Annotated in this window: 48 protein-coding genes and 1 riboswitch (2 of these 49 only partly in view); of the genes, 26 read left to right on the top strand and 22 right to left on the bottom strand. The window is 73.7% G+C overall.

The window, feature by feature from the left end; all coding sequences use genetic code 11:
• Both ACWPXV_RS06485 and ACWPXV_RS06480 read left to right on the top strand, forming a co-directional pair.
• Positions 1-502, top strand: the 3' portion of a protein-coding gene (locus tag ACWPXV_RS06485; protein ID WP_454084464.1) for an SDR family oxidoreductase. The gene continues 338 nt to the left of window position 1, outside the view; the window shows 502 of its 840 coding nt (coding positions 339-840); its start codon lies beyond the left edge, outside the window; its stop codon occupies positions 500-502.
• A gap of 36 nt (positions 503-538) precedes the next feature.
• Complete coding sequence (locus tag ACWPXV_RS06480) at positions 539-1,108, top strand: AAA family ATPase (protein WP_454084463.1); 570 nt, start codon at positions 539-541, stop codon at positions 1,106-1,108.
• 27 nt (positions 1,109-1,135) lie between these two features.
• Here ACWPXV_RS06480 and ACWPXV_RS06475 read toward each other — a convergent pair whose 3' ends face one another.
• Positions 1,136-3,337 carry a choice-of-anchor I family protein gene (locus tag ACWPXV_RS06475; protein WP_454084462.1) on the bottom strand — a complete coding sequence of 734 codons (2,202 nt, stop codon included), beginning with the start codon at positions 3,335-3,337 and terminating at the stop codon, positions 1,136-1,138.
• A gap of 223 nt (positions 3,338-3,560) precedes the next feature.
• Between ACWPXV_RS06475 and ACWPXV_RS06470 the strand changes: the two genes are divergently transcribed.
• The 3 genes from ACWPXV_RS06470 to ACWPXV_RS06460 are packed head-to-tail and all read left to right on the top strand — an operon-like array spanning position 3,561 to position 6,239.
• A complete protein-coding gene (locus tag ACWPXV_RS06470; protein WP_454084531.1) occupies positions 3,561-4,478 on the top strand; it encodes an ABC transporter ATP-binding protein in 918 nt (305 codons plus the stop codon).
• Complete coding sequence (locus ACWPXV_RS06465; RefSeq protein WP_454084461.1) at positions 4,475-5,302, top strand: ABC transporter permease subunit; 828 nt, start codon at positions 4,475-4,477, stop codon at positions 5,300-5,302. Before ACWPXV_RS06470 ends, ACWPXV_RS06465 begins: the two co-directional genes overlap by 4 nt.
• Before the next feature lie 46 nt (positions 5,303-5,348).
• Positions 5,349-6,239 (top strand): macrolide 2'-phosphotransferase, encoded by an 891-nt coding sequence (locus tag ACWPXV_RS06460; protein WP_454084460.1) that lies wholly within the window; start codon positions 5,349-5,351, stop codon positions 6,237-6,239.
• 1 nt (position 6,240) lies between these two features.
• Here ACWPXV_RS06460 and ACWPXV_RS06455 read toward each other — a convergent pair whose 3' ends face one another.
• From ACWPXV_RS06455 to ACWPXV_RS06435, 5 genes are all read right to left on the bottom strand, one after another.
• Positions 6,241-7,584 (bottom strand): MFS transporter, encoded by a 1,344-nt coding sequence (locus ACWPXV_RS06455; protein ID WP_454084459.1) that lies wholly within the window; start codon positions 7,582-7,584, stop codon positions 6,241-6,243.
• 72 nt (positions 7,585-7,656) lie between these two features.
• Entirely contained in the window at positions 7,657-8,115 is a 459-nt protein-coding gene (locus ACWPXV_RS06450; RefSeq protein ID WP_454084458.1) for a GyrI-like domain-containing protein, read from the bottom strand.
• 40 nt (positions 8,116-8,155) lie between these two features.
• Complete coding sequence (locus ACWPXV_RS06445; RefSeq protein ID WP_454084530.1) at positions 8,156-9,193, bottom strand: LLM class F420-dependent oxidoreductase; 1,038 nt, start codon at positions 9,191-9,193, stop codon at positions 8,156-8,158.
• 26 nt (positions 9,194-9,219) lie between these two features.
• Positions 9,220-10,152 carry an LLM class F420-dependent oxidoreductase gene (locus ACWPXV_RS06440; protein WP_454084457.1) on the bottom strand — a complete coding sequence of 311 codons (933 nt, stop codon included), beginning with the start codon at positions 10,150-10,152 and terminating at the stop codon, positions 9,220-9,222.
• Between the two features lie 269 nt (positions 10,153-10,421).
• Positions 10,422-11,771, bottom strand: a complete 1,350-nt coding sequence (locus ACWPXV_RS06435) for an extracellular solute-binding protein (RefSeq protein WP_454084456.1) — start codon at positions 11,769-11,771, stop codon at positions 10,422-10,424.
• 270 nt (positions 11,772-12,041) lie between these two features.
• On the opposite strand from ACWPXV_RS06435, the gene ACWPXV_RS06430 reads away from it, so the two are divergent.
• The 6 genes from ACWPXV_RS06430 to ACWPXV_RS06405 all read left to right on the top strand — a co-directional run bounded on the left by ACWPXV_RS06430 (position 12,042) and on the right by ACWPXV_RS06405 (position 20,384).
• Positions 12,042-13,670 carry an exo-beta-N-acetylmuramidase NamZ family protein gene (locus ACWPXV_RS06430; RefSeq protein ID WP_454084455.1) on the top strand — a complete coding sequence of 543 codons (1,629 nt, stop codon included), beginning with the start codon at positions 12,042-12,044 and terminating at the stop codon, positions 13,668-13,670.
• Complete coding sequence (locus tag ACWPXV_RS06425) at positions 13,657-16,689, top strand: FAD-binding and (Fe-S)-binding domain-containing protein (protein ID WP_454084454.1); 3,033 nt, start codon at positions 13,657-13,659, stop codon at positions 16,687-16,689. The genes ACWPXV_RS06430 and ACWPXV_RS06425 overlap by 14 nt, the downstream gene beginning before the upstream one ends.
• An 81-nt stretch (positions 16,690-16,770) precedes the next feature.
• Complete coding sequence (locus tag ACWPXV_RS06420; protein ID WP_454084453.1) at positions 16,771-18,087, top strand: hypothetical protein; 1,317 nt, start codon at positions 16,771-16,773, stop codon at positions 18,085-18,087.
• A 67-nt stretch (positions 18,088-18,154) separates the two neighbouring features.
• Positions 18,155-18,751: an ECF RNA polymerase sigma factor SigK gene (sigK, locus tag ACWPXV_RS06415; protein WP_454084452.1), complete on the top strand. Its 597-nt coding sequence runs from the start codon at positions 18,155-18,157 to the stop codon at positions 18,749-18,751.
• Complete coding sequence (locus ACWPXV_RS06410) at positions 18,744-19,478, top strand: anti-sigma factor (protein ID WP_454084451.1); 735 nt, start codon at positions 18,744-18,746, stop codon at positions 19,476-19,478. Before sigK ends, ACWPXV_RS06410 begins: the two co-directional genes overlap by 8 nt.
• Before the next feature lie 72 nt (positions 19,479-19,550).
• A complete protein-coding gene (locus tag ACWPXV_RS06405) occupies positions 19,551-20,384 on the top strand; it encodes a siderophore-interacting protein (protein WP_454084450.1) in 834 nt (277 codons plus the stop codon).
• 133 nt (positions 20,385-20,517) lie between these two features.
• Here ACWPXV_RS06405 and ACWPXV_RS06400 read toward each other — a convergent pair whose 3' ends face one another.
• The 5 genes from ACWPXV_RS06400 to murQ are packed head-to-tail and all read right to left on the bottom strand — an operon-like array spanning position 20,518 to position 25,594.
• Positions 20,518-21,441: an N-acetylglucosamine kinase gene (locus tag ACWPXV_RS06400; RefSeq protein ID WP_454084449.1), complete on the bottom strand. Its 924-nt coding sequence runs from the start codon at positions 21,439-21,441 to the stop codon at positions 20,518-20,520.
• A gap of 4 nt (positions 21,442-21,445) precedes the next feature.
• Positions 21,446-22,351 (bottom strand): carbohydrate ABC transporter permease, encoded by a 906-nt coding sequence (locus ACWPXV_RS06395; RefSeq protein WP_454084448.1) that lies wholly within the window; start codon positions 22,349-22,351, stop codon positions 21,446-21,448.
• Positions 22,348-23,322: a carbohydrate ABC transporter permease gene (locus tag ACWPXV_RS06390; protein ID WP_454084447.1), complete on the bottom strand. Its 975-nt coding sequence runs from the start codon at positions 23,320-23,322 to the stop codon at positions 22,348-22,350. Before ACWPXV_RS06390 ends, ACWPXV_RS06395 begins: the two co-directional genes overlap by 4 nt.
• Positions 23,319-24,638, bottom strand: a complete 1,320-nt coding sequence (locus ACWPXV_RS06385) for an ABC transporter substrate-binding protein (RefSeq protein WP_454084446.1) — start codon at positions 24,636-24,638, stop codon at positions 23,319-23,321. Before ACWPXV_RS06385 ends, ACWPXV_RS06390 begins: the two co-directional genes overlap by 4 nt.
• Positions 24,638-25,594 (bottom strand): N-acetylmuramic acid 6-phosphate etherase, encoded by a 957-nt coding sequence (gene murQ / locus ACWPXV_RS06380; RefSeq protein ID WP_454084445.1) that lies wholly within the window; start codon positions 25,592-25,594, stop codon positions 24,638-24,640. The genes ACWPXV_RS06385 and murQ overlap by 1 nt, the downstream gene beginning before the upstream one ends.
• A 148-nt stretch (positions 25,595-25,742) precedes the next feature.
• Between murQ and ACWPXV_RS06375 the strand changes: the two genes are divergently transcribed.
• The 3 genes from ACWPXV_RS06375 to ACWPXV_RS06365 all read left to right on the top strand — a co-directional run bounded on the left by ACWPXV_RS06375 (position 25,743) and on the right by ACWPXV_RS06365 (position 29,908).
• The gene (locus tag ACWPXV_RS06375; RefSeq protein ID WP_454084444.1) at positions 25,743-26,618 is read left to right on the top strand and encodes a MurR/RpiR family transcriptional regulator; all 876 of its coding nucleotides are present in this window, start codon (positions 25,743-25,745) and stop codon (positions 26,616-26,618) included.
• A 344-nt stretch (positions 26,619-26,962) separates the two neighbouring features.
• Entirely contained in the window at positions 26,963-28,777 is a 1,815-nt protein-coding gene (locus ACWPXV_RS06370) for an alpha/beta hydrolase domain-containing protein (protein WP_454084443.1), read from the top strand.
• 135 nt (positions 28,778-28,912) lie between these two features.
• Positions 28,913-29,908, top strand: coding sequence for a Gfo/Idh/MocA family protein (locus tag ACWPXV_RS06365; protein WP_454084442.1), 996 nt, complete (start codon positions 28,913-28,915; stop codon positions 29,906-29,908).
• Positions 29,909-29,912: 4 nt separating this feature from the next.
• Here ACWPXV_RS06365 and ACWPXV_RS06360 read toward each other — a convergent pair whose 3' ends face one another.
• On the bottom strand, positions 29,913-30,512 hold the full coding sequence (locus ACWPXV_RS06360; protein WP_454084441.1) for a GNAT family N-acetyltransferase: 600 nt from the start codon (positions 30,510-30,512) through the stop codon (positions 29,913-29,915).
• 77 nt (positions 30,513-30,589) lie between these two features.
• Here ACWPXV_RS06360 and ACWPXV_RS06355 point away from each other — a divergent pair, with 77 nt between their 5' ends.
• Complete coding sequence (locus ACWPXV_RS06355) at positions 30,590-31,720, top strand: NAD(P)-binding domain-containing protein (RefSeq protein WP_454084440.1); 1,131 nt, start codon at positions 30,590-30,592, stop codon at positions 31,718-31,720.
• A gap of 92 nt (positions 31,721-31,812) precedes the next feature.
• Here ACWPXV_RS06355 and ACWPXV_RS06350 read toward each other — a convergent pair whose 3' ends face one another.
• Both ACWPXV_RS06350 and ACWPXV_RS06345 read right to left on the bottom strand, forming a co-directional pair.
• Entirely contained in the window at positions 31,813-33,729 is a 1,917-nt protein-coding gene (locus ACWPXV_RS06350) for a SpoIID/LytB domain-containing protein (protein WP_454084439.1), read from the bottom strand.
• A gap of 147 nt (positions 33,730-33,876) precedes the next feature.
• The gene (locus tag ACWPXV_RS06345) at positions 33,877-35,541 is read right to left on the bottom strand and encodes an FAD-dependent oxidoreductase (protein WP_454084438.1); all 1,665 of its coding nucleotides are present in this window, start codon (positions 35,539-35,541) and stop codon (positions 33,877-33,879) included.
• 64 nt (positions 35,542-35,605) lie between these two features.
• On the opposite strand from ACWPXV_RS06345, the gene ACWPXV_RS06340 reads away from it, so the two are divergent.
• The 3 genes from ACWPXV_RS06340 (at position 35,606) to ACWPXV_RS06330 (ending at position 36,955) form a co-directional block, all read left to right on the top strand.
• Complete coding sequence (locus ACWPXV_RS06340; RefSeq protein WP_454084437.1) at positions 35,606-36,169, top strand: TetR/AcrR family transcriptional regulator; 564 nt, start codon at positions 35,606-35,608, stop codon at positions 36,167-36,169.
• An 82-nt stretch (positions 36,170-36,251) separates the two neighbouring features.
• Complete coding sequence (locus tag ACWPXV_RS06335) at positions 36,252-36,539, top strand: type II toxin-antitoxin system Phd/YefM family antitoxin (protein WP_454084436.1); 288 nt, start codon at positions 36,252-36,254, stop codon at positions 36,537-36,539.
• The gene (locus ACWPXV_RS06330; protein ID WP_454084435.1) at positions 36,536-36,955 is read left to right on the top strand and encodes a type II toxin-antitoxin system VapC family toxin; all 420 of its coding nucleotides are present in this window, start codon (positions 36,536-36,538) and stop codon (positions 36,953-36,955) included. Before ACWPXV_RS06335 ends, ACWPXV_RS06330 begins: the two co-directional genes overlap by 4 nt.
• A 38-nt stretch (positions 36,956-36,993) precedes the next feature.
• On the opposite strand, the gene hrpA is transcribed toward ACWPXV_RS06330, so the two are convergent.
• Positions 36,994-41,244 (bottom strand): ATP-dependent RNA helicase HrpA, encoded by a 4,251-nt coding sequence (gene hrpA / locus ACWPXV_RS06325; protein ID WP_454084434.1) that lies wholly within the window; start codon positions 41,242-41,244, stop codon positions 36,994-36,996.
• Positions 41,245-41,395: 151 nt separating this feature from the next.
• Here hrpA and ACWPXV_RS06320 point away from each other — a divergent pair, with 151 nt between their 5' ends.
• Positions 41,396-42,391 (top strand): endonuclease/exonuclease/phosphatase family protein, encoded by a 996-nt coding sequence (locus ACWPXV_RS06320; protein WP_454084433.1) that lies wholly within the window; start codon positions 41,396-41,398, stop codon positions 42,389-42,391.
• A 123-nt stretch (positions 42,392-42,514) separates the two neighbouring features.
• On the opposite strand, the gene ACWPXV_RS06315 is transcribed toward ACWPXV_RS06320, so the two are convergent.
• The 3 genes from ACWPXV_RS06315 to ACWPXV_RS06305 all read right to left on the bottom strand — a co-directional run bounded on the left by ACWPXV_RS06315 (position 42,515) and on the right by ACWPXV_RS06305 (position 44,305).
• Positions 42,515-42,973, bottom strand: coding sequence for a hypothetical protein (locus ACWPXV_RS06315; RefSeq protein ID WP_454084432.1), 459 nt, complete (start codon positions 42,971-42,973; stop codon positions 42,515-42,517).
• 128 nt (positions 42,974-43,101) lie between these two features.
• A complete protein-coding gene (locus ACWPXV_RS06310; RefSeq protein ID WP_454084431.1) occupies positions 43,102-43,653 on the bottom strand; it encodes a hypothetical protein in 552 nt (183 codons plus the stop codon).
• Between the two features lie 76 nt (positions 43,654-43,729).
• Positions 43,730-44,305: a bactofilin family protein gene (locus ACWPXV_RS06305; RefSeq protein WP_454084430.1), complete on the bottom strand. Its 576-nt coding sequence runs from the start codon at positions 44,303-44,305 to the stop codon at positions 43,730-43,732.
• 183 nt (positions 44,306-44,488) lie between these two features.
• Positions 44,489-44,583: riboswitch (SAM riboswitch) on the top strand.
• 52 nt (positions 44,584-44,635) lie between these two features.
• Between ACWPXV_RS06305 and ACWPXV_RS06300 the strand changes: the two genes are divergently transcribed.
• Both ACWPXV_RS06300 and metE read left to right on the top strand, forming a co-directional pair.
• A complete protein-coding gene (locus tag ACWPXV_RS06300) occupies positions 44,636-45,508 on the top strand; it encodes a methylenetetrahydrofolate reductase (protein ID WP_454084429.1) in 873 nt (290 codons plus the stop codon).
• A complete protein-coding gene (gene metE, locus ACWPXV_RS06295) occupies positions 45,505-47,898 on the top strand; it encodes a 5-methyltetrahydropteroyltriglutamate--homocysteine S-methyltransferase (protein ID WP_454084428.1) in 2,394 nt (797 codons plus the stop codon). Before ACWPXV_RS06300 ends, metE begins: the two co-directional genes overlap by 4 nt.
• Positions 47,899-47,991: 93 nt before the next feature.
• Here the strand turns inward: metE and ACWPXV_RS06290 are convergent, their stop codons facing one another.
• Together ACWPXV_RS06290 and trpS are read right to left on the bottom strand one after the other, a co-directional pair.
• Entirely contained in the window at positions 47,992-49,227 is a 1,236-nt protein-coding gene (locus ACWPXV_RS06290) for a saccharopine dehydrogenase family protein (RefSeq protein ID WP_454084427.1), read from the bottom strand.
• Between the two features lie 69 nt (positions 49,228-49,296).
• Positions 49,297-50,427: a tryptophan--tRNA ligase gene (gene trpS / locus ACWPXV_RS06285; RefSeq protein ID WP_454084426.1), complete on the bottom strand. Its 1,131-nt coding sequence runs from the start codon at positions 50,425-50,427 to the stop codon at positions 49,297-49,299.
• Between the two features lie 89 nt (positions 50,428-50,516).
• On the opposite strand from trpS, the gene ACWPXV_RS06280 reads away from it, so the two are divergent.
• Positions 50,517-50,849 carry a YtxH domain-containing protein gene (locus tag ACWPXV_RS06280; RefSeq protein ID WP_454084425.1) on the top strand — a complete coding sequence of 111 codons (333 nt, stop codon included), beginning with the start codon at positions 50,517-50,519 and terminating at the stop codon, positions 50,847-50,849.
• Positions 50,846-51,850 (top strand): Gfo/Idh/MocA family protein, encoded by a 1,005-nt coding sequence (locus tag ACWPXV_RS06275; RefSeq protein ID WP_454084529.1) that lies wholly within the window; start codon positions 50,846-50,848, stop codon positions 51,848-51,850. The genes ACWPXV_RS06280 and ACWPXV_RS06275 overlap by 4 nt, the downstream gene beginning before the upstream one ends.
• A gap of 18 nt (positions 51,851-51,868) precedes the next feature.
• Here the strand turns inward: ACWPXV_RS06275 and ACWPXV_RS06270 are convergent, their stop codons facing one another.
• Both ACWPXV_RS06270 and ACWPXV_RS06265 read right to left on the bottom strand, forming a co-directional pair.
• Entirely contained in the window at positions 51,869-53,845 is a 1,977-nt protein-coding gene (locus tag ACWPXV_RS06270) for a heavy metal translocating P-type ATPase (RefSeq protein WP_454084424.1), read from the bottom strand.
• A 66-nt stretch (positions 53,846-53,911) separates the two neighbouring features.
• The gene (locus ACWPXV_RS06265; protein ID WP_454084423.1) at positions 53,912-54,145 is read right to left on the bottom strand and encodes a heavy-metal-associated domain-containing protein; all 234 of its coding nucleotides are present in this window, start codon (positions 54,143-54,145) and stop codon (positions 53,912-53,914) included.
• Positions 54,146-54,336: 191 nt separating this feature from the next.
• Between ACWPXV_RS06265 and ACWPXV_RS06260 the strand changes: the two genes are divergently transcribed.
• The 3 genes from ACWPXV_RS06260 to ACWPXV_RS06250 all read left to right on the top strand — a co-directional run.
• Positions 54,337-55,140 (top strand): Crp/Fnr family transcriptional regulator, encoded by an 804-nt coding sequence (locus ACWPXV_RS06260; protein WP_454084422.1) that lies wholly within the window; start codon positions 54,337-54,339, stop codon positions 55,138-55,140.
• 75 nt (positions 55,141-55,215) lie between these two features.
• Complete coding sequence (locus tag ACWPXV_RS06255) at positions 55,216-56,289, top strand: VIT1/CCC1 transporter family protein (RefSeq protein WP_454084421.1); 1,074 nt, start codon at positions 55,216-55,218, stop codon at positions 56,287-56,289.
• Positions 56,290-56,462: 173 nt separating this feature from the next.
• Positions 56,463-56,746 carry the beginning of an HNH endonuclease gene (locus ACWPXV_RS06250; protein WP_454084420.1) on the top strand. It continues 664 nt past the right edge of the window, so 284 of the gene's 948 nt are visible here — the first part of the coding sequence; the start codon lies at positions 56,463-56,465; its stop codon lies beyond the right edge, outside the window.

Below are 56,746 nucleotides of genomic sequence, written 5' to 3'. Positions count from 1 at the left end.
GTCCTCGCTCCAGCCGAACTACCCGCCGCTCGTCGAGGCGCTGCTCGACGGGGACGAGGCCGCGGCTCGGCAGATCGCCGAGCAGCTGTCCGCGGACCCGCAGACCGGCAACCTCATCTACGCCTCCTCCAAGCGGGCGATCTCCCGCTGGGTCCGGACCCAGTCGGTCACCGCGGAGTGGGCCGGCGCGGGGATCCCGCTCAACGCCGTCGGCCCGGGCATCGTCACCACGCCGATGACCGAGGAGCTGCTCGCGTCGCCCGAGTCCACCGCCTTCGTCGACGCCGTCGTGCCGATGCCGCTGAACTACCACCAGCCCCCCGAGTCGATCGCCAACCTGTGCATCTGGCTGACGTCCGTGGAGAACAGCCACTGCGCGGGGCAGACCATCTACTGCGACGGAGGCAGCGACGTCGTGCTCCGCGGGGAGGACGCCTGGAGCTGGGCCGACGCGACGGTCGGGGAGTACTTCGGGCAGCTCATGGCCGGAGCCACGGAGTAGTCCCGCCCGGGCAGCGCGCCGCGTAGCATTCCGCGCGTGCTGCGCCACGACGACCCCCTCCCTCGCCGCCCGCGCCGCGTGCTGGTGGCGGGGGTGTCGGGCGCCGGCAAGACGACGCTCGCGCGGCGGGTCGCCTCGGTCGTCGGCGCGCCGCACACGGAGATCGACGCGCTCTTCCACGGCCCCGGCTGGGTGCCGCGCCCGCAGTTCCTCGACGACGTCCGCGCGCTCGTCGCCCAGGACGCCTGGACCACCGAGTGGCAGTACGCCGATGCGCGGCCACTCCTCGCCGAGCGTGCCGACCTCCTCGTCTGGCTCGACCTGCCCTTCACCACCGTCACCCTGCCCCGCCTCGCGCGGCGCACGCTCCGCCGCCGGCTGCGTCGGGAGGAGCTGTGGAACGGCAACGTGGAGCCGCCCCTGTGGACGGTCCTCACCGACCGTGAGCACGTCGTGCGCTGGGCCGTGCACACCCGCACCAAGCTCCGCGCGCGGGTGCCGGCCCTCGAGCGGCAGGTGCCCGGGCTCGTCGTGGTCCGCCTTCGCTCGCCGCGGGAGGTCACCGGCTGGGTGGACGGACCGCTCCGGCGCGCGGTGCGGACCTGAGCCGTTCGTCGCCGCGCGCCGGAGGAGTCAGCGACCAGCCATCCGCCGGCGGGCCAGCACGGCGGCGGACCCGAGAGCGAGCAGCGCACCCGTAGCTGCGCCGACGGCACCGACCGACGCGCCGGTGCTCGGCAGCGACCCGCGCCCGCCGGTGGTGGCGTCGTCCGTCGTCCGCTCGCCCGCCGGGGCTGCCTCGGTCGCCTCGGGGCCGGGGGCTGTCTCGGTCGGCTCGGCGTCCGGCAGGCCGTCGGCCGAGAAGCTCCACGCCCACTCGGCGGAGGAGCCGTCGGCGAGGACGAAGCCGGGCAGGGCCCGCGCCGCGACGGTCACCGTGCCGCTGCCCGGGTAGGTTCCGGCCGTCACGACGGCACCGTCGACGAGGTACTCGACCCCGTCGACCGCCGGGACCGTGTACGTGTCGTGCTCCCACCCGTCGGCGTCGGTGAACTCGACGGCCGCCGGCGTCACCGGGGTCGCCCGGCCGACGGAGAAGATGGTCGTCGTGCCGGACACCTCGTTGCCCACCGCGACCAGCGGCAGTCCGTTGCCGGAGTCCGCGGCGGGGATGAAGGTCACGCCCTCGGGCCCGAGGTCACCGGCCTGGGACAGCGCCACCTGCACGGCGTCCGCGCCGGGGTCTGCCTCGACGACGTCCTCCATCGACACGGAGAAGTCGCGGTTGTTGAGGTAGGTGACGAAGAAGGCGTCAGCAGGGTCGGTGATGTCGTGGACGACGACGCCGCCCACCCGCTCGAGGCCGACGAACGAGTAGGTGCGGCCGTCGACCTCGCCGATCGCGAGATTCTCCGGCTCCGGCCCCTTGTCCTCGCTGCGGCCCTCGAAGGTCGACTCGCTGTGGTTGGAGTTGAAGAACTCCGGCACGGCCGCCGCCGTGATGCTCTCGAGCTCGTCACCGGAGTCGAAGACCTGCTCGCCGTCCGTCGTCCAGATCGACAGCGAGCGGCCGCCGAAGGCGTGGAGCTCCTCGAAGCAGGACCCGTCGTCCGCCAGGCCGCCGGCGATGCTGACGTTGAGACGGCCGAGGTGCTCGTCGCCGAGGAAGTCCGCGACGGGGGCGTCCTCACACACAGCCGGCGCCGGCGTCTCGGCCGGGTCGCCGAGGTCCTTGACCCGAACCGACTCGACGTAGTCACCCCACTCACGGGCGTCACCCTCGTTCGCCGTCACGAGGTAGGTCTGCCCACCGGCCGTGTAGGACGCCATCCCGTCGGGCATGTATATCCCGCGCAGGCCGGGGTAGGTGCGGATGTCGATGGTCGGGGCGTCACGCGGGTCGCGGTCCGAGGCGTCCAGGCCGTTGCCCTCGACCGAGTGGTCCTTGAGGCCGAGGGGCCAGATGTCGGTGACGGTAGCGGACTCGAGGTCGACCACGGCCACGGCGTTGGCCTCCTGGAGCGCCGCGTAGGCAGTGCGGTCGTCGGCGTCGATCGCGACGTACTCCGGCTCGAGGTTCCGTGAGACGGGCAGGTCCTCTCCGTGAGGGGCCGGGCCGAAGACGCGGACCCCCTCGGGCAGGGCGCGCGTGCCGTCGTCCCAGGCGTGAAAGTCGGCGGTGCGGACGTCGTCCTGCGCGGGCGCGGCGACGGCCGCGGGCAGGGCGACGACGGCGACCGAACCCTCCGGGTCGAGGGTGAAGTCGTCGGCGGGCTCTCCCTCGTTCGCGACGACGGCGTACCGGCCGTCAGCCGTCGTCGTCACCATGTCGGGCAGCGCCCCGACGCGGACGGCTCCGAGCAGCGCGCCGTCACCGGCGGCGTCGAAGGCGACGAGCCAGCCCGGCTCGGTCTTCGTCGGGTGCTCGACGGCGATGACGCCGAGGCCGTCCGCGCGGACGGCGACCGAGTTGGCGACCGCCCCCTCGGTCACCGTGCTGCCGTCCGCGGCGGTCGTCCCCGGCGTCTGGATGCGGTGGAGGAGGACCGGGTTGGCCGGGTCGGTGAGGTCGAGGACGTCGACGGTCGCGGCAGCCGCATTGACGACGAAGAGCCGCTGGGTCGGGGCGTGGAAGGTGACGATCTCGGCTGCCGACTTGTCGAAGACGCCCGACTCGTAGGTGCCGATCGCGGTGAGCTCGAAGGCGGCGTCGTCCGCGGTGACGGACACGGGGTCGGGGACGATCGCGGCCCCGGCGGTGAGCGCCGGGAGGGTCAGGGCGACGGCCGCCAGGGCGACGGTCGCGGCCGCGGTGCGGCGCAGGGAGGTAGGCATGGGCGTCCTTCGTCGGTCGGCCGGGGTCGGCCCGACGCTAGGGCCGCGGGGTGACCGCCGGGTGTCCGCAGCGTGAACGCCGGGTGGGCAGCAAGGGGGATCCCTGACCCGGCGGTCGGGGACTCAGGGAGCGGCGGGGGTCGGTCCCCGATCCGCCGGCCCGGTCGTCGCGGCTTGACTGAGGTCGAGAGCCGGGGACCTCCCGGCGGACGAGAGGACGATGATGATCGAGGCGCGGAACCTCACCAAGCGGTACGGCGACAAGGTCGCCGTCGACGACCTCAGCTTCACGATCCCCAGCGGGAGCGTCACCGGGTTCCTGGGACCCAACGGTGCCGGGAAGTCGACGACGATGCGCATGATCGTCGGCCTGGACCGGCCCACCTCGGGCTCGGTCACCGTCAACGGGCGCCCCTACCGCCACCACCGCGCCCCCCTGCGGGAAGTCGGCGTGCTGCTCGACGCCAAGGCCGTGCACCCCGGACGCACCGCGCGCTCCCACCTGCGCGCCCTCGCGGCCAGTCACCGCATCCCCGCCTCGCGGGTCGACGAGGTCGTCGAGATGACCGGCCTCACCTCGGTGGCGCACAAGCGCGTCGGCGGCTTCTCCCTCGGCATGGGCCAGCGCCTGGGGATCGCCGTCGCCCTCCTTGGTGATCCCCGCAGCCTCATCCTCGACGAGCCGGTCAACGGCCTGGACCCCGAGGGCGTCACCTGGGTGCGGACCCTGGTGCGCGAGCTCGCGGCGGAGGGCCGCACGGTCCTCATCTCCTCCCACCTCATGAGCGAGATGGCGATGACCGCGGACCACCTCCTCGTCATCGGCCGTGGCCGGATCATCGCGGCGGGACCGGTGCAGGACGTCATCGACGCCGCGACCGGCGCCGTCGTCGCGGTGCGCTCACCCCAGGCCGAGGAGCTCGCCGGCCACCTCCGCGTCGACGGCCACAGCGTGGACCACGTGCAGGACACCCTCCGCGTGCGGGGGACGACGACGGAGGCCGTCGGGGAGCTCGCCGCGCGCCGCGGGCTCGTCCTCCACGAGCTGTGGCTGCACCGCGCGAGCCTCGAGGAGGCCTACCTCAACCTCACCGGATCCGCGGTCGAGTACCGCGCCACGACGACGGAGATGCCCTCATGACCGCCACTGCCACGCGGCCCCGCAGCACCGCGGCCACCCACGACCTCAGCCTGCTCGGCGTGCTCCACGGCGAGTGGGTCAAGCTCCTGTCCCTGCGCTCGACGTGGTGGATAGTCGCCGTCACCGTCGTGACCATGACGCTCCTCGCCGTCGGCGTCGCTCCCACGGCCGATGAGCTCGTGGCGTACGGCGTCGAGACGGGCGGCGAGGCTCACGGGGCCGAGCTCGTCGTCGTCGGCTTCCAGGTCGGCATGGTGACCCTCGCCGTCCTCGGTGCTCTCCTCATGACCGGCGAGTACGGCACGGGGATGGCGCGCTCCACCTTCGCCGCCGTCCCCTCCCGCCTGCCGGTGCTCGCGGCGAAGGCGGTGGCGCTTGTTGGCCTCACCGTGCTCACCACCGTCCTCAGCCTGGTCGTGGCGACCCTCGCCTCGTCGCCGGCCCTGTCCGGGCACGGCCTCGTCCCGCGCCTGGACCAGGCGCACACCTGGCAGGCCTTCGGTGGCGTCGCGTTCTTCTTCGTCGCCGTGGCGCTCATCGCGCTCGGGCTGGCCGCCGTCGTGCGGCACACCGCCGGGACCATCACCGCCGTCCTCGGTCTCCTCCTGCTCGTGCCCGGAGTGCTGCAGTTCGTCGCCGTCGACTGGGTGCAGGACCTCGTCAGCCTCATGCCCGTGCCCGCCGCCGTCTCCTTCATCGGGACCTCGGGGCTCATGTGGACCAACGAGCTGCTCAGCCCGTGGCAGGGCGTGGCCGTCGTGACGGGGTACGCCGTCCTGGCCCTCGTCGCCGGTGCGGTCGCCCTGGGCCGTCACGACGTGTGACGCGGCTCCGTGTGCGCGTCGGTGAGGCCGCTGTCACAGTGGTGGGATGGGTGGTGACGGCGAGCTCGTGACGCGAGCAGCCCGGCACGGCCTCCGGCTCGACCCGGCATCGCTGAGCTACAACGAGGCCGGGCTCGACTTCCGCGTCGCCTACGCGACCGACGTCCACGGCCGTGACTGGGTGCTGAGGGTCCCGCGGCGCCCGGGCATGCGTGGCGCGCTGCGGCAGGAGGAGGCGGCCCTGGCGCTGGCCTCGCGCTACCTGCGTGACATCGCCGTGCCCGAGTGGCGCGTCATGTCCGACGACCTCATCGCCTACCCCCTGCTGTCGGGGCGCCCGGGACTCACCCTCGTGGGGGACGAGGTGACCTGGCACCTGGACCCGGCGTCCGAGCGCTACGCCGTCGCGCTCGGGTCGCTGCTCGCCCTGCTCCACGCCGTGCCACTCACCGAGGCGCGCGACGTCGGCGTGGAGGTGCGCAGCCCGGAGGAGGTGCGCGAGTCGTGGCGCGCCGACGTCGCGCGGGTGGCCGGCGAGTTCGACGTCCACCCGGCGCTCCTCGAACGGCTGCACTCCTGGCTGGAGGACGACGAGCTGTGGCCCGAGGACACGGTCTTCACGCACGGCGAGCTCTACCCCGCACACGTCCTCATCGACCAGGACGAGGCCATCACCGGGGTCCTCGACTGGACCACCGCGCGGGGTGACGACCCCGCCCGGGACTTCATGTACCAGCACGCCTTCGCCCCGCCGGAGGCCTTCGCCGCGACGCTGCGCGCCTACGCGGCCGCGGGTGGGCGCGACTGGGGGCCGCGCCTCGCCGACCGGTGCGCCGCCCTCATGGCGGCAGGCCCGGTCGGGTACGGGGTCTACGCGCTGACCACCGGCCGGCCCGAGCACCGGGAGGCCGCGCAGGCCCAGCTCGGCACCGTCTGAGCTACTCCTCCTCGAGTGCCGCGCCGCGGAGCTCGGGCAGGAACAGCGCCCCGATCATCGCGACGACGAACGCGACGCCGAAGGTGGCGAAGGTGAGGCCGGAGCCGCCCGCCGCGAGGAGCAGGGGGACGGTCAGCGGCGCGGCGATCGAGGCGAGCCGGCCGAAGGCGGCCGCACTGCCGGACCCGGTGCCGCGCAGCGCCGTCGGGTAGATCTCCGGGCTCACCGCGTACAGGGCGCCCCACGCGCCGAGGTTGAAGGCCGACAGCGCCATGCCCGCGGCGATGATCGCCGGCACGGTGGTCGCCTGCCCGAAGAGGACGGCGGCGACGGCCGAGGCGGCGAGGAAGGTGGCGAGGGTCGAGCGGCGCCCCCACTTCTCGATGAGCCAGGCGGCCAGCGCGTAGCCGGGCAGCTGGGCCAGGGTGATGATGAGCGTGTACTCGAAGGAGCGCACGAGCGAGAAGCCCTGGTCCACGAGCAGCGACGGCAGCCAGCTGAAGGCGCCGTAGTAGGCGAAGTTGACCCCGAACCACACGACCCACAGCGCCGCGGTGCGGCGGCGGAAGCGCGCGGACCACAGCTCGCGCCAGTGCGGGGCCGCGGTCTCCTCGGCGACGGCGGGGGAGGGGACCGGCGCCTGACCGGCGGCGTCCTCGTAGACGCGCACGGCGGCCTCCGCCTCCGCGACGCGGCCCTTGCGCTCGAGGAAGCGCACCGACTCGGGCAGCCGCATGCGGACGTAGATCGCGTACACGGCGGGGACCATCCCGATGACGAAGGCCCACCGCCAGCCGTTCTCGCCGGGGACGACGAAGTAGCCGATGAGGGCCGCCGCGATCCAGCCGACCGCCCAGAACGCCTCGAGGACGACGACGACGCGCCCCCGTATCCGCTTCGGGGCGTACTCGCTGACGAGAGTCGAGGCGACGGGCAGCTCGGCGCCCAGGCCCAGGCCGACGAGGAAGCGCAGCACGATGAGGGCGCCGACGCCGGTGACGAGGGCCGACGCCCCGGTGGCCAGCCCGTAGATGAGCAGGGTGAGCGCGAAGACCTGCCGGCGTCCGATCCGGTCGGCGAGGAGGCCGCCGACACTCGCGCCGATCGCCATGCCGACGAAGCCGACGGAGAGGATCCAGGACTTCTGGCCGTCGGTCAGCCCCCACTCCTGTCCGAGGGCGGCGATGACGAAGGAGATGAGTCCGACGTCCATGGCGTCCAGGGCCCAGCCGACGCCGGAGCCGCCGAGAAGCTTGCGGTGGGCGCTGGTGAACGGGAGCCGGTCGAGCCGCTCGGCGCGGGTGAGCGACTGCTGGACGGAGGTGTCGGCGGCGGGCCGGACCATGGCGTGCCTTCCCAGGGAGGGGCGGGTGTCGGCGCGAGCGTAGCACTTCGACTCACGACGAGCATAACCCGGTCAGGCCGGCGGTGCCGCCTGGAGACCGACGGCGAGGAGGTGCCGCTCGGGCGCGCCGTCGAGCCGGTAGCCGGCGTCGAGCTTGTGCGGTCCCGCGTGCTCGCCCTGCTCCTCGACCCACGCCAGGAGGCGGCCGAAGGTGTCGGCGATGGTGCTCGCGGGACCGTCGTGCGGCACCTGCGCCCAGCGACCACCCGGCACGAGCGAGCCGACGGCGCCGGGGTACGGGACGTTTTTCGCGTCACCGAGCTCGAGGAGCACGCCGACCGTCTCGTGGTAGCGCCCGTCGCCGAGGTCGACGCTGAGCTCGGCGAGGGTGCCGGGGTGCCGGCCCGCGAGGGTGCCGGCCAGCGACCGCCACGCCGCCGGGACGAGAGTGCCGAGGTCCTGGAACCTCGCGAGGACGGGCAGGCCGACGACGAGCGAGGGCGGACGTTCGACGATCTCGATCTCCGTCACGTCGGCACCGTACCGCCCGCCACCGGGCCCGTGGGGTGGATCAGGCCGCCAGGGCCTCGACGACGGCCGGGACGGCGGCGGGCGGCAGCTGGAGGAGGACGCCCGTGGCGACCGTGCCGTGCCAGGCGGCGAGCTGCTCGCGCAGCTGCTCGGGCCGGCCGGCCAGCGCGACGTCGAGGACGAGCTCGGTGGGCACGGCCCGTGCGGCCCCCTCGCGGTCACCGGCGGCCCACAGGCGGGCCACCTCGGCGCACGCGGCCTCGTGGCCGAGCCGCTCGACGGCCTCCCGGTGGAAGTTCGAGCGCTGCGAGCCCATGCCGCCGACGTAGAGCGCGATGTGCGGGCGGAGCAGGTCCGCGGCCGCCTCGACGTCGCTCCCGGCGGCCACCGGCAGGCTGACGTTGACCTCGAAGCGGTCCGCGGGCGGCAGGTCGGCAGACCGGCGCGCGAAGCCCGCGGCGAGCTGCTCGCGAGCCCAGCCGTCCAGGCGGGGGGAGTGGAAAGCGGGCAGCCACCCGTCGGCGATCTCGGCGGCGAGGGCGACGTTCCGCGGCCCCTGCGCCGCGAGGTGGATGGGCAGGTCCGCCCGCAGCGGGTGGAGGGTGGGGCGCAGCGCCTTGCCCTCGCCCGTGGTGCCCTCCCCGTCGAGCGGGAGGCGGTAGTGGCGGCCGTCGACCTCGACCGGGGCCTGGCGACGCAGCACCTGCCGCACGACGTCGACGTACTCGCGGGTCCGCTCGAGCGGCCGCGGGTAGGGCTGCCCGTACCAGCCCTCGACGACCTGCGGCCCGGAGGCGCCCAGCCCGAGGACGAAGCGGCCCCCGGACAGGTGGTCGAGGGTGAGGGCGGCCATCGCCGTCGCCGTCGGGGTGCGCGCGGAGAGCTGCGCGATGCCGGTGCCCAGCCGCAAGCGGGCCGTGCGCGCGCCCCACCACGCCAGCGGGGTCAGCGCGTCAGAACCGTAGGCCTCGGCGGTCCACACGGAGTCGAGGCCGGCGGCCTCGGCGAGGTCGACGGCGCGCTCCGCCCCGGCCGGGGGGCCGGCGGACCAGTAGCCCAGGTGGAGGCCCACCCGCAGCGGCGGGCGGAGCGCGCCGTCGTCGCTCATGCCCCGGCGCCCATGTGGGTCATGACCTCGGAGGCGATGAGGTCGAGGTGCTCGAGGTCGGTCATGTCCAGGCACTGGAGGTAGACGCGGGTGATGCCCTGCTCGGCGAGGGCGGCGATCCCGTCGACGACCTCCTGCGGCGTCCCGGCCAGGCCGTTGCGGCGCAGCTCCTCCGGCTCACGGCCGATGGTCGCGGCGCGGCGGGCGACCTCCTGCTCGTCGCTGCCGACGCAGGCGACGAGCGCGACGGAGTAGACGAGCTCGTCCGGGTCGCGGTCCACGGCCTCGCAGGCGGCGCGGACGCGGTCGCGCTGGGCGGCGATCGCGCTCTTCTCCGGGAAGGACTGGTTGTACTCGGTGCCGAAGCGCGCGGCCAGGGCCGGGGTGCGGCGCGGCCCGTTGCCGCCGACGACGACGGGCACCCGCTCCTGCACCGGCTTGGGCAGCGCGGGGGAGTCGACGAGGGTGTAGTGCTCGCCGTCGTGGTTGAAGGTCTCGCCGACCGGGGTGGACCAGAGGCCGGTGATGACCTCGAGCTGCTCGGTGAGCAGGCCGAAGCGCTTCTCCGGGAAGGGGATCCCGTAGGCCTGGTGCTCCTCGGCGAACCAGCCGGTGCCCAGGCCCAGCTCGACCCGGCCCCCGGACATCTCGTCCACCTGGGCGACCTGGATGGCGAGCACGCCGGGGAGGCGGAAGGTCGCGGAGGTGACGAGCGTGCCAAGGCGGATGGTCGAGGTCTCCCGGGCGAGGCCGGCGAGGGTGGTCCACGCGTCCGTCGGCCCGGGCAGCGGGCTGCCCTCGCCCATGCGCAGGTAGTGGTCGGAGCGGAAGAAGGCGGAGAAGCCGAGCTGCTCGGCGCGCTGCGCCATGGCGAGCTGGTCGGCGTAGGAGGCGCCCTGCTGGGGCTCGGTGAAGATGCGAAGGTCCATGTGCACAGCCTGCCAGGCCTGGGCAGGGGAGCACCCGCGGGCTCCTGGCCTGGCCAGGGTGCCGTGGTGGACGAGCCACGGCTCCCGCGGGTGCCGGTGACTGCCGGGATCTCGCCGCCGTCGGCGGGGGACCGGCAGGTCCGTCCGTGGACTGCTAGCGGGCAGCCACCTCACGCGTCCAAGTAGAGATCATGTCTCGGACCACCTCCTTTCCCGTGTGGTCACCAGGGTAGGAAGGGCGCCAGAGCGCTGTCACGCGAATATCGCGCTCAGGACCCGAGCGTCTGCTGAGCGGTGGCCTGAGCTGCCGAGAGGGCCTCGGTCAGTGGCCGGTCACCGCGGAACATCTCCCCGAGGACGGGGCGGACCGACTCGAGGACCTCCCGCGCGCGAGGGCCGCTCGCGGCGGTGACGACGGCCTCGGGGGCGACGACGGCGGTGGCGTCCACGCCGCGGTCGGACCAGGAGCTGAGGTACAGGTCCTGCGCGCCCGCGGCGGCCGGGACCCCGACGCCGTGGCTGGCCAGTGCGGACTGGCCGTCGGTCGAGGAGAGCCAGCGCAGCAGCTCCGCGGTCGCCTCCGGGTTCTCGGTGGCGGCGTTGGCCGCCGCACCCACGCCGTCGACGACGGACACCCGCCCGTCCGGACCGCTCGGCACTGGGGCCACGCCCCAGCGGACCCCGGTGGCCCCCGCGAGGTGGCGCATCTCGGCGGAGCTCGCCTGGAAGAGGGCGAGGTCCCCGTCCGTGAAGAGCTCACGGTCCGGGGTGGGGGCGGGCGGGACGGCGGGCAGCTCGGCGAGGTAGCCGAAGGTGTCGCGGGCCTCCGGGCTGGTGAAGGACAGGTCGTCACCGGTCTCGGGGACCCCGCCCAGCTGGGCGAGGTAGGGCAGCCACACGGCGGGGGCGGTGAGGTCGGTGGTGAACCCGTACTGGGCGACGCTGTCCCTGCTGAAGTCCTTGTCGGTGGCCGCCCGGCCCTCCTCGTCCCGGGTGAGGGTGCGGACCGCCTCGCGCAGCGTGTCCCCGCGGGCGGGCGCGGAGGCGCCACCGGCGGGTGCCTTCTCCCGCACGGCGTCGGGGTGCCAGGTGAGGGTGGCCGGGTCGACACCGGCCTCCTCGACGAGGTCGGTGTTGTAGAAGAGCACGGTGGAGTCCCACAGCTGGGGGACGGCCCACAGCCCGTCGTCGAGGGTGTAGAGCCCGGTGACGGTCGGCTCCCAGTCGCCGACGTCCTCCCCGAGCGTCTCGCGCAGCTCGACGACCTCACCGGTGTGGGCGAGGGCGGGGACGGCGTCGCTCGTCGTCCAGAAGACGTCCGCCATGGTGCCGTCGGCGAGGTCGGAGGCGGTGCGGTCGGCGTAGCCGGCCTCGGGCACGACCTCGACCTCGACGTGGATGTCGCGGTGGACGGCGTTGAACGCGTCGAAGGACTCGCGGTAGGCGGCCGCCGCGGCGTCGTCCCACAGGCGGAAGGTCACCGTCGACAGGCCGGCCGTGGCGTCGGTGCCCGCGTCGTCGCCCGCGGGCTCGCCGCACGCCGCCACCACCGCGGCAATCGCGAGTGCGGCACCTGCGCGGGCTCGCGCGCGGCGGTCCATGAGGCCCTCCCAGTGCATCGTCCGTGCCCAGGCTACCGTCCCGCAGGGCGTTGCATGACCAGTCCGATACGCGAAGCGGAAGCACTCATGACTGTGCCGACTCTGCCGCCGTCGCCGCCTCGTGGAAGTTGCTGACGCCCATACGGCATGGCTTGACAGTTCTTGACGCCGGTAGGTGTGCTGGGCCACAGTGGCTCCAGGCGGGTGGGGGGACCCGCCGCCAGCGAGGCGAGGGGGCGTCGTGAGCAGGGAGCGGTCGCCCCGCCACCCACCGTGAAAGGACACGTGATGCTCGTACGACGTCTCAGGCAGTGGAGCCCGGTGCTGGGCGCCGCAGCCGCCGTCGCCCTCGTGGGCGGCTCGATCGGTGCCGCGACATCGGCACCTCAGCCCGCGGCCGCGCCGCCGGCCACGCAGGCCCAGCCGTCCGACCAGCCGGGCCCGACCGGCCCGACCGTCGAGCTCGGCGTCGAGCGGCTGCTGTCGGACCCGGACCAGCTCGCGCTCCTCGACGGCAAGCGGGTCGGCCTCATCACCAACCCCACCGGTGTGGACTCCGAGCTCACCCACTCGATGGACCTTCTCATCGCCGGGGAGGACGAGGGCAACTACGAGCTCACCGCGCTCTACGCGCCCGAGCACGGCATCCTCGGCGGGGCGCCCGCCGGCGCGAGCGTCGAGAGCTACGTCGACCCGCGCACCGGGCTCACCGTGTGGTCCCTCTACGGCGCCACGCAGCGCCCGACGGCGGAGATGCTCGAGGACGTCGACGTCCTCCTCTTCGACATCCAGGACATCGGCGCCCGCTTCTACACCTACATCTGGACGATGTACTACGCGATGGACGCGGCAGGGGAGTTCGACAAGGACTTCATCGTCCTCGACCGCCCGAACCCGCTCGGTGACCGGATGGACGGTCCGGTCCTCGACCCGGCGCTGTCCTCCTTCGTCGGCCTGCGCGAGATCCCCATGCAGCACGGCCTCACGGTCGGCGAGCTCGCCTCCCTGTTCAACGGCGAGTTCCTGCCCCACCCGGTGGAGGACTTCCACGTCGTGGAGATGACGGGCTACGACCCCGACGACTTCGTCACCGGCTACGGGCTGGAGTGGGTGCTGCCCTCGCCGAACATCCCGACGCTCGAGACGGCGTGGGCCTACGCGGGCACCGGCCTCATCGAGTCGCTGGACGCCTCCGAGGGCCGCGGCACGACGACGCCCTTCCTGTGGATCGGCCACGGCGAGATCGACGAGCTCGGGGCCTACGAGCTGGCGGAGGACCTCAACTCCCGCGGGCTCGAGGGCGTGCACTTCCGCCCGATGTTCGCCAACCCGACGACGAGCAAGCAGGCCGGTCGGCTCTCCGGCGGCGTCCAGCTCCACATCACCGACCCCGCCGCCTACGTGCCGGTCCGCACCGGCCTCCACGTGCTCCAGGCCTTCTACGACACCGAGGGCGTGGACTGGCGCGAGGGCACCATCTACCCCAACCAGCGGTGCGAGACCGAGGCCGACACGTGCTGGATCGACCGCCTCACCGGTGACAAGGACGTGCGCCTCCAGCTCGAGGCGGGGGTCGACCCCGACGAGATCATCGCCGGCTGGCAGGACGAGCTGGCCGCCTTCGACGACGTCGCCGACGACTACCGCCTCTACGAGGACGCGACCCTCACCGGGCTGCAGGCCGCCCTCGAGGGCTACGTCGCCAACGGCACCGTGGCGGGCCCGATCGTCCGTCAGCTGACGACGGCGCTCGACCAGGCCGAGCGGCACCTCGACGCCGGCCGCACCCGGCAGGCGGGCCACGCGCTCGACCGGTTCCTCCAGCACCTGGACGCACCCCAGCGTCCGGACACGGTGAGCGAGGAGGCGGCAGCCGAGCTGCGGGAGCGCGCGGTGGCGCTGCGTGACTCCCTCTGACGGGCGGGGGCGGGCCCGGCACCTCGACGTGGGTGCCGGGCCCGCCCGCGGCCCGCGGGCGGAGCCGCCCGACCTCACCGCCGTCGCCGCGGCGGCCCGTCCCGGCGGGCTGAGCACGCGGGAGACGGACCGCGCCCGCCTCGCCCACGATGCCTCCCACTACCTGCTGCGCCCACGCGCGGTCGTCACCGCGACCTCGGTCGAGCAGGTCGCGGCGGTCATGGCCGCGGCCGGCCGTTCCCCGGTCCCCGTGCCGCTCACCTTCCGCGCCGGCGGCACCAGCCTGTCCGGCCAGGCGGTGACCGACGGCGTCCTCGTCGACGTACGCCGCCACCAGCAGGACGTCGAGGTGCTCGACGACGGCGCCCGCGTGCGCTGCCGCCCCGGCGCGGTCCTGCGCCGGGTCAACGCGTCCCTCGCCCGGTACGGCCGCCGCCTCGGCCCGGACCCCGCGAGCGAGATCGCGTGCACGATCGGCGGCGTCGTCGCCAACAACTCCTCCGGCATGACGTCCGGGACGGCGGCCACCGCCTACCGCACCCTCGACTCGATGGTCCTCGCGCTGCCCAGCGGCACGGTCGTCGACACCGCGGCCTCGCACGCCGACGCCCTCCTCGCCGCCCGCGAGCCCGAGCTCCACGCGGGCCTGCTGCGCCTGCGGGACCACGTCCGCTCCCGGCCCGACTTGCGCCGCGCCATCGAGCACCAGTTCTCGATGAAGAACACGATGGGCTACGGGGTCAACGCGCTGCTCGACCACGACTCCGCCGTCGAGATCCTCGCCCACCTCGTCGTCGGCTCGGAGGGCACTCTCGGCTACCTCGCCGAGGTCACCCTGCGCACCGTCCCGCTGCTCCCGCACGCCGCCACGGCGCTCCTCGTCCTCGACTCGATCGGCTCGGCCACCGCCGCGCTGCCCGCCGTCGCCGCGACGGGTGCGGTGGCCGTCGAGCTCATGGACGCCGCGGCCCTGCGCGTGGCCCAGCGCGACCCGCGTGCCGACCCGGTGCTGCGCGAGCTGGTGGTGGACGGGCACACCGCGTTGCTCGTCGAGCTCCAGCACGCCAGCCCTCAGGGCCTGGCCGGGCTGGTCGCCGACGCCGAGCCGCTCCTGGCGGGCACCGCACCGGTCGTCGCCACGCCGCTGAGCACCGACCCGCGCTCGCGGGCGGCGATGTGGCAGGTGCGCAAGGGCCTGTACGCCGCCGTCGCCGGGGCGCGTCCCACCGGGACGACGGCGATGCTCGAGGACGTCGTCGTGCCCGGGCCGGCGCTGTCGGGGACCGTGCGCTCGCTGGAGGGGCTGCTCGCCCGGTACGGCTACGCCGACGCGGTGACCTTCGGGCACGCCAAGGACGCCAACCTCCACTTCATGATCAGCCCCGACCTCGGGGACCCCCGCGCCCGGGACGCCTACGCGGCGTTCAGCGAGGAGCTCGCCGGGCTCGTGCTCGACGCCGGGGGCTCGCTCAAGGCCGAGCACGGCACCGGCCGGATGATGGCGCCCTTCGTGCGCCGCCAGTACGGGGACGAGCTGTACGAGGTGATGCGCGAGATCAAGCGGCTGTGCGACCCGCGGGGGATCCTCGCCCCCGGCGTCGTCATCAGCGAGGACCCGACGATCCACCTGCGTGACCTCAAGCAGTACCCGCAGGTCCACCCCGAGCTCGACCGCTGCGTCGAGTGCGGCTTCTGCGAGCCCGCCTGCCCGTCGCGGCACACGACGACGACGCCGCGCCAGCGCATCGCCCTGCTCCGCGAGGCCGCCGACTCGGGCCCGGAGCGGCGCGCCGAGCTCGAGCGCGACTACGACTACGCCGCGGTCCAGACCTGCGCCGCGGACTCGCTGTGCCGGGTGGCCTGCCCCGTCGACATCGACACCGGCGCCGTGATGAAGCAGCGGCGGGCCGCGGCCAACGGGCCGGTCGCCCAGGCGGTCGGGCGCCGGCTCGCGCAGGCGTGGGAGCCGGCGACGGCGGTGCTCCGCGGGGCGCTCGCCGTCGCCGACCACGTGCCCGGGCCGGTCCTGGAGACGACGACGCGCGCCGCCCGCGCCGTCGTCGGCCAGGGCGGGCGCGACCTCCTCCCGCAGGTCGACGAGCACCTCCCCGCCCCCGGCCGCCCCCGCAGCACCCTTCCCGTCCCGCCCGGCGCCCCCACCCCCTCGCCGAGCGCTGAGTTGTTACCGGCGCCCGACGCCGCCACCGTTGCGCCCAACCCCACCCCCTCGCCCAGCCCCACCCCCTCGCCGAGCGCTGAGTTGTTACCGGCCCGACACGACGCCGTCTTCTTTCCCGCCTGCATCGGCTCGCTCTTCGCGGCCGAGGGCGGCGGGCCGGGCGTCTCGGCCGCGTTCGCGGCGCTGTGCGAGCGGGCCGGCGTGCGCCTGGCCGTCCCCGAGGGCATCGACGGCCTGTGCTGCGGCACCGTCTGGGAGTCCAAGGGCCTGGTCGACGGCGCCGCCGTGATGGCGCGCAGGGTCGCGGAGTCCGTGTGGTCGCTGACCGACGGTGGCCGTCTGCCCCTCGTGTGCGACGCGACGAGCTGCACCCACGGCCTGGCGTCGATCGGTGCGCGGCTCACCGGCGTCGCGGCCGAGCGGTGGGCGCAGGTCCGCGTGGTCGACGCCGTCAGCTTCACCCGCGAGCACCTGCTCGCGCGGCTCGAGGTCCCCGAGGCCGGCCTGCTCGACCGGCTGGCCGTCCACCCCACCTGCTCCTCCGTCCACCTCGGCGCGGTGGAGGACCTCACCGCCGTCGCCGCTGCCGTGGCCCGCGAGGTGACGGTCCCGGTCGAGTGGGGCTGCTGCGGTACGGCGGGGGACCGCGGGATGCTCCACCCGGAGCTGCCCGCCGGAGCGACCGAGCGGGAGGCGGCCGAGCTGGCCGCCGTCGAGCGCGAGGAGGGCCGCTTCGACGCCTACGCCTCGTGCAACCGGACCTGCGAGATGGGCATGAGCGCCGCGACAGGCCGCCCCTACCGCCACGTCCTCGAGCTGCTCGAGGAGGCCACGCGGTAGCCCCGCGAATGTCCGACCCATCCGGGCGCCCGTGTGCTCCGAACCCCAGGTGACAGCGCAGGACCACCCTGGAGGAATGACATGAGCACGCTCCGCCCGACCCGAACCTCGGCCGCCGTTGCGGCCGCACTCGCGCTGACCCTGAGCCTTGCTGCCTGCGGCGCCGACACCGAGGACACCGGGAGCACGCCCACCCAGCAGGAGACGACCACGATGGCGCCGGAGGAGACCGACGCCATGGAGGGCGGCGACATGAGCGCCGTCATGCCCATGGGCACCGGCGCCCCCTTCGCCGACGCCCGCACGGCCGCCCAGCACATGCCCGAGACCGCCGCGACGCTGGCGGCCGGCTTCGCCGCCGCGCTCGACATCCCGGGGGAGGTGGACTCCGACGCCGCCGCGCTGCGGGCCACGATGACCTCCCTGCTGCAGGAGCACGTCTACCTCGCCGGGATCGCCGTGGCGACGGGCTACACGACCGGGCTCGACTCCCCGGAGTTCGAGGCCGCCGCGGCGACTCTCGACGTCAACTCCGTCGCGCTCGCCGACGCCGTCGGCTCCCTCGCCGGTGACGAGCAGCGCGATGCCTTCCTCGCCCTGTGGCGTGAGCACGTCGGATACTTCGTCGACTACGCGGCCGCCGCCGCGGCGGGTGACGACGCCGGCAAGGAGGCAGCCCTCGAGGACCTGCAGGCCTACACGCAGGACGCCGGCGCCTTCTTCGAGGAGGTGAGCGGAGGCGAGCTCCCCGCCGCGGACATCGCCGCCTCGCTCGAGATGCACGTGTCGACGCTCAGCGCCGCCATCGACGACCTCGCGGCGGGCAGCCCCGAGGCCTATGCCTCGCTGCGCGAGGCCGCCGGTCACGTCGGCGAGGGTGCGGCCGTCATCTCCGCCGGCCTGGCCACGGCGACCGACATGTCCGGCGACCCCGCGGACGAGGCCTCGACCCTGCGCGCGGACATGACAGCGCTGCTCCAGGAGCACGTGTACCTCGCCGGTGTCACGGTCTTCACCGCCTACACCGCCGAGGGCGGGACCGACTCGGAGGCCTTCATGGCTGCCGCCGAGGTGCTCGACGCCAACACCGTCGCGCTCGCCGACGCCGTCGGCTCGCTCGCCGGCCCCGAGCAGGGCGAGGCGTTCGTCGGCCTGTGGCGCGAGCACATCGGCTACTTCGTCGACTACGCCGTCGCCATCTCCACGGGGGACACGGAGGGCGCCGACATGGCGCTGACCGAGCTCGACGCCTACCGCGGGGAGGCCGGTGCCTTCTTCGAGGAGATCTCCGCCGGTGAGCTGCCCGCCGACGCCGTTGCCGAGGGCCTGGCGATGCACGTCCAGACCCTCGCCGGCGCCATCGACTCGCTCAACGCCGCGCTCGTCCAGGGCTCCTGACGGTCCTCCGGGCGGCGGGCGGTCCTCCCGCCCGTCGCCCGGGCCCGCCGTCGGGCACACTTGCCCGATGAGCCTCGGTCCCGGACGTGCCGGTACGCCGGCACCGCCGGGCACCCCGGACCTCGCCGCGCTCATGGCGCGGGTCGCGGACGGGGACAGGGAGGCCTTCACCCTCGTGTACGACGCGACCGCCCCGGCCGTCTACGGCACCGCCCGGCGCGTCCTGCGCGACCCGGACCTCGCGGCCGAGGTCACCCAGGAGGTCATGGTCGAGGTGTGGCGCACCGCCACCCGCTTCGACCCGGCGCGCGGCAGTGCCCGGGCCTGGGTGACGACCATCGGCCACCGCCGCGCCGTCGACCGCGTGCGGGCGGTGCAGGCCCAGCGCACCCGCGACGACCTTGCCGCCCAGCGCGAGTACTCACCCCCCTTCGACGACGTCCAGGAGAGCGTGGAGCGCGACGTGGAGAAGACGAGAGTGCGCGAGTGCCTCGAGAGCCTCAGCGATCTCCAGCGTGACGCCGTCGTCCGCGCCTTCTACCGGGGACGCACGTACCGCGAGGTGGCCGAGGACCTCAGCGTCGCGCTCCCCACCGTGAAGTCGCGGATCCGCGACGGCCTCACCCGGCTCCGCCTCTGCCTGGGGGTGGACGACCATGCGTGAGGACGAGCTGCGGGAGCTGCTGCCCGCCTGGGCGCTGGACGCGGTGACCCCCGAGGAGGCCGCCGCCGTCGACCGTGCCGTAGCCGCGGACCCGGCGCTCGCCGAGGAGGCGCGCGCGCTCCGGGAGGTCGCCGCCCTCCTTGCCACAGGCGCGAGCGAGACCCCACCCGCCGCCCTCCGGGCCGACGTCCTCGACCGCGTCGCCCGCACCCCTCAGGACGGCACCGGGACCGACGCCGAGGACGACGGCGTCGTCGTCGACCTCGCGCGCGTCCGTGCGCGACGCCGCGACCGGTGGCTCGTCGCGGCCGTCGTGCTCGCGGCCGCAGCGGTACCCGGTGTCATCGCGGTCCAGCAGTACGAGCGCGCCACGCAGGCCGAGGAGCAGCTGACGACCGTGGCCGAGGCGCTCGCCGAGCCGGGTGCCCAGCTCCTCGCCGCGGACGTCGCCGGGGGCGGACGGGCCGTCGCCGTCGTCGGCTCCGACACCTCCGTGTTCTCCGCCAGCGACCTGCCCCCGCTCACGAGCGAGGAGGTCTACCAGCTCTGGGTCGTCGACGACGGCGGGGCACGCTCCGCCGGGCTGCTCACCGTGGCCTCGGGTCAGGCCAGTGCCGAGCTCGCCGACCTCCCGGACGGGGCGACGATCGCGATGACCGTCGAGCCGGCGGGCGGGTCGACCCAGCCCACGAGCGACCCCGTGGTCGCGCTCGCGGCGTCCGGCTGAGTCCGCCCCCCGGGGCGCCGCAGGGACGTCGCGTACAGTGAATGAGCCGCACTGACGCCTCAGAGGAGACCCGTGACCGACCGTCCTGTCCGCCGCCGGAAGCCCCAGACCGTGCTCGAGGTGATCCGCCGTGAACAGTTGACGCCCCACATGGTCCGGCTCTACCTCGGCGGGCCGAACTTCTCCTCCTTCGAGGCCAGCGAGTTCGCCGACAGCTACGTCAAGATCTTCTTCGTCAAGCCCGAGCTCGACCTCGAGCCGCCCTACGACGTCGCCGCCCTGCGCGAGCACCTGGCGCCGGAGGACCTGCCGGTCACCCGGACGTACACCGTGCGCGAGGTCAACGCCGCGGAGCAGTGGCTGGCGATCGACTTCGTCGTCCACGGTGCGGAGGGTCTCGCCGGACCGTGGGCCGAGCGCGTCCAGCCGGGCGAGCGCGTGGTCCTCTCCGGGCCCGGGGGTGCCTTCAACCCCGACCCGACGGCGGACTGGCACCTGTTCCTGGGCGACGAGTCCTCCCTCCCCGCGATCGCCGCGTCCCTCGAGGCGCTGCCCGCGGAGGCGGTGGGCAGCGCGCTCATCGAGGTCGGCGGGCCGCAGGACGAGCTGCCCCTGCGCGCCCCCGCGGGCGTCGAGGTGCGCTGGCTGCACCGCGGCACCGCGCCGGCCGGCACGACGACGATCCTCGCCGACGCCGCGGCCACGCTCCCCTGGCGCGAGGGCCGGGTCTGCGCCTTTGCCCACGGCGAGCGTGAGGCGGTCAAGGCACTGCGCGACGTCCTCTTCTCCCACCGGGAGCTCGAGCGCTCGCAGGTGTCGATCTCCGGGTACTGGGCCTACGGCCGCACCGAAGACAGGTTCCAGGCCGAGAAGCGCGAGCCGGTGGGCAAGATTTTCACCGACTGACGCGTACTCCCGGCTCCTGCCAGGCGAGCGGCGGCGGTCACGGGGTGGCATGGTGCCGAGACGTTAGATTGATCCGCCTGGTGGATCAATCTAACGTCCCGCGCTCAGCACCCCCTGCGGCCCCCGCCCCGGCTCAGCGCAGGGTGAGGAGCGGCTCGGCAGACTGCACGTCACCGGCGAGCGCGCGGCGGGCGAGCGTCTCGGCCCCGTCGAGCGACGTGCCGCGCGGCGGTTCGAGGACGACGTCGGGACGCCGCGCCGCCAGCGCCTCGCGCATCGCCTCGAGCACCACGGCCGCCCCGAAGATCCCCCCGGTCCACGAGGCGAGCGGTGGCACCGGCGGGCGGAGCGCAGCGACGAGGCTGCGGGCGAGCTCGCGGCCGGCGCGCCGGAGGAGCTCGCGGCTCACGCCGTCGTCGTCCGCGGCGAGGGCGACGACGTCGGGGACGACGGAGGCGAGCACCCCCGCCCGGTCCTCGCGCGTGTAGATCTGCCGCGGCCACGACTCGGGCACCCCGAGCCGGGCGACGGTGGCGGCAAGGAGCGCGGTGGCGTCGGACCGGCGCCCGTCGTGCTGCTCGAGCGCGGTCTGCAGCGCCTGCATGCCGATCCACGAGCCGGAGCCGGCGTCGCCGAGGACGTGGCCCCAGCCGTCGACCTTGCGCCAGCAGTCGGCGAGGTCGGTGCCCAGCGCCGTCGAGCCGGTGCCGGTGAGGACGACGGCGCCGGCCCGACCGCCGAGCGCCCCGACGGCGGAGGTGACGGCGTCGGAGGCGACGACGGTGCGCACGTCGCCGACGGCGGTGCGGACTGCGTCGAGCACCACCTGCGGGCCGTCGGAGAGGGTGAGGATCCCGCTGGAGCCGACGCACACGGCGTCGACGTCCCCGGCGCGCACGTCCAGCGCCTCGACGAGCGCGGTGACGAGCGGCGCGGCGACGAGCCCGCCCGCGCTCACCCGCAGGCGCTCGCCGCTCGCCTCCCGCGCGCCACCCGGGCCGGCCAGGCGCGCGCGGGAGCCGGAGCCGCCGAGGTCGACGGCGAGGACCGTGCTCACGCCGCTACTTTCCCATCCCCGCCGTGAGGCCCGCGATGATCTGCCGGGTCGCGACGAGGAACAGGAAGATGAGCGGCACGGTGGCGATGACGAGCCCGGCGAAGAGCGTGGACCAGTCGGTCTGGTACTCCCCGAAGAAGCTCGTCAAGCCCACCGGCAGCGTGTACTTGTCCTGGTTGCGGATGAGGATGAGCGGGTAGAAGAAGTCGTTCCAGATCGGCACGAAGCGGAAGACGACCACCGTCGCGATCGCCGGCCGCACGAGCGGGGCCATGACGCTCCAGAACATCCGGAACGGCCCGGCGCCGTCCAGCCGCGCCGCCTCCTCCAGCTCCCCGGGTAGCTGCCGGAAGAACGTCGTGAGCACGAAGATCGAGAACGGCACGCTCACCGCCGCGTAGACCATGACGAGCCCGGTCCGGGTCGAGACGAGCCCGAAGGAGTCGAGCAGGTAGAAGATCGGGACGATCATGAGGAAGACCGGCATCATGAGGCCCGAGACGAAGACCGCCTCGATGACCGACATGAGCCGCCCCTTGGCGCGGGCCAGGGCGTAGGCGGCGAGCAGCGACACCGCCGTCGCGATGAGCACCGAGGAGACGGTGACGACGATCGAGTTGAGGAAGTACGTCGAGAAGGACGCCTCGATCCACGCCCGCTGGTAGCTGGTGAAGTCCGGCTGCAGCGGCAGGCCGAGGGGCTGGGTGGCCAGCTCCCGGTTCGTCCGCAGCGAGTTCAGCAGCATGATGAGCAGCGGCACGACGGCGACGGCGGCGTAGAGCCACAGCGCCGTCGTCGTCATCGCCGCGGCCCAGCTCCGGTCCCGGCGCCCGCGGCGGGGCTGCTCGGTGGGGTCGGTGACGACGGGCGGCAGGCCGTCGGGACGGCGCGTCGCGGGGGCGGCGGTCACTGGCCCAGCCTCCTCTCGGTGCGACGGAACCACCGGGTGAAGACCGTCGAGAGCACGAAGATGAACAGGAAGAGCAGGATCGCGATCGCCGAGGACGTGCCGATGGCGTTGGACGAGCCGGACTCGAAGGCGGTCCGGTAGAAGACGAGCGACAGGACGTCGGTCGCCCCCGCCGGCGCGCCGGTGGACCCGCCCAGGGCGTAGGGGATCGGGAAGGCCTCCATCGAGAAGATGAAGGTGAGGACGCTGACCGTGCCGATGACCGGCGTCATGAGCGGCAGCGTGATCGCGAAGAAGCGCTGCGGGCCGGACGCGCCGTCGAGCTCGGCGGCCTCGTCCAGCTCGGGCGCCAGCCCGCCGAGGGCCGCCCCGTACAGGAGGAGCGGGAAGCCCACCCACTGCCACGCGGTGACGAGGACGACCACCCACAGGGCGGTGCCCGGCGTCCCGAGCCACGGCAGCGCGAGGGAGTCCAGGCCCACCGCCTTGAGGGCCGCGTTGACCGGGCCGAACAGCGGGGAGAGCAGCAGCGACCACAGGTAGCCGACGACGAGCGGGCTCACGAGGTACGGCATCGTGAACAGCACCTGGAAGAAGCGCCGGAAGCGGGCGCGGCGGTGCAGGATGACGGCGAAGAGCAGGCCCACCGAGTTCTGAACCACCATCGCGCCGAGGAACAGCAGGAGGTTGTGCCCGAATGCCCGCGGCAGCGTGGAGCGGTAGGGCTCGGAGCTGAAGAGGTTGACGAAGTTCGCCAGCCCCACGAACTCCTCCTGGCTCGTCCCGCGCCAGGAGTACATCGAGTAGGTCACCGCGGTGACCATCGGGTAGAGCACGAAGATGGCGAACAGCACCGCCGCTGGGGCGATGAACAGGAGCGCGACCCGGGTGGGCAGCGCCGCCGTCGTCAGCCGACGACGACGGCGCTGCCCCGGCTCCACGGCAGCCGTCTGTGCGGGGGTGGTCGTCACTGGCCCGGGGTGAACCACTCTGCGAGGCCGTCGTTGACGTCCTGCGCGACCTGCGCCGGGTCCTTGTCACCGAGGAAGAGCTCCTGGACGCCCGCGCCGAGGAGGTCGGTGCCGCTCGGGTCGCCGTAGCGGAAGTTGACGAGCTGCAGGTAGGGGGCGGGGTTCTCCTGGTAGAGGTCCCACATCTCCTGCATGAGCGGGTCCTCGAAGGTGACGCCGGGGACGGGGGAGAACTGCTTGAGGTCGTTGGCGACCATCTGCCCGAACTCCTGGGTGGCGAGCCACGTGATGAGCGTCTCGGCCTCCTCCGGGTGGGTGCTGTTGGCGCTCAGGCCCCAGTTGCCGTCGGCGTAGGCCGGGGTGACGGGGTGGTCGAGGGCCGAGTTCGGCGGCGGCGGCACCTGGAAGACGCCGAGCTCCATCTCGGGGTTCTCCGCCTGGAAAAAGGCCAGCTCGAAGGAGCCGCCCGGGAACATCGCGGCCTGCTCGGTCGTGAAGAGCACCTGGGACTCGGTGTAGCTGACGCCGACGACGTTCTCCGGCATGTATTCCTGGACGTCGACGACCGTCTGCAGGGAGTCGACGTAGGCCTGGTCGGTGAGGTCGGTGTCCCCGGCGAGGACGGCCTCCTCGAACTCCGCACCGCCGTACTGGGCCGAGCCGAGGATGTCGTGGACGATCGGCATCATCCACGCGTCCAAGCCGCCGACGGACATCGGGGTGACACCCGCCTCGGCGAGGGTCTCGTTGACCTCGACGAACTCCTCCCACGTCGTCGGCTCCTCGAGGCCGTTCTCCTCGAAGATCGCGGTGTTGTAGTACATCTGCAGGGTCTGGGAGGCGAAGGGCACGCCGTAGGTCTGCCCGTCCTCGCGGCCGAGGGCGCCGGCGAGGATCGTCTCGTCGAACTCGCTCACCTCCGGGACGATGTCGTCCAGCGCCACGAGGTTGCCGCCCTCGACGAGCGGCTGGAGCAGCCCGTAGCTGCGCACCTGCGCGACGTCGGGGCCGTCGCTGCCGGTGAGACCGGTCTGCAGGATCTGGTTGTACTCGGTGTTGACGAAGGCCTGGAACTCGACGGTGATGCAGGGGTTCTGCTCCTCGAAGACGTCGAAGATCGTCTCGTAGGCGTCGGCGTCCTCGGTGCGCCAGGACCACACGCGCAGGCTGACGTCCTCGGCGCACTCCCCGCCGTCGGCCGTCTGCTCGGAGCCGGCGTCCTGGTCGTCGGGGTCGGGGGCGTCCGACGACGGCGCGCACGCGGCGAGGAGGAGGAGGCTGGAGACCGCTGTCGCGGCGAAAATGCGGCGTTGCATCATGGTTCCCTTCGTGACGGGCTGCTGGGGGTCGGTGCGGACAGGGACTGCACGGCCGTGCGGACGACGCCGTCGGCGGCGGTGAGCGCGGTGCGTGCGGCAGAGGGGTCGGTGCCGGCGAGGGTCATGACGAGCGCGACCTTGAGGTCACCGCCCGCCTCCTCGAGCGCGGCCTCGCAGGCGGGGCGCTCCAGGCCGGTGGCCTGGGTGAGGATCGTGACGGTCCGCGCCCGGAGCTTCTCGTTGGTCGCGACCATCGAGACCATGAGGTTGGACCAGGTGCGCCCGAGGCGGACCATGAGCGCGGTCGAGAAGCTGTGCAGGACGAGCTTCTGCGCGGTCGCCGACTTCATCCGGGTGGAGCCGGTCAGCGCCTCGGGGCCGGTCTCGAGGACGATGGCGACGTCGACGTCGTCGAGCAGGACGGCGCGCGGGTTGGAGGTGACGAGGGCGGTGAGGGCGCCGCGCTCGCGGGCGTGGGCGAGCGCGCCGGCCACGTACGGGGTGCGGCCGGACGCCGCGAGCCCGACGACGACGTCGTGCTCGCGCACGTCGGTGACGGCGGCGGCCCCCGCGGTGCGGTCGTCCTCGACGTTCTCCGCGGCGCGCACGATGGCGGGCGGCCCGCCGGCGAGGTGGGCGGTGACGACCCCCTCCTCGAGCCGGAAGGTCGGAAGCAGCTCGGCGGCGTCGATGACCCCGAGGCGCCCGCTCGTGCCGGCACCGACGTAGTGGACGGTGCCACCGGCGCGGACCCGCTCGGCGGCGCCGTCGACGAGGCGCGCGAGCTCGGGGAGTGCGGCGGCGACGGCGTCGGGGACGAGCCGGTCCTCGGCGTTGATGAGGGTGAGCAGCTCGAGGGTGCCGACGACGTCGAGGTCGACGGTGCGGGGGTTGCGCTCCTCGGTGGGCGAGTCGACGGTGACACCCCAGCGGGTGCCCTCTCCTGGCGACATCGCGACTCCTGTTCGGTGGTGCTCCCGGCGCTGGGCCCGTGACAGTCTTGCTCCCGAGGACGATGCCGCCTCGACGGGGGGAAGTCAAGGAGTTACGCCCTAGTACGATTCGTGCAAACTTACTTTCACCCGACGAAGGATGGACACCATGGCCGAGTCCGCCCCGCCCGACGGCGCCGCGCTCGTCAGCCGGATCGGTGCGCTGCTGCCCGAGCTGCGCCCCGCCGAGCGACGCGTGGGGGAGGCGGTCGTCGCCGACCCGACCTCCGTGGCCCGGGAGTCCATCACGGCGCTCGCCGAGCGCTGCCGGACCTCGGCGCCCACGGTCGTGCGCTTCGCCAAGCGGATGGGCTTCTCCGGCTACCCGCAGCTGCGGCTGGCGCTGGCCAAGGCGGCCGGCATCGAGGAGGGACGCACCGCGCGCGGCCCCATCTCCGGGACGCTCGACGCGGACGACACCCTCGAGCAGGTGGTCGCGAAGATCGGCTACGCCGACGCGCGCGCGGTCGAGGACACGACCGCGATGCTCGACATCCCCGCCCTCGAGGCCGCGGTGGACGCGCTCGTCGGCGCGCGGCGCATCGACATCATCGGGGTCGGCGCGAGCGGTGTCACCGCGATGGACCTGTGCCAGAAGCTCTCACGCCTCGGCCTCAGCGCCGTCTACCACCAGGACCGGCACGCCGCCCTCACCGCTGTCTCGCTGCGGGGGCCGGGCGACGTCGTCATCGCCGTCTCCCACTCCGGCAGCACGCCCGATGCGATCGCGCCCACGCGCCTGGCCGCCGAGCAGGGCGCGACGACGGTCGCCCTCACCAACCACCCCGGCTCCAAGCTCGCGCAGACCGCCGACATCGCGCTCGTGACGACCACCCGGGAGACGACCTTCCGCTCGGGCGCGATGGCGAGCCGGATCGCCCAGCTCGTCGTCGTCGACTGCGTCTTCGTCGGGGTGGCGATGCGGGACATGCCCGCCACCCGCTCCGCCCTCGACGCCAGCTTCAAAGCCGTCGCCGACCTGTAGCCCGCCCGGCCCTCCCGCCAGAAGCCCTCTTCTGCGCCGACAGCTGGATTCCGCCGCGCCCCCTTGCGCCGACAGCTGGATTCCTCCCGTCCATGTGCGCCGACAGCTGGATTCCTCCCGTCCATGTGCGCCGACAGCTGACTTATTCACCGCGTGCCGGACCGGCCCCAGCGGCAGCAACAGGTGGCAACTCCTTTGCCCGTCGGCTGTCGTGGACGACCGTGAGTGGTGGGGGCCGCAGCACACCCGCAGACCGCCTCCACCCCACACGCGCCCCGGACCCACCCCGTCCGGGGTCGCGTTGCTGTGCCGATAGACGACGCCGTCCTGGAGGTCCTTTCCCCATGAACACCCCGTCCCGACCGGCCCGCGGCCTCCTCGCCGCGGCCTGCGTCGGCACCCTCGCCCTCGGCCTCGTCGCACCTGCCGGTGCCGCCACCGAGGACCCGGTCGCCTCGACCCTCACCGCGGTCCCCGCCGTCGAGGGTCCGGTGCCCGAGACCGACGACAGCTACCTCTGGTCGACGATGGAGCGCGCACGCGTGCCCTTCGACGTCGCCGACCTCGGCTTCGTCGAGGAGGAGTACTTCCTCTCCGGGACCGCCAACGTGTACGACCACGAGGGCGAGGACGTCGTCGTCGTCGAGGAGGGCGTCGAGTACGTCAACCACATCCTCGTGCGCCGGCCCGCCGACGCCGCGGACTCCTCCGGCGTCGTCCTCGTCGACATCCTCAACGCCTCCAACGGCTTCCCGGGCGAGGACCACTGGCGCCGCATGTGGCAGTGGGCCATGGACGAGGGCCACACGGTCATCGGCCTCACGTCCAAGCCGATCCAGATCGACGCCCTGCACAACTTCGACCCGGAGCGCTACGCGGACCTCAGCTGGGACGTCGACCCCGACGTCGAGCGCGAGCCGATCGTCGCCGACCCCGCGAACCCGGGCGCCTTCGACCCGTTCATGGTCGTCGAGGGCGCGGAGGAGGGGCTCGTCTGGGACATCACGACGCAGCTCGGCGTGCTCCTGGGCAGCGACCAGGCCGGCAGCATCCTCGGTGGGCAGACCGCGGAGACCTCGCTGCTCCTGGGCCAGTCGCAGTCGGGCGTCTACCTCAACACCTACACGTCGCACTTCCACGCGGCCCAGGCGGCCGCGAACGGGGGCTCGGTGTGGGACGGCTACCTCAACTCCGTCGGCCCGATCATGGAGCGCCCGCTCCGCCAGGGCGACTCCGGGGGCTTCGTCACGGCACCCGGCGCCGAGCCCGGCTTCGACGTCCCCTTCATCACCGTGACCTCCGAGGGTGACGTCTCGCTCTTCGGTGGGCCCGCGGTGCTCGCGCCCACCGAGCTGCCCGAGAACCGGTACCACTGGCAGGTCCCCGGCACCCCGCACACCGACCTCCTGTCCACGGTCATCCCCGCCGACGAGGAGATCGCCAAGGCCGGCCGCACGTGGAACACCCAGGTCCACGACCCGGAGTTCCGCGCGGCCCTCAACCTCTACCCGCTGGAGCCGGCGATCATCGCCGCCGCGCAGGCCCTCATCGACGCCCACCAGGGCGGCACCGCGCCGGCGCCCTCGGCCTGGTTCGACCAGGCGGACGGCGAGCTCGTGCGCGACGACGCCGGGAACGTCACCGGTGGCGTCCGGTACGGCCTCATCGAGTACCCGCTGGGCCAGTACCTCGGCGCCGCCTCCCCCGGCGCGGTCTACGGGTCGATGGAGCTGATCTCGGCGGAGGAGTTCGCCGCGTCCTACGGCACGCGGGCCGAGTACCTCGCCCTTGTCAGTGAGTTCGACGCCGGCCAGTTCGAGGCCGGCTACCTCACCGCGTACGGAGCGGAGTACTTCCGCGACGTCGCCGAGACGCTCCTCGACCGCATCGGCGTGCCCGCCGACGTCGCCCCGGAGCCCACGCCCGAGCCGACCACTGACCCGGAGCCGACCACCGAGCCGGAGCCGGAGCCGGAGCCGACGACGGAGCCCGCGCCCACGGCACCGGCCGCTGGGGACGACGACCGGGTCGCTCCCGCCCGGGACGGCGAGCTCGCGCGGACCGGTGTCTCGGCCGCAGGGCTGGCCGCACTGGCCGGGGCGCTCGTCCTGAGCGCCGCCGCTGCCCTCGGCCTGCGCCGCTGGGCCGCACGGGCCTAGCCATCGCGCCGCTGCCGCGGGCGGGTCCCAGGAGGGCCCGCCCGTGGCGGCGTCGGCTGCCGGCTCCCACCCGACCGGCACGCGGCCCCGTGGACCCGAGACCGCGCACCAGCGGCCGCCCGCTACCGTTCGGCCATGGACTCAGTGCGGTGGGGCATCATCGGCGTCGGCAATGTCACGGAGGTCAAGAGCGGACCGGGCTTCCAGCAGGCCGAGCGCTCCTCGCTCGTCGCCGTCATGCGCCGCGACGGTGAGAAGGCCGCCGACTACGCCCGCCGCCACGGCGTCCCGCGCTGGTACGACGACGCCGACGCCCTCATCCACGACGACGAGGTGGACGCCGTCTACGTCGCCACCCCGCCCGACTCCCACCGCGACTACGCGGTCCGCGTCCTCGAGGCCGGCAAGCCCGTCTACGTCGAGAAGCCGATGGCCCGCACCACCGCCGAGTGCGAGGACATGATCGCCGCCGCCGAGCGCACCGGGCTGCCGCTCTTCGTCGCCTACTACCGCCGCGCCATGCCGCGCTTCGTCACGGTCAAGAAGATGCTCGACGACGGCGTCATCGGCACCGTCCACGCCGTCGCCGTCCACGCGTCCAAGCCGGCCGTCATCGACGACGGCGCGGACGCGCCCTGGCGGGTGCGGCCCGAGGTGAGCGGCGGCGGGCACTTCGTCGACCTCGCCTCCCACACCCTCGACCTCCTCGACCACCTCCTCGGGCCGGTCGCGACGGTCACCGGGCACGCCACGCGCTTCGGCCGGGCGACGCTGGCGGAGGACGTCGTCAGCGCGTCCTTCCAGCTGGAGTCCGGTGCGCTGGGCTCGGGGCTGTGGAGCTACGGCACCCAGGAGGAGCGCGACGAGGTCCGCATCCTCGGCTCGGCCGGGTCGCTGCAGTTCTCCACCTTCGGTGAGGAGCCGATCGTCCTCACCACCGCCGACGGCGAGCGCCGCATCGAGGCGCCCTACCCGGCCACCGTCCAGCTGCCGCTCATCCAGACGGTGGTCGACGAGCTGACCGGCCTCGGCACGTGCCCGAGCACCGGGCCCAGTGCGCTGCGCACCGCCCGGGTCGTCGACGCCCTGCTCGCCGACTACCGCGCCGCGAACGGCATCGCCCTGCCCTGAGGCGTCAGCGTGCGCCGAGCGCGCGCAGCCGCTCCGTGAGGCCGAGCCGCACGGTGGGCCACTCACGGTCGATGATCGAGAAGACGACGACGTCGCGCACGGTGCCGTCGCGCCACACGTCGTGGTTGCGCAGCACGCCGTCCTGCTTCGCGCCGAGCGCGGCGATCGCGCGGCGCGAGCGCTGGTTGTGCCAGTGGGTGCGCAGCTCGACGGCGATGCACCCGAGGGTCTCGAAGGCGTGCGTGAGCTGGAGCAGCTTCGCCTCGGCGTTGACGCCGGTGCCCTGGGCGCTCGCGGCGATCCACGTCGAGCCGATCTCCAGCCGGAGGTTCTCCTCGCGGATGTTGAGGAAGGTCGTCACGCCGAGGGCGGCGCCGTCGGCGTTGCGGCGGACCACCCACGGGACCACGCGGCCGGCGGCGTGCTGGGCGAGCCGGGCCGCGACGTCGTCGTGCATGGCCTCGGGGGAGGGGACACGGGTGTACCAGAGCTCGTGGAGGCGTCCGTCCCGGACGGCCGTGGCCAGCTCGGCCGCGTGGTCGAGCCGCAGCGGCTCGAGCGTGACGAGGGTGCCGACGAGGGTGGGGGCCGCAGCGAAGCTCACACCGCGCATCCTAGGGACCGCGACGACGGTTGCGGACCTCACGGAAGCAAGCGGCAGCCCGGCGCGTTGACGGAGACATGCCCCCTGTCCTCCTCGACCAGCCCCAGCGCGCCCTGGGCCGCGACGAGACCGCGCACGCGGCCGACGTCGTCGTCATCGGTGCCGGGCAGGCGGGACTGTCGGCGGCCTACCACCTGCAGCGGCGCGGCTACCGGTCCGCGCTGGAGACGGGCACCCGCAGCTTCGTCGTTCTCGACGGCGAGGACGGGCCGGGTGGGGCGTGGCGCCACCGCTGGGACTCGCTGCGGATGGCGACCGTCAACGGCATCCACGACCTGCCGGGTATGGAGCAGGCACCGCCGGACGCGCAGGAGCCGTCGAACACCGCCCTGCCCCGGTACTTCGCCGCGTACGAGGACCGCTTCGAGCTGCCGGTCGTGCGGCCGGTGCGCGTGGAGTCCGTCGAGCGGGCCGACGACGACCCGCTCGGCCCGCTGCGCGTGCGCACCGACCGCGGCACCTGGACCGCCGGCGCCGTCATCAACGCCACCGGCACCTGGCAGCGCCCGTACTGGCCGTACTACCCGGGACGCGAGACCTTCCTCGGCCGCCAGCTCCACACCGCGGACTACGTGAGCGCCGAGGAGCTCCGCGGGCAGCACGTGGTCGTCGTCGGTGGCGGGATCTCGGCTGTCCAGTTCCTCGACGAGCTCTCCGAGGTCACGTCGACGACGTGGGTCACCCGCCGTGAGCCCGTGTGGCGGGAGGGCCCCTTCGGACCCGACGAGGGCCGTGAGGCGGTCGCCATGGTGGAGGAGCGGGTGCGGGCAGGGCTGCCGCCCCGCTCCGTGGTGAGCGTGACCGGGCTGCTGTGGACGCCGTCCTTGCGTGCCGCGGCGCGGCGGGGCGCCCTGGACCGCCGGCCCATGTTCGAGCGGATCGTTCCCGACGGCGTGCGCTGGGCGGACGGCACCGAGCAGGCCGCCGACGTCATCCTGTGGGCGACCGGCTTCCGTGCCCAGCTCGACCACCTCGCGCCGCTGCGGCTGCGTGGCCGCGGCGGCGGGATCGTCATGGACGGCACGCGCGTGGCCCACGAGGCGCGCGTGCACCTCGTCGGGTACGGGCCGTCGTCGTCCACGATCGGTGCCAACCGCGCCGGTCGGGACGCCGTCCGGGAGATCGACGCGCTGCTCGCCCAGGACTAGCCGGCGGGATCCCGCTCTCGACGGGGGCTCCTACCCCTGTGCGCCGAGAGCCGGACTCCTCGGGAGGAGTCCGGCTCTCGGTGGGAGGACGGTCAGCCCAGGCGGCGCAGGCCGAGGGTGTCGCGGCGGTCGCCGTTCCAGTCGCCGACGAGCACCTCGTCGCTCGCACGGCCGAAGGTGACGACGCGGTCGGCGTCGCCGCCGCTGATCGAGTTCTTCAGGTGGTAGACGTTGCCGCGGCGCACGCCGAAGGTGTCGCGCCTGTCCCCGTTCCAGTCACCGACGATGACGTCGTCACCGGCGCGGCCGTAGTTGATGACGGCGTCGGCGTCGCCACCGGTGAGGGAGTTCTTCACGTGGTAGACCGAGCCGCGGCGCACCGCGAGCGTGTCGCGGCCGTCGCCGTTCCAGTCACCCACGAGGACGTCGTCGTTCGTGTGCCCGTAGGTGATGACGCGCTGCGCCGGGCCGGGGCGGTTGTCGTTGCGGATGTGGTACTCGCGACCGCGGCGCACCGCGATCGAGTCGCGCCCGTCGCCGTCCCAGTCGCCGATGAGGATGACGTCGTTCGCGCGCCCGTAGGGGAAGGAGTAGTCCGCGCCGCCGGCACGCAGAGTGTTGCTCACGTGGAAGGTCTTGCCGCGGCGCACCGTGATGGTGTCGGTGCGGTTGCCGTCCCAGTCGCCGATGAGGACCTCGTCGTCGTCGCGGCCGTACTGGAAGACGATCTCCGCCTCGGCGCCGAGGGTGTTGGACAGGAAGAAGCCGGTGGGCGGCGGGGTGACGCGCCACCACTCGCTGAACAGGTCGAAGCGGAGGTTGGTGAGGGTGCGGTTGCCGGTGCTGCACTCCACCCGGGCCTCGGTGATGCGGCCGCCGAAGGCGCCGTTGCCGTCCCGCTTGGTGATGACGAGGTTGCGCAGGCGTCCGTTGCTCGGGCAGTAAGCCTCGACGGTGCTCACGCTCAGCCGGTCGGTCCAGGTGGTGCGGGTGTCACCGCTGGCGGTGCCGGTCCACGGGTCGGCCTTGGCGACGAGGTACGGGTACCTGCCCTCCCTCGTCCACCCACCGTTCGTCGAGGAGAACTGCGTGAAGGCGACAGCGCCGCGGTACATGCGCACCTCGCGCGAGGTGTCGGCGATGGCGGTGTTGGTCCGCGAGTGCTCCTGCTCGGTGACGACCCTGCCGGCGGCGTCGACGATCGCGCGGCCGCCGTACACCTGGCACTGGGTGGTGTCACAGGTGAGGCCGGCGCTGTTGGCGGCGATCTCGGCGAGGACGTAGCTGCGGGCGGCGACGGCCTGCGCGCGGAGGGCGTCCATCTCCCAGTACGCCGGGCTCTCGCGCGGCACGACGCCGCGCAGGTACTGCTCCAGCGCCACGTGGTTGCGGACGTCGAAGGTCGTGCTGTTCTCCCTGACGAGCTGGACGGTGCCGCGGTACCAGGTGCCCCGGGACGAGCTGGAGCCGACGACGGCACCAATGTTGTCGTTGTTGGCGTCGCGCGCCGTGACGGTGAGCTCCTCCGCGGTGAACTCGTGCACCGGGCCGGCGCTGCCGTTCGCCCGCGTGTGCCGGACGAAGAAGCGGTTGCGCTCCTTGCGGTCCACCGTGACGAAGCCGCCCGCGTACATACGGGTCGTGTTGCCGGGACCGGCGACGCTCAGGCGCGCAGCACCCTGCGGCGCCCACAGCCGCACCGACGCGGTGTTCTGGTGCGCCTCGAGGCGCACCTTCAGCGTGCTGTTGCTGACCGTGCCCGGCGCCGTGCCCGGGTAGTAGAAATCGAGGATCCGGCGGTAACCCACGCCCTGCTCGGCCGCGCCCTGCGCGCCCCACTGGGACATGCCGATGCCGTGGCCCCAGCCGCGCCCCTGGATCTCCCAGGAGCCCGAGGCGGGGCGGGGGTAGGTCTCGTCCGCGGAGGCCGCGGTCGGCAGGCCGACCACCACCCCGAGCGTGAGAGCCGCCGCCAGGGCGGAGGACAGAAGACGACGGACGGAACGCATGGCGGCCTCGGCAGGTTCAGGTGCGGGAAAGTCTCCAGCGAGGGTAACCGGAGGCACCGGCGGCCGTCTGCCCCTTCGGCCGAGGATGGCCCCCCAGGGCAGGGCAGGTGCCCCGGGGGACCATCTGTCAGGCGACGGGGCGGCGGATCAGCGAGCCGCCGTCGTCACCGTCTGGCGGGCGCCGACCGTCGCCATGTGGCGGGCCGCGCGCATCCCGAACACCGCCGCGGGGCCGATGGTGGAGCCGGGCCCCGGGTAGGTGCGGCCCATGACGGAGGCGGAGTTGTTGCCGGCCGAGTACAGGCCCTCGATGACCGAGCCGTCCTCGCGCAGCGCGCGCCCGTGGGCGTCGGTCAGGACCCCGCCCTTGGTGCCCAGGTCCCCGACGACGAGCTTGAAGGCCGTGAAGGGGCCCTTCTCGATCGGGCCGAGGTTGGGGTTGGGGCGCACGGTCGGGTCGCTGTAGTAGCGGTCGTAGGCCGAGTTGCCGCGGCCGAAGTCGCCGTCGACGCCGGAGCGGGCGAAGCCGTTGAAGCGCTTGACCGTCGCGGCGAAGCGGCCCTTGTCCACGCCGAGCTTCTCGGCGAGCTCCTCGAGGGTGTCCGCCTTGACCATGATCCCCGCCTCCTGCATCTTCTTGTTCGCCCGGGGGTCCATGGCGTAGGTGCGCAGGTAGCGGCGGGCGTGGCGGACGTCGGAGACCATCCAGTACGGGCCGTCCTTGTCGTGCTCGAGCATGTGGTGCCCGAGGTCCACGTAGGACTCCGACTCGTTGGCGAACCGCTCGCCGGTGGAGTCGACGATGATCGAGTAGGGCATCGAGCGCTCGCCGACGATGAACGACGGCGAACCGCCCGGAAGGGCCTCGATCGAGGCGCCCCACCAGGCGTCGTCCATGAGCTCGAGCGCCGCGCCGTGGCGAGCGGCGATGTCGATCGCGCCGCCGAGGTTGCCGGGTGCGCCGGAGGGGGCGCCGTCGATGCCGTGGTGCTTGCGGCGCCACTCGACGTTGTGGTCGAAGCCGCCGGCGGCGAGCATGACGCCGTGCGTCGCTCCGATCGTCAGCGCCTTGCCCTCGCGCGTGGTCCGGACGCCGACGACTCGGCCGTCCTCGATGACGAGGTCCTCAAGCGGGGCGCCCAGCCACAGGTCGGTGCCGAGCTTCTGGACGACGACGTCGAGGAACGCCGCCGTCCAGCCGGACCCGATCCCCGCGAGCTTCTTGCCCGAGACGACGCCGCCGAGCGCACGGAAGACGAACTGCGCCCCGCGGACGAACCCGGCCGGGGTGGACCAGGCGCGGCCGAGCAACCACACGTCGTCGGTCTTCGCCGGCAGCGGGATGGGCGACTGGTTGGTCTTCCACCAGTCCCCGATGCGCTTGACGTCGAAGGGCTTGACCTCCAGGCCGCGGCCGATCTTGCCACCCGGCAGCTCGGGGTAGTAGTCGGCGTAGTCAGGGGCGCGAACGAGCTCGACGCCGTACTTCATCGCGGTGTCCACGAAGTCACCGACGCCGTCGACGAAGGCCTCCTTGCGCTCGCGGCTGGTGGCCCGGCCCGCGTCACCGACCGTCGCCTCGAGGTACGCCAGCGCCTCCTCGCGGGAGTCGCCCGCGCGGTCGCGCTTCATGAGCGGGTTGTTCGGCAGCCACATGCCGCCGCCGGACATTGCGGTGTTGCCACCCCACCTCGCCGTGCTCTCCAGGATGAGGACGCGCAGGCCCTTGTCGGCTGCTCCCATCGCCGTCGCCAGGCCCGCGGCTCCGCTGCCGACGACGACGACGTCGTACGTGTGGTCAAAGGTGGTCATCTCTGCTCCCTCCAGTCGGGACAGGGTCTACCGGACACATTTGTCCGGTTCCTATGATGCGAGCATGACGCTTTCGGCCCGGGGTGGCAACAGAGGCCCGGCAGCGGCCGCCGACAACCGGCGTGCGCTGCTCCGGGCAGCACGCGCGCTGTTCGCCGACAAGGGGTACAACGTCCCCCTGAGTGCGATCGCCCGTGAGGCCGGGGTGGGGCAGGCGGTGCTCTACCGGCACTTCCCGCGGCGGCTGGACCTGGCCTTCGCCGTCTTCGAGGAGAACTTCGCCGAGCTCGAGGGGCTCGGCGCGCAGACCGGCCCGGATGCCTTCGAGCGCTTCTTCGAGCACCTCGTCGAGCTCATGGTCGAGTCGGTCGGCTTCGTCGAGATGGTCGTCGGCGCCCGCGGCGTCGTCGAGGACTACGACGGCGACGCGCGGCTGGCCCAGCTCCTCGCCGCGCCGCTGGCTCGTGGCCAGGAGGCGGGGCGCGTGGCGGCGCGGGTGACGGTCGACGACGTCGGACTCGCGCTCCGGATGATCTACGGCGTCGCCGCCACCGCCCGCGGGGACGCGCGGCGGCGCGCGGACGTCGAGCGGGTCGGCGCGCTCGTCCTCAGCCGCTGGCGGAGCTGAGCGTCGGGGTCGTTGACCCGGCTGATTACTGGGTACCAGGAGCAGCATCGTCCGCTCTTGTACAGGACCGTACACTTGCTGCATGGCGACGATCAGCGCGAGCACTGCCCGCCAGACCCTCCCTGCGCAGCTCGACCGGGTGGAGGCGGGTGAGGAGGTGGCGATCACCAGGCACGGGAGGGTCGTCGCCGTGCTCGTGCACCCGGCCACCCTCAGGGCACGCCGTGCTCCCGAGGCCTGGAGCCGGGCGGACCGCATCGGCACCCTGCTCGAGGCTGCCCGTCGTGAGCCCCTCCGAACGCCCGCACTCTCAGCAGGACGCGCCGAGGAGCTCATCGAGGGCGTTCGAGCAGCTCGATCCACGCGATGAGCGAGCTCACCGCCTTCGACGCCGACGTGCTCATCTACGCCGCCACCGTCGACCACCCGGTGGGTTCACGCGTCGCCGCGCTGTTCGCCGGCGACGGGGACGTCGTCGGTGTCGGCTCCGTCCTGCTCCTTCCCGAGGTCCTGTCCAAGCCCATGCGCGAGGACCCCGACTCTGACGAGACGGCGGCGCTCCTCAGCCTCCTCAGCCGGCTCGAGCTGCATCCGCTCGACGAGCCGACTGCCCGCCTGGCCCTGGCACTCGCGATCTCCTACGGCTTGCGAGCCGCTGACGCCGCTCATCTGGCGACGGCGGTGGCCGCAGGCGCGGACCGCTTCCTCACCAACAACCGAAAGGACTTTCCCGCGACAATCGCCGAGATCGACGTCGTCTACCCCGACGAGCTGCCGACGGCGTAACAACTCGGCTGTCGGCGGAGGTGGGGGCGCCGGTGGGGTCAGGCGGTCGCGAGGAGCTTGCGGATGCGCTTCTCGCTCACCTTGACCGGCGTGCCGAGCTGCTGGGCGAAGAGGCTGACGCGCAGCTCCTCGATCAGCCAGCGGACCTCCTCCAGCGTCTGGGCGCGCGAGGGGTCGGCGGTCGCGTGGCGGGCGGCGGAGGCGGCCGCCTCGTACTCCTCCTCCAGCTCGCCCACGCGCCAGGCGAGGTTCGCGTCCTGGTGGACGTTGTCCTTGGCGCGCTCCACCCGCCGGCGCGCCGCCCGCAGGTAGCGGGGGAGGTGGACGAGCCGGTCGGGCGGGGTGCGTGAGACGAATCCCGGGTAGATGATCCGCGCCGCTTGGTCGCGGACGTCGGTGAGGGTGTTGAGGAGGAACATCGAGGTCGCGTCCTTGACCGACGCCTCGAGCTCGCGCTGCGCCTCGAGCGCCGCCACCACGTGGCCCACCACCCGGTAGACCCGCTCCTCGAGGTCGGTGCGGACGGCATCGCGCAGCTGGGCGTAGCGGTCGGCGTCCATCGGCTCACGGCCGCCGTTCGCCGCGACCCACTCGTCGGCCAGCGCCGTGACGGCGGCGAGCTGGACGTCCGCCACGAGCGACTCGGTGTCCCGGTAGGGGCTGGCGGCGAGCGTGAGCGCCTCGCGGCCGGTCCAGCGTGACGTCACGCGCCCGCTCGCCAGCGCCGTCTCCTGGAGGAGCAGCCGCCGCACGCCGCGCCGGTGCTCCCGGGACTGCTCGCGCGAGTCGGCGAGGACGAGGAGGTCCACCCGCGCCGGCTTCCCGCGCTCGGCGGCCACCTCGACCAGTGCCGGGTACCCGCGCACGAGGAGCCCCTGCGGCCCGGTCGACTCCACCTGCGTCGGGACCGTCCCCACGGCAGGCCACCCGGTGAGCCCGTGCTCCTCCGCCAGCGCCGGCGCGGACGGACGTGCCCCCGCAGCGGGTGCGGTGCCCGACGGCGCCGCCTGCGCCGTCGTCGTCGTCCTCGCGCCGCCGGACTGCTCGCGCGCCTCCTCCATCGCCAGCTGGACGGCGCCCTTGACGGCGCTGCGCACGGCGGCCTGGGTCTGCGCGGCAAGGCGCCGCTGGAGCACGGGCAGGGAGGTGCTCTCGCCGAGCACCTTGCCCGTGTCGTCCACGACGCGGAAGGTGAGGCGCAGGTGGGAGGGCAGCTTCTCCTCGTCCCACGCGTCGTCCGGGATCGTCACGTCCCGCGCCATGGCGACGGCGGCGGTGAAGGCCTCCCGGAAGGACGGCGCCCCGAAGGGCGCGGGGGCCACCTCCGACCACGGCGGCAGCAGCGCGAGCACCTCCCGGGCGACGTCGGGGGCCGGGACGAGCTGGACGCGCACCTTCTTGGGCAGCGAGCGGATCGTCGCGACGGCGAGGTCGGGCAGCAGCCCGGGCACGAGCCAGTCGAAGCCGTCGGGACGCAGCCGCCCGAGCACGCTGACGGGGACGTGGACGGTGACGCCGTCGGCCGCCGTGCCCGGCTCGAACTGGTAGGTGAGGGGCAGGGTGAGGTCCCCCTGCTTCCATGTGTCCGGGAAGTCGCCCGAGGAGACGTCAGGCTCCCCGCCGAAAAGCAGCTCGCGGGTGAAGTTGAGCAGCTCCGGCTCCTCGTGGCGGTGCTTCTTCCACCACGAGTCGAAGTGCCGGGCGCTGACGACGGACTCGGGCAGGCGCTCGTCGTAGAAGTCGTAGATGCCGTTCTCGTCGATGACGAGGTCCCGGCGTCGGGTGCGGTTCTCCAGCTCCTCGGCCTCGGCGAGGAGCTCGCGGTTGCGCGCCCAGAACTTGTGGTGGGTGCGCCACTCTCCCTGGACGAGCGCGTGCCGGATGAACAGCTCCCGCGCCAGGGCGCGGGCGGAGGCGGTGCCGACGCTGGCGAGCGGCACGGTGCGGTCGGCGACGAGCGTCATCCCGTAGAGGAGGACCTTCTCGTGGACCATCGCGGCGCCCTGCCGGCTGGACCAGTACGGCTCGGAGTGGACCTTCTTCGTCAGGTGGGCGGCGGCCGGCTCCACCCACGAGGGCTGGATGCGTGCGGCGGTGCGCGCGAAGAGCCGGGAGGTCTCGACGAGCTCGGCGGCCATCACCCAGTCGTAGGCCTTCTTCGCCAGACCGGACCCGGGCCACACGACGAAGCGCGTCCCGCGCGCCCCGGCGTACTCTCGGCGCCGCTCGTCGTAGCTGCCGAGGTTGGACAGCAGGCCCACGAGGAGGGACTGGTGGATCGCGTCGGCGCTCGCGGCGTCGGAGGACTGCCCGACGGCGACGGCGGCCGCCGCGGGGTCCTCGCCGATCTCGTCCGCGTGGGGCAGGGCGAGCGGGCGCATGGTGAGGCCGAGCGGCTTGGCGAGCTGGCGCAGCTGGCTGACGACGTCCTGCCACTCGCGCACCCGCAGGTAGTTGAGGAACTCCGACCGGCACAGCCGCCGGAAGGCCGAGCCGGACAGGTCGCGCTGCTGGGTGCGCAGGTAGCGCCACAGGTTGAGGTAGGCGAGGAAGTCGGAGGTGGGGTCGGTGAAGCGGCGGTGCTTGGCGTCGGCGGCCTGCTGGTGCTCGGCGGGCCGCTCCCGCACGTCCTGCACCGACAGCGCCGCGACGATGACCATGACCTCGGCCGCGCAGCCGTTCTCCTGCGCGGCGAGGAGCATGCGGCCCAGGCGCGGGTCGATGGGCAGGCGGGCGAGCTGCCGGCCCACGGGAGTGAGCCGGTGGCGTCCGGCGCCGCCGGGGCGGGCGTCCTCGTCGGCGCCCTCGAGGGCGCCGATCTCGACGAGGAGCTGGACTCCGTCGCGCACGGCCCGGGTGTCGGGCTGGTCGACGAAGGGGAAGTCCTCGACGTCACCGAGGCCGAGCGCCGCCATCTGGAGGATGACGGAGGCCAGGGAGGTGCGCAGGATCTCGGGCTCGGTGAACTCCGGCCGCGACTCGTAGTCGGTGCGCGAGTAGAGCCGGATCGCGATGCCGTCGGCCACGCGGCCGCAGCGGCCCGAGCGCTGGTTCGCGCTCGCCTGGGAGATCGCCTCGATCGGCAGCCGCTGCACCTTGGTGCGATTGGAGTAGCGGGAGATGCGCGCCGTGCCGGGGTCGACGACGTAGCGGATCCCGGGCACCGTCAGCGAGGTCTCCGCGACGTTCGTCGCGAGCACCACGCGCTGGTGGCGGTGCGGCTCGAAGACGCGGTGCTGCTCGGCGGCGGACAGGCGCGCGTAGAGCGGGACGACCTCGACGACGCCGGGCTGGCCGGCGCTCGCCCGGCCCGCGTAGCGCGGTCCGAGGTGCTCGGCGAGGGCGACGTCGGTGTCCCGGATCTCCCGCTCGCCGGAGAGGAAGACGAGGATGTCGCCCGGTCCCTCGGCGAGGAGCTCGTCGACGGCGCGGCAGATGGCCGTCGGCTGGTCGAGCTCCTCCTCGCGGACGGCGGGCGCGTCGTCGTCCGCGCCGTCGTCGGTGTCGGGGACGAGCGGGTGGTAGCGGACCTCGACGGGGTAGGTGCGCCCGGATACCTCGACGACGGGCGCCGGGACGCGCTCGCCGTCCTCGCCGTCGCGGCCGAAGTGGGCGGCGAAGCGGGCGGAGTCGATGGTCGCGGAGGTGATGACGACCTTGAGGTCCGGGCGGCGTGGCAGCAGCCGGGCGAGGTAGCCGAGGATGAAGTCGATGTTGAGGGACCGCTCGTGCGCCTCGTCGACGATGATCGTGTCGTAGCGCCGCAGCATCGGGTCGCGCTGGATCTCCGCGAGGAGGATGCCGTCGGTCATGAGCTTGACGAGGGTCGTGGGACCGACCTCGTCGGTGAAGCGGACCTGGTAGCCGACGGCGCCGCCGAGCTGGACGTCGAGCTCCTCGGCGATGCGCTCGGCGACGGTGCGTGCGGCGATGCGGCGCGGCTGGGTGTGCCCGATGGTGCCGGTGACGCCGCGGCCCAGCCCGAGGCAGATTTTCGGCAGCTGCGTCGTCTTCCCCGAGCCGGTCTCGCCGGAGACGATGACGACCTGGTGGTCGCGGATCGCGGTGGCGATCTCCTCGCGGCGCGCGGAGACGGGCAGCTGCTCGGGGTAGGTGATCGTCGGGACGGCGGCGCGGCGGGCCTCGAGCTGCTCGGGGGAGTAGCCGCGGTGCTCGGCCGGGCGGCGGCCTCCGGGGCGGCGACGGCGGCCCCCGCGTCCGCCGTCGTCGGCTCGCCGGGACGGCTTTCCGCCGTCGGCGTGCTGCGCGGCGCCCCGCTCCGTGGTCACGGTCGACCATTCTCGCCGATCCTCACCGCGGTGGGCACCTCGTTTCCTCCGGGTGAACGGCGTGGGCGCCAGCTGGGGAGGGGTTGTGGGCAGTGTGTGAGGAGGTGGACGGTCCCGCCGGGACGGCCGGCTCGCGGGGGACAATGGCGGGGTGTTGAAGCTATTCGGCTGGGTGCTCACCCTCGCCCTGGCCGCGTTGGCCGTGCTCACGCTGGATCCCGCGCGGCTCGGGCTCTCGACGTCCATCCCGGTGACGCAGGCGATCGCCATGCGCCCCTACCTCGTGGCGGGCTTCGTCGTGCTCGGCGGGGTGCTGCTGCTCGGCGTCCTCGTCGCAGCGCTGCTCGGGCGCCGGTGGCCGCGCCGGACGGTGCTGGCGGTGGTCCTCCTCGCCGTGGGCGCGGGGCACGCCGGGGTGCTCTGGCACCGCGGCCTCGGCGACGAGCAGCTGCCCGCAGCACGCGACGGCGCCGTCACGGTCCTCAGCCTCAACACCCTGGGTGGCGGCTCGAGCCCCGAGCAGGTGGCCGACGCCGCCGACGACGTGGGCGCCGACGTCCTCGTCCTCCCGGAGACCTCCGCCGACAGCGCACGGGCGATCGCCGACGGGCTCACCGAGCGCAGCGGCACCGCCTTCCAGCTCTTCGTCGAGCGCACGGGGGAGTGGGACGCGAGCTCGACGGCGCTCCTCGTGAGCGAGGAGCTGGGCGAGTACACGCAGGCACCGGCCCCGACGACGGCGCACGGCGCGGTCCGCGCGGAGCCGGTCGACGGCTCGGGACCGGTCCTCGTAGGAGTGCACCCGATGAGCCCGCACGCGCCCGGACCGGCGATGGAGCGCTGGCGCACCGACCTCGAGGCGGTCACCGAGCCGTGCCGCAGCGAGCCGGGCGTCGTCGTCGCCGGGGACTTCAACGCGACCCTCGACCACGCCCCGATGCGGGACATCGGCTCCTGCGTCGACGCGTCCGCCGAGGGCGGCGTGGGGGGTGTGGCGACCTGGCCCGCACACCTGCCGCGGCTCGTGGGTGCCCACATCGACCACGTCCTCGTGGACGGTGACGTCTACACGGTGGACGCCGCCGCCGTTCTCGAGGTGGGCGAGAGCGACCACCGCGCCGTCGTCGCGCAGATCTCCCCGAAGTAGCCCGCGCCGAGGACGCACGTGGCGCCACGCCCGGCGTGACTTCCCCCGTTGTCCTCACCAGGACATGAGCGAAGGAGGGAGGTCGGAGGACATCCGGGGAGGTCGACCCAGCGGCCTGCCCGCCTACTCGTCGAGGATGACGGCGCGCCAGGCGCCGTGGTGCTCGGCACCGTAGGCGTCGACGCGGACCGCGCTCGCCTCGGAGCCGTCGACGTCCGCGGTGTAGTCCCCTTCCGCGCACGACACCGCGTGCTCGACGCCGGCCGCCTGGATCCCGCCGGCGCCCGTCTCGTGGACCACCTCGACGACGAAGGTCAGCGTGTCCTCGCCGAAGCAGGAGAGGCGGACGCCCGCTATCTGCGTGGGTGCCTCGAAGTCCAGGGTGATGCCGTTCCCCGGCTGCGGGGGCCCGTCGTCAGGACCGACGCGGCTCGACATCTGTCCCTGTCCGCCCTCGGCGGCGTGCTCCTCGGCGTTCATCCACGCGCTGACCTCCGAGGGGTCGACGTCGTCGCCCGAGCAGCCCGTGATGAGCGCGCCGAGCAGCACGACGCCCGCGGCGCTCGCCGTCGCTCTTCTCATGGCGACACGCTAGTGGGCGGCGGTGCTCCGCCGTCGTGAGCTCCCCGGTTCACCTCATCCGGACGTGCGGGAAAGGCGGAGCTGAGAGGACAACCGGGTAGGTCAGCGCCAGCGGCAGATCGAGGCGGCTACGCGCCGGTCGCGTTCGCAGCGAGCCGGCCGAGCGCGGCTCTCCAGAAGTCCTTCCACTCGGCCACGGTGGCCGCGTCCGGGAGCCGGCCGTGCTGGACCGCGACCCGCACCTTGCCGGCGCCGGCGGCGAGCTCGACGACGACGCGCGCCTCGCCGTCGTCGTCCGTGAGCCGGGCACGCTTGGGCGGGCTGGCGCTCGCCAGCCGCCAGCCCGGCAGCCACGCCGCGCGCAGTGTGGCGTCGGCCAGGTGGGCGAAGACGTCCTCGGCGGGCAGGCCCACCGTCCTCGAGACGTTGGCGTCGAAGGTGCCGTCCGGGCGCTGCCCCGGCTGCCGCATCCCCCGTGCCTGCTCGTAGCCAACGGTGAGGCTCTGCGCCCACCAGCCGTCGACGCCGTGCTCGGTGACGAGCCACTCGGCGATCCGCTTGTGCGCCCACCCGTCCGCCCCGGCGGCGTCGAGCGCGGCGAACCACTCCTCGCGGGGGCGGCCGGTGGCGCCGGTGACCTTGTCCGCTCCGATGACCTCGTCGTGCCGTCTGGTGGCCATGGGCCCACGCTACGCGGCCCGGGGGACGGCGAAGCACCTCCACCCGCGTCCGGGGGAGGTGCTCACCGGCAGGGGCTCAGCGGCGCACGCGGCTCCCGGCGCCGCCCTCGCTGATGTCACCGTCGACCTTGGCGCCGCGGTAGACGTAGAGGTTGCCGTTGTCGCGCTCGTAGACGTTGCCGTCCACGCGGGCGGTGCCGTAGAGGTAGAGGTGGCCGCGGCCGGACTCCTTGACGTTGCCGTCCACCGTCCCGGCGACGTACACGGCGCCGTCGTGCAGCTCCTCGACGTTCCCGTCGACCGAACCACCGCGGTAGACGTGCACCAGGCCGGTGCTGCTCTCCTTGACGTTGCCGTCGACGTCGCCGTGTACCTGCACGGTGCCCGCGCCGGTCTCCTCGACGTTGCCGTCGACCTCGCCGGTGGCGGCGATGACGACGGAACCGGTCCCGACCTGGCGGAGGTTGCCCTCGACGGTCCCGCGGATGGTGACCGTGCCGTTGCGGACGGTGAGGTCGCCGTCGATCGTGCGCCCGGCGGCGAGCGTGAAGCTCCCGCTGCGGGTGACGTCGTCGGCCTGGGCCGCGGACGGGACGGCGACGAGCATGAGCCCGGCGGCGGTGCCGGCGGCAAGGGTGCGTCGGATGGTCATGGCGATGTCCTGTTCTCGAGGTCCTCCGGGCCGTCCCGGTGGATCGTCACCAGTTCAGCCTCGGCACGTGAGGTCACCGTGAGGAAGCGGTGAGAGCCGTCTCATCGACGGGGCCCGGACGGGGCTCGGGTCTCGCATGCCGGATGAGCCTTGCCCGTGCCGTGACCACGCCGCGACGATCCACTCACCATCCAGAGCGGCCGAGAGTCCTGGCTCGACGACGCCGCAGCAACCCCCCGTCACACGGGTGCGGGTGCTTCCGCCAGGCCCGATGGGAGAGACCTCTTGAGCACCGCTAGCCTCGTGACTGTGCCGCGTGGACGACCGACCGTGTCATTCGAGCTGTACCCGCCACGCACGCCCGCCAGCGAGGCGGCGGCGTGGGGGACGGTCGAGCGTCTGGCCGCCGCGGCCCCCGACTTCTTCTCGGTCACCTACGGCGCCTCCGGCTCCACCCGTGACTCCTCACGCACCCTCGTGCGCCGCATCCTCGCCGAGACCAGTGTCGCCCCGATCGCGCACCTCACCTGCGTCGGCTCCACCCGCGCCGAGCTCACGCAGTTCGTCGACGAGCTCATCGAGGACGGCGTCCGCGACTTCCTCGCGCTGCGCGGCGACCCACCGGCCGGGCAGCCGACATGGGTGCCGCAGCCCGACGGCGTCAACACCACCGCCGAGCTCGTCGCGCTCATCCGGGCGGCGGAGCTGGCGCGCTTCGGCACCACCGGGGCGCTGAGCGTCGCCGTCGCCGCCTACCCCGCCGGGGCCAGCCACACCCGCGCGCAGGACGTCGTCGCCCTGCGTGACAAGCAGGCGGCCGGTGCGGACTTCGCCATCACCCAGGTGTTCTACGACGTGGCCGCCTACGTCGGGCTGGTCGAGGAGGCCCGCGCCGCCGGGGTGGTGCTCCCGCTCGTCGCCGGCATCATCCCGATGACCGACCCCCGCCGGCTGCGCCGGCTGGCCCAGCTCACCGGCGTCCCGGTCCCCGAGGTGCTGCTCGACCGCCTCACCGCGGCCGCCGACGACGAGGAGCGCCACCGCATCGGCATCGACGCGACCATCGCGCTGGTGGACGACGTCGTCTCCGCTGGCGCCCCCGGCCTGCACCTGTTCACGTTCAACCAGTACCGGCCGGCTCTCGACGTCGTCGAGCGCCTCCGCCGCCCGCTGTCCACCACGAGCCCGAGGACGATCTCATGACCGACCCCACCGCACCCCAGCTGCCCGCCGCCACCATCCTCGGCTACCCGCGGATCGGACCACGCCGGGAGCTCAAGCGGGCGGTGGAGTCCTTCTGGGCCGGCCGCAGCGAGCTCGACGACCTCCAGATCGCGGCCGCCGAGCTGCGCCGCCGCCAGCGCGCCCGGCTCGTCGACCTCGGCCTCGCCCCGGACGACGCCTCCATCCCGGGCGACTTCACCTTCTACGACCAGGTGCTCGACACCGCCGTCACGCTCGGCGCCGTCCCGCCCCGGTTCGCGCACCTCCTCGACGACGACGGCGCCCTCGACCTGCCCGGCTACTTCACCGTGGCCCGGGGCGAGGGGGAGCGGCCGCCGCTGGAGATGACGAAGTGGTTCGACACGAACTACCACTACCTCGTCCCCGAGATCAGCCCGCAGACCCGGTTCCGACTGTCCGACGACCGCGTCGAGCGGCTCTTCCTCGAGGCGGCGGCCGAGGGGGTGACCACCCGTCCCGTCGTCGTCGGGCCGGTGACCTTCCTCCTGCTGAGCAAGGCCGTGGCCGCGGAGGACCCGGGCGACGGCGCCGCACCCGCGGCCGCGCCGCCGGAGGGCTTCACGCCGCTGGACCGTCTCGATGACGTCCTCCCCGCCTACGTCGACCTGCTCCACGCGCTCGGTGGCGTCGGGGCGCCGTGGCTGCAGCTCGAGGAGCCTGCCCTCGCGGTGGACTGGGGGGTGCCGCGCGAGCAGGTGCTGGCCGCCGTCGAGCGCGCCTACACCGTGCTGGCGGCGGAGACGACGCGGCCCGAGCGGCCCGCCCTCTTCGTCCCGGTCGCCTACGGGCCGGCGGAGGACGCGCTGCCCGTCCTCGCCCGGACCGGCGTCGAGGCCGTGGGCATCGACCTGGTCCGCGGCGGGGTGCCGTCCGGTGAGGTGCTCTCGCAGCTGGGGGACACCGTCGTCGTGGCGGGCGCTGTCGACGGACGCAACGTGTGGCGGACCGACCTGGACGCCGCGCTCGAGCGCCTGCAGGAGCTCGAGGCGGGACTGCCCGCCGGCGCCGCGCGTGACGGCGGCCTGTGCGTGGCCACCTCGACGTCCCTGCAGCACGTGCCCTACGACGTCGGCGCGGAGACGCGGCTCGACCCGCAGCTGAGCAGCTGGCTCGCCTTCGCCGACCAGAAGGTCGAGGAGGTCCTCGCGCTCGCGACGGCCCTCACCCAGGGCCGCGACGCCGCGAAGGGCGCCTTCGCGGCCGCCGCGGACCGCCGTCGCAGCCGCCTCGAGCACCCGGGTGTGCGGCGGGCGGACGTCCGCGACCGCGTCGCCGCGCTCACCGACGCGGACCGCAGCCGCGCCCCCTTCGCCGAGCGTGCGGCCGCGCAGGCCGAGGTCCTCGACCTCCCGCCCCTGCCGACGACGACGATCGGCTCCTTCCCGCAGACCGTCGAGATCCGCCGCGCGCGGGCCGCGTACGGCCGCGGCGAGCTGAGCGCCGAGCAGTACACGGCCGCGATGCGCGAGGAGATCGAGCGCGTCGTGCGGCTCCAGGAGGACCTGGGCCTGGACGTCCTCGTCCACGGGGAGCCCGAGCGCAACGACATGGTCCAGTACTTCGCCGAGAACCTCGAGGGCTTCGCGGTCACCGAGAACGGGTGGGTGCAGTCCTACGGGACCCGCTGCACGCGGCCCTCGATCCTCTGGGGTGACGTCGCGCGGCCCGCGCCGATCACCGTCGAGTGGTCCCGGCACGCCGCCTCGCTCACCGACAAGCCCGTCAAGGGCATGCTCACCGGCCCCGTGACGATCCTCGCGTGGTCCTTCGTGCGCGACGACCAGCCGCTGGCGGACACCGCGGCGCAGGTGGCGCTCGCGCTGCGCGACGAGGTTGGCGACCTCGAGGCCGCGGGGATCGGCATCATTCAGGTCGACGAGCCGGCGCTGCGCGAGCTGCTGCCGCTGCGCGCCGAGCACCACGCGGCGTACCTCGACTGGTCGGTGGGCGCCTTCCGCCTGGCGACGGCGGTCGCCGCGCCCGCCACCCAGGTCCACACGCACCTGTGCTACTCGGAGTTCGGCGAGGTCATCGGCGCGATCGACGCGCTGGACGCGGACGTCACGAGCATCGAGGCCGCGCGCTCCCGGATGGAGGTGCTGCCCGAGCTGCAGGCCGCCGGCTTCGCCCGCGGCGTGGGACCGGGCGTCTACGACATCCACTCCCCGCGCGTGCCGAGCGAGGAGGAGGTCGCCGAGCTCGTGGCGCTCGCGGCCGAGTCGGTGCCGTCCCAGCTGCTGTGGGTCAACCCCGACTGCGGGCTCAAGACCCGCGGCTACGACGAGGTCGAGCCGAGCCTGCGCCACCTCGTGGCAGCGGCGCAGAAGGTGCGGGCCCAGCTCGGCTGAGCGCTCTGAACAACTCGCCCATATGCGGGATTTCTGCAGTCCGACCTGGCTTCGGGCAGCAGAAATCCCGCATATGACCGAAGGGGGAGGGGGTCAGCCGAGGCGCTCGGTGGTGATCTCGAAGGCTGCGGCAACGAGGCGGTCCGCCAGGACGGTGCCGAGCGCCGTCGCTGGGGTGAGGACGCCACCGCCACCGGGCAGCCGGGGCCCGTCGTGGGCGAGGGCGAGCGCGGACTCCCCGATCATCACCGACGTCGCCGCGTAGCCCGGGTCCCCCTTGGCGGCGACGACGGTGCGGTACCTGGCCCCCGTCGTCGTGCGGGCGGTCACCTCCATGCGGAAGTGGCCGTTGCGGCGGGTCTCCTCGTCCGGGCCGTCACCGGGGGAGGGGAGCACGCGGTCGGCGACCCAGCGGGTGGGCGGGAAGGCCATGACGCCGGCGGCGGCACCGGTGGCGAGGGACAGGGCCTGGGCCCGCCGTCGTCCACGGGGGCCGGGACCGAGGTCGACGACCTCCCGGTAGCGGAAGTCGCGGCCGTAGCTCCAGCCGCTGAGCGCGTTGCTGCGGTGGACGATGCGGCTGTTGAAGGCGGCCATGGGGAAGGTCGTCACCCAGGTCCCGGTCTGCGCGTCGCGGAAGGGCTGCGACGGCGTGTGCTGGTCGACGTCGGGTGCGTCGGCGCGGTCCGGGACGAGCGCGTACGGGTCGGCGAGGATGCGCCGGTTGTCCGGGTCCTTGCCGGCGTCCACCTGGATCCGCAGCGAGTCGATCGTGCCGCCGCTGACCCCGCCCGAGGCCGATCGGACCGCGAGCGTGGTGGCGAGCAGCTCGCCCGCGCCGTCGGCCCGGGCCCGCTCGGCGGTGAGGAGGGCGCCGAGGTCCGAGGGGACGGAGTCGAAGCCGCACGAGTGGACGATCCGGGCCCCGGTGCGCCGCGCGGTCTCGTGCAGCCGCTGGGAGGTCTCGTGGATGAAGAGGACCTCACCGGCGAGGTCGGCGTAGTGGGTGCCGGCCTCCGCGCAGGCGCGTGCGAGCGGCATGCCGTGGCGGCTGTAGGGGCCGACCGTCGTGACGACGACGCGGGTGGAGGCGGCGAGCTCGGCAAGGGCGGCGTCGTCCTCGGCGTCGGCGACGACCACCGGCCACGCGGCTGCGACGGGTCCGAGCCCGTCGCGCACCTGCTCGAGCCGCTCACGCGAGCGGCCGGCGAGCCCCACCCGGGTGCCGGGCGCGTGCTCCGCGAGGTACTCGGCGACGAGCCGTCCGACGAATCCGCTGGCGCCGTAGACGACGACGTCCAGCGTCCGGTCAACCGAAGGCGCAGTCATCACTCGAGGCTAGGCGCCGCCCACGGCTACGCAATTGGTGGGGGCGCCGGGCCTCGAGGCGGGAACGGCTCAGGTGTAGATCATGCCCATCGCGCGGCGGACCTCGTCCAGCGTCGCCTCGGCGACGGCGTTGGCGCGCTCGTTGCCCTGGTCGAGCACCTGGCGCAGGTAGCCCGGGTCGGCGAGGAGCTCGGCGCGGCGGGCGCGGATGGGCGCGAAGTGCTCGTTGACGGCCTCGGTGACCACGCGCTTGAGGGTGCCGCCACCGCCGTCGCCGATCTCCGCCGCGACGTCGTGCGGGTCGCGGCCGCTGGCGAGCGCCGCGAGCAGGACGAGGTTGGAGACCTCCGGGCGCCCGGCCGGGTCGTAGGTGATGTGCCGGTCGGCGTCGGTGACGGCCTTCTTCAGCCGCTTGGCGGTGGTGTCGGCGTCCATCCCGAGCTCGATGGTGTTGCCCTTGGACTTGCTCATCTTCTGGCCGTCGGTGCCGAGCAGGTTCGTCGCCGCGGACAGCAGCGCCTCCGGCTGGGGGAACACCGGCCGGCCGGCCTCGGCGCGGCCGTAGCGCTCGTCGAAGCGGCGCGCGATGATCCGCGTCTGCTCCAGGTGGGGCAGCTGGTCCTTGCCCACCGGGACGAGGTTGGCCTTGCAGAAGAGGATGTCGGCCGCCTGGTGCACCGGGTAGGTGAGGAGCAGCCCGGACATCGGGCGCCCGCCGGTGGCCTCGTACTCCGACTTCACCGTGGGGTTGCGGCGCAGCTCGGAGTCGGTGACGAGGGAGAGGAAGGGCAGCATGAGCTGGTTGAGTGCCGGCACCGCGGAGTGGGTGAAGATCGTCGTGCGCGCCGGGTCCAGGCCGATGGCCAGGTAGTCCGCGACGAGCGAGAGCACCCGGTCCTCGATCTCCCCGACCGCGTCCCGGTCGGTGATGACCTGGTAGTCCGCGACGAGCACCCACGTCTGCACGCCCCGGTCCTGCAGCGCCACCCGGTTGGCCAGCGTGCCGAAGTAGTGACCCAGGTGGAGGTTGCCGGTGGGCCGGTCGCCGGTCAGCATGCGGAACTTCGCGGGGTTGGCGTCGATCTCCGCCTCGATCGCCCGGGAGCGGGCCCGCGTGCGGTCGAGGGAGGCGTCGGACGTGGACTCCGCCAGCGCGTCCGAGACGGCGGCGTCAGTGGCGGCGATCTGCTCGGTACTCACCCGGCGATCCTAGTCGTCCCCGGAACGCGCGCGGCGGCGGGTCCGACCATAGGGTGGTGCCCCACACATCACTATGGAGGTGGACGTTCATGGGCAAGCTCTCGTTCTTCGTCGGGGCCGGTCTCGGCTACGTGCTCGGTGCACGGGCGGGCCGTCAGCAGTTCGAGAAGATCAAGTCCGCGAGCCAGCAGGTGTGGGACAACCCCCGCGTGCAGTCCAGCGTGCACAAGGTCGAGGAGAAGGTCAGCGAGGTGGCCAAGGACAAGGCCTCCGCCGTGACCGACAAGGTCACCGACACCGTCAAGAGCCGGATGGGTGGGTCCTCCGGGCCTTCCCACTCCGCGGGCTCGAGCAACGGTGACGCCTCGCAGACCGGCGTCGGTGGCTCCATGCGCCCCACTCCGCCGCAGCCCGAGCTCTGACCCGCCTCTCCACCGCCCTCGTCGGCTTCGGCCACGCGGGGCGGGTCTTCCACGGCCCCCTCATCGCCGACGACGCGCGGTACAGCCTCGACGTCGTCGTCACCTCGGACCCCGGCCGGGCGGCCGACGCCGCGCGCCTGCACCCGCAGGCGCGCGTCGTCGCCGACCTCGCCGAGGCGCTCGCGGCACGGCCCGACGTCGTCGTCGTCGCGAGCCCTCCCGCCACGCACGTCCCGGTCGCGCGAGCCGCGCTGGAGGCGGGCTGCGCCGTCGTCGTCGACAAGCCGCTGGGTCCTGACCCGGCGCAGGCGCGCACCCTCCTCGACCGCGCCGAGCAGCTCGGCCGTCCGCTCACCGTCTTCCACAACCGCCGCTGGGACAGTGAGCTCCTCACGGTCCGGCGGCTCCTCGCGGAGGGGGCCCTCGGTGAGGTCCGGCGTCTGGAGTCGCGCCTGGAGCGGTGGAAGACGGCCGAGACCAAGCCGTGGAAGGCCGCCGCCACGTGGCGGGAGGGCGGCGGGGTGCTCTTCGACCTCGGCTCCCACCTCGTCGACCAGGCGGTGACGCTCCTCGGCCCGGTCACCGACGTCCACGCCGAGCTCGCCAGCGTCCGCAGCCGGGCGGACGACGACGTCTTCCTCTCCCTCTCCCACGCGGGCGGCGCCCGCTCCCACCTCTGGGTGAGCACGACGACGGTGGACCCCGGCCCGCGGCTGCGCGTGGTCGGGACGGACGCGACCTTCGTCATGGCGGCGGGGGACGTGCAGGAGGCGCAGCTGGCCGGTGGGATGCGGCCGTCCGCACCCGGCTACGGGCGTGGTGAGGACGGGTGGCTCGTCACGGCTGACGGGTCCCGCCCGGTGCCGAGCGAGCCCGGGCGCTACCAGGACTTCTATGCGCTGCTGGCGTCCGCGCTCCTCGACGGGGCGCCGCTCCCGGTGGACCCCCGCGACGCGCTCGCCGTCGTCGAGCTCGTCGAGGGTGTCCACCGCAGTAGGTGAGGGCCGGGCCGTGACCGGTCAGGCCGGCTGGACCTGCGGGGTCGCGGCACCCGTGGTGCTGCGCGTGATCGGCGCGCCCACGGCGTCGTCGCGGCGCCGGAGCAGTCGCGCCGCGTTGAGGATGACGGCGAGCACGGAGGCCTGGTGGACGAGCATGCCCACCGCCATGGTGACGCCGCCCGTGAGGACGCCGGCGAGGAGCAGGCCGACCGTCGCCAGCGCGACGCCGATGTTCTGCCGCATGACGGAGACGGTCCGCCGGGCGAGGCCGATGGCCTGCGGCACCCTGAGCAGGTCGTCGTTCATGAGGGCGATGTCGGCCGTCTCGACGGCGACGCCCGTGCCGGCGGCTCCCATCGCGATCCCGATGTCCGCGGTGGCCAGGGCCGGGGCGTCGTTGACGCCGTCGCCGATCATCGCGACCACGTGCCCGCCGGCCTGCAGCTCCTCGATGGCGGTGAGCTTGTCCTCGGGCAGCAGCTGCGCCCGGACGTCGACCACCCCGACCTCCGCGGCCACCGCCTCGGCGACGCGGCGGTTGTCACCGGTGAGCATGACGACCCGGGTGACGCCGGCGTCGTGGAGGCGGGTGACCATCTCCCGTGCGTCCCTCCGCACGCGGTCGGCCACCGCGACGACGCCGACGACCTCGCCGTCGCGGGCGACGACCATCGGGGTGCGGCCGAGTCCGGCGAGGCGGTCGACCTCGGCGGCGGCTCCGCCGTCGTCGCTGATCCCCTCCGCGAGGAGCAGGGGCAGGTTGCCGACCGCGACGCGGCGGCCGTCGAGCGTGGCGACGACGCCCTTGCCCGGCACGGGAACGGTGTGCTCGGGAAGTCCGCCGACGGGGAGGCCCTCGGCGACGGCCGCCTCGATCACCGGGCGCGCGAGCGGGTGCTCGGACCCGGCCTCGGCGCGCGCGGCCCAGGTGAGGACGTCGGCCCGGTCCAGGCCCGCGGCGAGCACCACGACGTCGGTCAGGTGCGGCCGGCCTTCGGTGAGGGTGCCGGTCTTGTCGAGCGCGACGGTGTCGATGCGTGCGCTCGCCTCGAGATGCTCGCCGCCCTTGATGAGGATGCCGTCCCTCGCGCCGCGGCCGATGCCCGCGACGATCGCCACAGGGATCGAGATGACCAGGGCGCCGGGGCACCCGATGACCAGGAGCGTGAGGGCGAGGACGACGTCCCCGCTGACGAGGGCGGCGGCGAGGGCCAGCACGATGATCGCCGGGGTGTACCAGGCGGAGAACCTCTCGAGGAACGTCTGGGCCCGTGCCTTGGCGTCCTGTGCCTCCTCGACGCGGTGGATGATGCGGGCCAGCGTCGTGTCGGCGCCCACGCCGGTGGCACGCACCGTGAGGAAGCCGCCGCTGGAGACGGTGCCCGCGAACACCCGGTCGCCCTCCGTCTTCTCCACGGGCACGGACTCCCCGGTGATGGACGCCTCGACGAGCGCCGCGGCGCCACCCGTCACGACGCCGTCGACCGGCACCTTCGCGCCGTTCTTGACGAGGACGGTCTCGCCCGTCGCCACCTGCACCGAGGGCACCTCGACCTGCACCCCGTCACGGAGCACGACCGCGACGTCGGGGGCGACGGCGACGAGCTCCGCGAGAGCCGTGCGGGTCCTGTTCATGGTGCGGGCCTCGAGCGCGTGACCGACGGAGAAGAGGAAGGTCACCGCGGCGGCCTCCCACACCTCACCGATGACGAGCGCGCCGGTCGCGGCGACCGAGACGAGCAGGTCGATGGCGATGGTGCGGTGGCGCAGCGCCCGCACGGCCTTGACGAGGATCGGCAGCCCGGCGACCACCGCCGCGGCGGTCATCAGCACGTGCGAGGCGGTGAGCGCGGCCGTGGTGCCGCCGCCGCCCGCGTGGCTGCTGGAGAAGGGGTTGACGCCGGCCGAGAAGGAGGCGACGGCGGCGGCGGCGATGAGTGCGCCCGCGGCGGCAGGGGCCGCCCAGGGGGCGCGTGTCCAGCTGGTCGAGCTCATGGTGGGACCTTTCGCGACGTGAGGGGAAGGCCGGGCCAGGGGGCCCGACCGTCGGGGGGACGGCGGTCAGAAGGCCGACAGGGCGGCCTTGTAGCCGGCCCTGCCGATCGCGGTGACGATCTCGTCGGTGGTGACGACCTCCGGGAGGTGGTCGACCTCGACGCGGCCGGAGGCGAACTTCACGGTCACCTCCTGGACTCCCGGCAGGCGACCGACCTGCTTCTCGATCGCGCTGACGCAGCTGGGGCAGCTGAAGCCCTCGGCGCGAAAGACGGAGCGGGTGGCGGCGGTGGTGGTCATGGTGTGGTCCTTTCCTCGCCGTGAGGGCGTCTCCCTCGCGGTGATCCCAACGTAGGAAGGCCTGGCGGAAGAGAACATGACGGCCGTCAATCAGCCGCAACGTCTCCTCGGGGCGGGGGCGCTCGCGGCCGGATAGCCTGCGGCGGGAGGCACGAGCACGGGTCGCAGCAGTGGTCGGAGGGAGGAGCGACATGTCGCCACAGGACGCCGCACCGGTGCGTACCGAGTCCGGACGGCGGACGATCCCGCTGCGCGAGGTCACGCTGCCGCACCGGTGCCCGTGGCCGGTCCGCAGGCACGTGCTGACCCGGGCGCCCTACTTCCGGGGCCTGAGCGAGGACGCCGTCGAGCGCATCGACCGGCGCATGCGGACCACCACCTGGCCGGCGGGACGCACTCTCTACCGGGCCGGGGACCCGGCGACCGCCCTCTACGTCGTCGCCGAGGGGCGCGTGAAGCTCTCCCAGGTGACCGCCGGTGGGACGGAGACGGTGGCCGACATCCTCGTCCCCGGCGAGCTCTTCGGGGCGATGGGGACGCTCGGGGAGCCGTACCACTCGCACACGGCGACGGCGCTCGTCGGGTCCTGCACGCTCCGCATCGACCAGGACGACTTCCGTGAGGTGCTCCTTGAGCACCCCGGTGTCGCCCTGCGGGTGCTCGACGACGTCGCGGCGCGTCTGGTCCGGGCGCACACCGACATCGGCGGGCAGACGACGGACACCGTGCCCCAGCGCGTCGCGACCGCCCTGCTGCGCCTGGCCGACAAGGTCGGGGAGGAGCGTGACGACGGAACGGTCATGCTCGAGGTCCCACTCTCCCGCGCTGACCTCGCGGGGCTGGCGCGCTCGACGCCGGAGTCCGTGTCGCGGGTGATGAGCCGGTGGAAGAAGGAGGGCGTCGTGGACTCGGGACGCCGCTGGACCGCGCTGCTCGACAGGCGCCGTCTGGAGGCGGAGGCCGCGGGCGACACCCTGCCACCCGACGGCGTGTGAGGGCACCCGAACACCCGCCGTCAGGGAAGGCGGGCCTCGTTTCCCCACGGGCCGGAAGCCTGTGACGCTTGTGCCGTGAGCCCGACCAACCGTCCCGAGCCGACCCGCGCGCAGGTGCGCCGCTGGCGGCGCTACCTCGCCGACGAGCGCGCCGAGGCCGCCGTCTACCGCGACCTCGCCCGCCGCCGCGAGGGCGAGGAGCGGGAGATTCTCCTCGAGCTCGCCGAGGCCGAGCGCCGCCACGAGGAGCACTGGCGCGAGCTGCTCGGGCACCACGTCGGCCACCCGAAGCGCGGGGCCGTGCGTACCCGGGTGCTCGGCTGGCTCGCCCGCCGCTTCGGGGGCGTCTTCGTCCTCGCGCTCGCCCAGCGCGCCGAGGCACGCTCCTCCTACGCCGGCGACGACGACGCGACGTCGGCGATGGTGGCCGACGAGCAGATCCACGGGGAGGTCGTGCGATCGCTGGCCACACGCGGCCGCAGCCGCATGTCCGGGATGTTCCGCGCCGGCGTCTTCGGCGCCAACGACGGCCTCGTCTCCAACCTCGCACTGGTCCTCGGCATCGGCGCGACCGGGGTGTCGGGGCAGACGGTCCTCTTCACCGGCCTCGCCGGGCTGCTCGCCGGAGCGCTGTCGATGGCGGCGGGGGAGTACGTCTCGGTGCGCTCACAGCGCGAGCTGCTCGAGGCCTCCATCCCCGACCCGCGCGCCCAGGAGGCCATCCCCCACCTCGACGTCGACGCCAACGAGCTGGCCCTGGTCTACCGCGCCCGCGGCATGAGCGCCGACGCCGCCGAGGAGCGGGCCCGGGAGGTCCTGTCGGCCACCGGGCCGGGCCGCGCCGAGGACGCCGAGCCGGACTACGAGGAGATCGGTACGGGCGTGAGCGCCGCCGTCTCGAGCTTTTGCTTCTTCGCCTCCGGCGCACTGCTGCCCGTGCTGCCGTGGATCTTCGGCCTGTCCGGCACGACGGCGGTCATCGTCGCCGCCGTCGTCGTGGGCGCCGCGCTGCTGCTCACCGGCGCCGTCGTCGGCGTGCTCTCCGGTGCCCCGCCGCTGCGGCGTGCCCTGCGCCAGCTCGCCATCGGCTACGGCGCCGCCGCCGTCACCTACGTCCTTGGCCTCGCCTTCGGTACGACGGTGAGCTGACCGTCGCGCCGCCGGGCTTAGGTGTGGACTTTGTGACCTCTGAGGTCGCAAAGTCCACACCTGAGGCGGCGGGCTGGACGCCCCTGACACGCGACGATCTTGCGCCGAGAACCGGATCGCTGTGCGAAGCTCGCGGTGTGGACAGCGCGGCGCCCCGACGAGCATGGCTGCTCATGGCTGCCGGTGACAATCGCGGGCACGGCGGGAATGCTGGGTACGACGACCAGTACGACGCCTACTACTCGTGGGACAGCAACGTTCCCAACCACAAGAAGCTCAGTGTCGGTGATCCTGTCGCGCTCTGGGACAAGGAGCGACTGCTCGGCGTCTCGGTGATCGAGGAGATCGACGTCTCGCGCGGGACGAAGGTGCTGCAGCGCTGCCCGGCGTGTGGCACCACGCGCATCAGCGTGCGGAAGAGGGCGACGCCACGGCACCGGTGCATGAAGTGTCGCCA

This window comes from Georgenia sp. Marseille-Q6866, assembly GCF_965111665.1.
The sequence above is the reverse complement of the archived record's forward strand: the minus strand, read 5'-3'. Positions and strand labels throughout refer to the sequence as shown.

Coding starts and splice junctions, on each gene's coding strand:
- ACWPXV_RS06290 (WP_454084427.1), bottom strand. CDS start 49,227: ATGACTGCGCCTTCGGTTGACCGGACGCTGGACGTCGTCGTCTACGGC.
- ACWPXV_RS06265 (WP_454084423.1), bottom strand. CDS start 54,145: ATGACCACCACCGCCGCCACCCGCTCCGTCTTTCGCGCCGAGGGCTTC.
- ACWPXV_RS06410 (WP_454084451.1), top strand. CDS start 18,744: ATGCGTGAGGACGAGCTGCGGGAGCTGCTGCCCGCCTGGGCGCTGGAC.
- ACWPXV_RS06455 (WP_454084459.1), bottom strand. CDS start 7,584: ATGGTCCGGCCCGCCGCCGACACCTCCGTCCAGCAGTCGCTCACCCGC.
- ACWPXV_RS06440 (WP_454084457.1), bottom strand. CDS start 10,152: ATGGACCTTCGCATCTTCACCGAGCCCCAGCAGGGCGCCTCCTACGCC.
- ACWPXV_RS06260 (WP_454084422.1), top strand. CDS start 54,337: ATGTCGCCACAGGACGCCGCACCGGTGCGTACCGAGTCCGGACGGCGG.
- ACWPXV_RS06460 (WP_454084460.1), top strand. CDS start 5,349: ATGGGTGGTGACGGCGAGCTCGTGACGCGAGCAGCCCGGCACGGCCTC.
- murQ (WP_454084445.1), bottom strand. CDS start 25,594: ATGTCGCCAGGAGAGGGCACCCGCTGGGGTGTCACCGTCGACTCGCCC.
- ACWPXV_RS06435 (WP_454084456.1), bottom strand. CDS start 11,771: ATGCACTGGGAGGGCCTCATGGACCGCCGCGCGCGAGCCCGCGCAGGT.
- ACWPXV_RS06280 (WP_454084425.1), top strand. CDS start 50,517: ATGGGCAAGCTCTCGTTCTTCGTCGGGGCCGGTCTCGGCTACGTGCTC.
- ACWPXV_RS06375 (WP_454084444.1), top strand. CDS start 25,743: ATGGCCGAGTCCGCCCCGCCCGACGGCGCCGCGCTCGTCAGCCGGATC.
- ACWPXV_RS06330 (WP_454084435.1), top strand. CDS start 36,536: ATGAGCGAGCTCACCGCCTTCGACGCCGACGTGCTCATCTACGCCGCC.
- ACWPXV_RS06475 (WP_454084462.1), bottom strand. CDS start 3,337: ATGCCTACCTCCCTGCGCCGCACCGCGGCCGCGACCGTCGCCCTGGCG.
- ACWPXV_RS06420 (WP_454084453.1), top strand. CDS start 16,771: ATGAGCACGCTCCGCCCGACCCGAACCTCGGCCGCCGTTGCGGCCGCA.
- ACWPXV_RS06470 (WP_454084531.1), top strand. CDS start 3,561: ATGATCGAGGCGCGGAACCTCACCAAGCGGTACGGCGACAAGGTCGCC.
- ACWPXV_RS06315 (WP_454084432.1), bottom strand. CDS start 42,973: ATGAGAAGAGCGACGGCGAGCGCCGCGGGCGTCGTGCTGCTCGGCGCG.
- ACWPXV_RS06430 (WP_454084455.1), top strand. CDS start 12,042: ATGCTCGTACGACGTCTCAGGCAGTGGAGCCCGGTGCTGGGCGCCGCA.
- sigK (WP_454084452.1), top strand. CDS start 18,155: ATGAGCCTCGGTCCCGGACGTGCCGGTACGCCGGCACCGCCGGGCACC.
- ACWPXV_RS06270 (WP_454084424.1), bottom strand. CDS start 53,845: ATGAGCTCGACCAGCTGGACACGCGCCCCCTGGGCGGCCCCTGCCGCC.
- ACWPXV_RS06385 (WP_454084446.1), bottom strand. CDS start 24,638: ATGCAACGCCGCATTTTCGCCGCGACAGCGGTCTCCAGCCTCCTCCTC.
- ACWPXV_RS06370 (WP_454084443.1), top strand. CDS start 26,963: ATGAACACCCCGTCCCGACCGGCCCGCGGCCTCCTCGCCGCGGCCTGC.
- ACWPXV_RS06335 (WP_454084436.1), top strand. CDS start 36,252: ATGGCGACGATCAGCGCGAGCACTGCCCGCCAGACCCTCCCTGCGCAG.
- ACWPXV_RS06345 (WP_454084438.1), bottom strand. CDS start 35,541: ATGACCACCTTTGACCACACGTACGACGTCGTCGTCGTCGGCAGCGGA.
- ACWPXV_RS06465 (WP_454084461.1), top strand. CDS start 4,475: ATGACCGCCACTGCCACGCGGCCCCGCAGCACCGCGGCCACCCACGAC.
- ACWPXV_RS06340 (WP_454084437.1), top strand. CDS start 35,606: ATGACGCTTTCGGCCCGGGGTGGCAACAGAGGCCCGGCAGCGGCCGCC.
- ACWPXV_RS06310 (WP_454084431.1), bottom strand. CDS start 43,653: ATGGCCACCAGACGGCACGACGAGGTCATCGGAGCGGACAAGGTCACC.
- ACWPXV_RS06350 (WP_454084439.1), bottom strand. CDS start 33,729: ATGCGTTCCGTCCGTCGTCTTCTGTCCTCCGCCCTGGCGGCGGCTCTC.
- metE (WP_454084428.1), top strand. CDS start 45,505: ATGACCGACCCCACCGCACCCCAGCTGCCCGCCGCCACCATCCTCGGC.
- ACWPXV_RS06305 (WP_454084430.1), bottom strand. CDS start 44,305: ATGACCATCCGACGCACCCTTGCCGCCGGCACCGCCGCCGGGCTCATG.
- ACWPXV_RS06365 (WP_454084442.1), top strand. CDS start 28,913: ATGGACTCAGTGCGGTGGGGCATCATCGGCGTCGGCAATGTCACGGAG.
- ACWPXV_RS06355 (WP_454084440.1), top strand. CDS start 30,590: ATGCCCCCTGTCCTCCTCGACCAGCCCCAGCGCGCCCTGGGCCGCGAC.